54 protein-coding genes (2 of these 54 only partly in view) are annotated in these 57,671 nt (G+C 44.1%); 14 read left to right on the forward strand and 40 right to left on the reverse strand.

Features of this window, described 5'->3' with window-relative positions; all coding sequences use genetic code 11:
* Both pyrE and rph read right to left on the reverse strand, forming a co-directional pair.
* Positions 1-430, reverse strand: partial view of an orotate phosphoribosyltransferase gene (gene pyrE, locus MHM87_RS03650; protein ID WP_039228851.1) — the 5' portion only. 212 nt of this gene lie to the left of the window's left edge; the window shows 430 of its 642 coding nt (coding positions 1-430); its start codon is at positions 428-430; its stop codon lies off the left edge, out of view.
* 57 nt (positions 431-487) lie between these two features.
* A complete protein-coding gene (gene rph / locus MHM87_RS03655; protein ID WP_014951432.1) occupies positions 488-1,201 on the reverse strand; it encodes a ribonuclease PH in 714 nt (237 codons plus the stop codon).
* Positions 1,202-1,502: 301 nt separating this feature from the next.
* Between rph and MHM87_RS03660 the strand changes: the two genes are divergently transcribed.
* The gene (locus MHM87_RS03660) at positions 1,503-2,366 is read left to right on the forward strand and encodes a YicC/YloC family endoribonuclease (protein WP_014977829.1); all 864 of its coding nucleotides are present in this window, start codon (positions 1,503-1,505) and stop codon (positions 2,364-2,366) included.
* A 98-nt stretch (positions 2,367-2,464) separates the two neighbouring features.
* On the opposite strand, the gene MHM87_RS03665 is transcribed toward MHM87_RS03660, so the two are convergent.
* From MHM87_RS03665 to MHM87_RS03685, 5 genes are all read right to left on the reverse strand, one after another.
* On the reverse strand, positions 2,465-2,743 hold the full coding sequence (locus MHM87_RS03665) for a helix-turn-helix transcriptional regulator (RefSeq protein ID WP_049586396.1): 279 nt from the start codon (positions 2,741-2,743) through the stop codon (positions 2,465-2,467).
* Positions 2,736-4,073: a HipA domain-containing protein gene (locus MHM87_RS03670; RefSeq protein WP_239257798.1), complete on the reverse strand. Its 1,338-nt coding sequence runs from the start codon at positions 4,071-4,073 to the stop codon at positions 2,736-2,738. Before MHM87_RS03670 ends, MHM87_RS03665 begins: the two co-directional genes overlap by 8 nt.
* A 294-nt stretch (positions 4,074-4,367) precedes the next feature.
* The gene (locus tag MHM87_RS03675) at positions 4,368-5,873 is read right to left on the reverse strand and encodes a tryptophan halogenase family protein (protein WP_187446837.1); all 1,506 of its coding nucleotides are present in this window, start codon (positions 5,871-5,873) and stop codon (positions 4,368-4,370) included.
* Positions 5,851-7,524, reverse strand: coding sequence for a tryptophan halogenase family protein (locus tag MHM87_RS03680; RefSeq protein WP_239257799.1), 1,674 nt, complete (start codon positions 7,522-7,524; stop codon positions 5,851-5,853). Before MHM87_RS03680 ends, MHM87_RS03675 begins: the two co-directional genes overlap by 23 nt.
* A gap of 143 nt (positions 7,525-7,667) precedes the next feature.
* Positions 7,668-10,598, reverse strand: a complete 2,931-nt coding sequence (locus MHM87_RS03685; protein WP_014977831.1) for a TonB-dependent receptor — start codon at positions 10,596-10,598, stop codon at positions 7,668-7,670.
* Between the two features lie 525 nt (positions 10,599-11,123).
* On the opposite strand from MHM87_RS03685, the gene MHM87_RS03690 reads away from it, so the two are divergent.
* The 3 genes from MHM87_RS03690 to MHM87_RS03700 are packed head-to-tail and all read left to right on the forward strand — an operon-like array spanning position 11,124 to position 15,133.
* The gene (locus tag MHM87_RS03690; RefSeq protein WP_239257800.1) at positions 11,124-12,461 is read left to right on the forward strand and encodes a GH1 family beta-glucosidase; all 1,338 of its coding nucleotides are present in this window, start codon (positions 11,124-11,126) and stop codon (positions 12,459-12,461) included.
* Positions 12,462-12,478: 17 nt separating this feature from the next.
* Positions 12,479-14,086, forward strand: a complete 1,608-nt coding sequence (locus tag MHM87_RS03695; protein ID WP_239257801.1) for an MFS transporter — start codon at positions 12,479-12,481, stop codon at positions 14,084-14,086.
* A gap of 45 nt (positions 14,087-14,131) precedes the next feature.
* Positions 14,132-15,133, forward strand: a complete 1,002-nt coding sequence (locus MHM87_RS03700; RefSeq protein WP_239257802.1) for a LacI family DNA-binding transcriptional regulator — start codon at positions 14,132-14,134, stop codon at positions 15,131-15,133.
* A 140-nt stretch (positions 15,134-15,273) separates the two neighbouring features.
* On the opposite strand, the gene MHM87_RS03705 is transcribed toward MHM87_RS03700, so the two are convergent.
* Positions 15,274-16,443: a heparan-alpha-glucosaminide N-acetyltransferase domain-containing protein gene (locus tag MHM87_RS03705; protein WP_239257803.1), complete on the reverse strand. Its 1,170-nt coding sequence runs from the start codon at positions 16,441-16,443 to the stop codon at positions 15,274-15,276.
* 201 nt (positions 16,444-16,644) lie between these two features.
* Between MHM87_RS03705 and MHM87_RS03710 the strand changes: the two genes are divergently transcribed.
* Complete coding sequence (locus tag MHM87_RS03710) at positions 16,645-17,112, forward strand: nuclear transport factor 2 family protein (RefSeq protein ID WP_239257804.1); 468 nt, start codon at positions 16,645-16,647, stop codon at positions 17,110-17,112.
* A 42-nt stretch (positions 17,113-17,154) separates the two neighbouring features.
* On the opposite strand, the gene MHM87_RS03715 is transcribed toward MHM87_RS03710, so the two are convergent.
* The 3 genes from MHM87_RS03715 to MHM87_RS03725 all read right to left on the reverse strand — a co-directional run bounded on the left by MHM87_RS03715 (position 17,155) and on the right by MHM87_RS03725 (position 19,752).
* Positions 17,155-17,796, reverse strand: coding sequence for an OmpA family protein (locus MHM87_RS03715; protein WP_014951442.1), 642 nt, complete (start codon positions 17,794-17,796; stop codon positions 17,155-17,157).
* Positions 17,797-18,146: 350 nt separating this feature from the next.
* A complete protein-coding gene (locus MHM87_RS03720) occupies positions 18,147-19,346 on the reverse strand; it encodes an HD-GYP domain-containing protein (RefSeq protein WP_239257805.1) in 1,200 nt (399 codons plus the stop codon).
* A 67-nt stretch (positions 19,347-19,413) separates the two neighbouring features.
* On the reverse strand, positions 19,414-19,752 hold the full coding sequence (locus tag MHM87_RS03725; protein ID WP_014951444.1) for an MGMT family protein: 339 nt from the start codon (positions 19,750-19,752) through the stop codon (positions 19,414-19,416).
* Positions 19,753-19,831: 79 nt separating this feature from the next.
* Here MHM87_RS03725 and MHM87_RS03730 point away from each other — a divergent pair, with 79 nt between their 5' ends.
* Complete coding sequence (locus MHM87_RS03730) at positions 19,832-20,413, forward strand: tRNA-uridine aminocarboxypropyltransferase (protein ID WP_014977836.1); 582 nt, start codon at positions 19,832-19,834, stop codon at positions 20,411-20,413.
* Between the two features lie 23 nt (positions 20,414-20,436).
* On the opposite strand, the gene MHM87_RS03735 is transcribed toward MHM87_RS03730, so the two are convergent.
* The 20 genes from MHM87_RS03735 to mnmE form a co-directional block, all read right to left on the reverse strand.
* A complete protein-coding gene (locus MHM87_RS03735; RefSeq protein WP_014977837.1) occupies positions 20,437-21,036 on the reverse strand; it encodes a glutathione S-transferase family protein in 600 nt (199 codons plus the stop codon).
* A gap of 97 nt (positions 21,037-21,133) precedes the next feature.
* Positions 21,134-21,988 carry a hypothetical protein gene (locus tag MHM87_RS03740; protein WP_239257806.1) on the reverse strand — a complete coding sequence of 285 codons (855 nt, stop codon included), beginning with the start codon at positions 21,986-21,988 and terminating at the stop codon, positions 21,134-21,136.
* 41 nt (positions 21,989-22,029) lie between these two features.
* Positions 22,030-22,962 carry a hypothetical protein gene (locus MHM87_RS03745; RefSeq protein ID WP_239257807.1) on the reverse strand — a complete coding sequence of 311 codons (933 nt, stop codon included), beginning with the start codon at positions 22,960-22,962 and terminating at the stop codon, positions 22,030-22,032.
* A 212-nt stretch (positions 22,963-23,174) separates the two neighbouring features.
* Positions 23,175-23,588 (reverse strand): F0F1 ATP synthase subunit epsilon, encoded by a 414-nt coding sequence (locus MHM87_RS03750; protein WP_014951448.1) that lies wholly within the window; start codon positions 23,586-23,588, stop codon positions 23,175-23,177.
* 60 nt (positions 23,589-23,648) lie between these two features.
* Positions 23,649-25,034, reverse strand: coding sequence for a F0F1 ATP synthase subunit beta (gene atpD, locus MHM87_RS03755; protein ID WP_014951449.1), 1,386 nt, complete (start codon positions 25,032-25,034; stop codon positions 23,649-23,651).
* A 33-nt stretch (positions 25,035-25,067) separates the two neighbouring features.
* Positions 25,068-25,928 (reverse strand): F0F1 ATP synthase subunit gamma, encoded by an 861-nt coding sequence (gene atpG, locus MHM87_RS03760; protein WP_012520217.1) that lies wholly within the window; start codon positions 25,926-25,928, stop codon positions 25,068-25,070.
* A 58-nt stretch (positions 25,929-25,986) separates the two neighbouring features.
* Positions 25,987-27,528 (reverse strand): F0F1 ATP synthase subunit alpha, encoded by a 1,542-nt coding sequence (gene atpA / locus MHM87_RS03765; protein ID WP_014951450.1) that lies wholly within the window; start codon positions 27,526-27,528, stop codon positions 25,987-25,989.
* Positions 27,529-27,541: 13 nt separating this feature from the next.
* A complete protein-coding gene (gene atpH / locus MHM87_RS03770) occupies positions 27,542-28,075 on the reverse strand; it encodes a F0F1 ATP synthase subunit delta (RefSeq protein WP_014951451.1) in 534 nt (177 codons plus the stop codon).
* A gap of 14 nt (positions 28,076-28,089) precedes the next feature.
* The gene (gene atpF / locus MHM87_RS03775) at positions 28,090-28,560 is read right to left on the reverse strand and encodes a F0F1 ATP synthase subunit B (RefSeq protein WP_014951452.1); all 471 of its coding nucleotides are present in this window, start codon (positions 28,558-28,560) and stop codon (positions 28,090-28,092) included.
* A 45-nt stretch (positions 28,561-28,605) separates the two neighbouring features.
* Positions 28,606-28,827, reverse strand: a complete 222-nt coding sequence (gene atpE, locus MHM87_RS03780; RefSeq protein WP_012520222.1) for a F0F1 ATP synthase subunit C — start codon at positions 28,825-28,827, stop codon at positions 28,606-28,608.
* Between the two features lie 100 nt (positions 28,828-28,927).
* Positions 28,928-29,761 (reverse strand): F0F1 ATP synthase subunit A, encoded by an 834-nt coding sequence (atpB, locus tag MHM87_RS03785; protein ID WP_239257808.1) that lies wholly within the window; start codon positions 29,759-29,761, stop codon positions 28,928-28,930.
* Between the two features lie 101 nt (positions 29,762-29,862).
* Positions 29,863-30,249 (reverse strand): ATP synthase subunit I, encoded by a 387-nt coding sequence (locus tag MHM87_RS03790; RefSeq protein WP_014977839.1) that lies wholly within the window; start codon positions 30,247-30,249, stop codon positions 29,863-29,865.
* Between the two features lie 206 nt (positions 30,250-30,455).
* Positions 30,456-31,334 (reverse strand): ParB/RepB/Spo0J family partition protein, encoded by an 879-nt coding sequence (locus MHM87_RS03795; RefSeq protein WP_014951454.1) that lies wholly within the window; start codon positions 31,332-31,334, stop codon positions 30,456-30,458.
* Positions 31,335-31,379: 45 nt separating this feature from the next.
* The gene (locus tag MHM87_RS03800) at positions 31,380-32,174 is read right to left on the reverse strand and encodes a ParA family protein (RefSeq protein WP_014951455.1); all 795 of its coding nucleotides are present in this window, start codon (positions 32,172-32,174) and stop codon (positions 31,380-31,382) included.
* A gap of 35 nt (positions 32,175-32,209) precedes the next feature.
* Positions 32,210-32,845, reverse strand: coding sequence for a 16S rRNA (guanine(527)-N(7))-methyltransferase RsmG (gene rsmG / locus MHM87_RS03805; protein WP_014951456.1), 636 nt, complete (start codon positions 32,843-32,845; stop codon positions 32,210-32,212).
* Positions 32,846-33,163: 318 nt separating this feature from the next.
* Entirely contained in the window at positions 33,164-35,065 is a 1,902-nt protein-coding gene (gene mnmG / locus MHM87_RS03810; protein WP_239257809.1) for a tRNA uridine-5-carboxymethylaminomethyl(34) synthesis enzyme MnmG, read from the reverse strand.
* 896 nt (positions 35,066-35,961) lie between these two features.
* The gene (locus MHM87_RS03815; protein WP_239257810.1) at positions 35,962-36,789 is read right to left on the reverse strand and encodes an ATP-binding protein; all 828 of its coding nucleotides are present in this window, start codon (positions 36,787-36,789) and stop codon (positions 35,962-35,964) included.
* Between the two features lie 6 nt (positions 36,790-36,795).
* The gene (locus MHM87_RS03820) at positions 36,796-37,464 is read right to left on the reverse strand and encodes a DnaT-like ssDNA-binding domain-containing protein (RefSeq protein WP_239257811.1); all 669 of its coding nucleotides are present in this window, start codon (positions 37,462-37,464) and stop codon (positions 36,796-36,798) included.
* A 27-nt stretch (positions 37,465-37,491) separates the two neighbouring features.
* The gene (mioC, locus tag MHM87_RS03825; RefSeq protein ID WP_239257812.1) at positions 37,492-37,929 is read right to left on the reverse strand and encodes an FMN-binding protein MioC; all 438 of its coding nucleotides are present in this window, start codon (positions 37,927-37,929) and stop codon (positions 37,492-37,494) included.
* A gap of 97 nt (positions 37,930-38,026) precedes the next feature.
* Positions 38,027-39,415, reverse strand: a complete 1,389-nt coding sequence (mnmE, locus tag MHM87_RS03830) for a tRNA uridine-5-carboxymethylaminomethyl(34) synthesis GTPase MnmE (RefSeq protein ID WP_039228888.1) — start codon at positions 39,413-39,415, stop codon at positions 38,027-38,029.
* 700 nt (positions 39,416-40,115) lie between these two features.
* On the opposite strand from mnmE, the gene MHM87_RS03835 reads away from it, so the two are divergent.
* The gene (locus MHM87_RS03835; RefSeq protein ID WP_187446847.1) at positions 40,116-40,445 is read left to right on the forward strand and encodes a hypothetical protein; all 330 of its coding nucleotides are present in this window, start codon (positions 40,116-40,118) and stop codon (positions 40,443-40,445) included.
* Between the two features lie 73 nt (positions 40,446-40,518).
* Here MHM87_RS03835 and MHM87_RS03840 read toward each other — a convergent pair whose 3' ends face one another.
* Positions 40,519-40,923 carry a hypothetical protein gene (locus tag MHM87_RS03840; protein ID WP_187446848.1) on the reverse strand — a complete coding sequence of 135 codons (405 nt, stop codon included), beginning with the start codon at positions 40,921-40,923 and terminating at the stop codon, positions 40,519-40,521.
* A 217-nt stretch (positions 40,924-41,140) separates the two neighbouring features.
* On the opposite strand from MHM87_RS03840, the gene MHM87_RS03845 reads away from it, so the two are divergent.
* The 3 genes from MHM87_RS03845 (at position 41,141) to MHM87_RS03855 (ending at position 43,247) form a co-directional block, all read left to right on the forward strand.
* Complete coding sequence (locus MHM87_RS03845; RefSeq protein ID WP_187446849.1) at positions 41,141-41,704, forward strand: recombinase family protein; 564 nt, start codon at positions 41,141-41,143, stop codon at positions 41,702-41,704.
* Between the two features lie 10 nt (positions 41,705-41,714).
* The gene (locus tag MHM87_RS03850; protein ID WP_187446850.1) at positions 41,715-42,488 is read left to right on the forward strand and encodes a hypothetical protein; all 774 of its coding nucleotides are present in this window, start codon (positions 41,715-41,717) and stop codon (positions 42,486-42,488) included.
* A gap of 276 nt (positions 42,489-42,764) precedes the next feature.
* Positions 42,765-43,247 (forward strand): RNase H family protein, encoded by a 483-nt coding sequence (locus MHM87_RS03855; RefSeq protein ID WP_187446851.1) that lies wholly within the window; start codon positions 42,765-42,767, stop codon positions 43,245-43,247.
* A gap of 451 nt (positions 43,248-43,698) precedes the next feature.
* Here the strand turns inward: MHM87_RS03855 and MHM87_RS03860 are convergent, their stop codons facing one another.
* From MHM87_RS03860 to rpmH, 6 genes are all read right to left on the reverse strand, one after another.
* Positions 43,699-45,315: a recombinase family protein gene (locus MHM87_RS03860; RefSeq protein ID WP_187446852.1), complete on the reverse strand. Its 1,617-nt coding sequence runs from the start codon at positions 45,313-45,315 to the stop codon at positions 43,699-43,701.
* A 51-nt stretch (positions 45,316-45,366) separates the two neighbouring features.
* Positions 45,367-45,846, reverse strand: a complete 480-nt coding sequence (locus MHM87_RS03865) for a YajQ family cyclic di-GMP-binding protein (RefSeq protein ID WP_239257813.1) — start codon at positions 45,844-45,846, stop codon at positions 45,367-45,369.
* Between the two features lie 64 nt (positions 45,847-45,910).
* Positions 45,911-47,569 carry a membrane protein insertase YidC gene (gene yidC / locus MHM87_RS03870; RefSeq protein ID WP_239257814.1) on the reverse strand — a complete coding sequence of 553 codons (1,659 nt, stop codon included), beginning with the start codon at positions 47,567-47,569 and terminating at the stop codon, positions 45,911-45,913.
* Between the two features lie 10 nt (positions 47,570-47,579).
* Positions 47,580-47,828, reverse strand: a complete 249-nt coding sequence (yidD, locus tag MHM87_RS03875; RefSeq protein WP_014951464.1) for a membrane protein insertion efficiency factor YidD — start codon at positions 47,826-47,828, stop codon at positions 47,580-47,582.
* Positions 47,813-48,172 carry a ribonuclease P protein component gene (gene rnpA / locus MHM87_RS03880; protein ID WP_015000154.1) on the reverse strand — a complete coding sequence of 120 codons (360 nt, stop codon included), beginning with the start codon at positions 48,170-48,172 and terminating at the stop codon, positions 47,813-47,815. The genes yidD and rnpA overlap by 16 nt, the downstream gene beginning before the upstream one ends.
* Positions 48,173-48,187: 15 nt before the next feature.
* On the reverse strand, positions 48,188-48,322 hold the full coding sequence (rpmH, locus tag MHM87_RS03885; protein WP_014290886.1) for a 50S ribosomal protein L34: 135 nt from the start codon (positions 48,320-48,322) through the stop codon (positions 48,188-48,190).
* Positions 48,323-48,948: 626 nt separating this feature from the next.
* Between rpmH and dnaA the strand changes: the two genes are divergently transcribed.
* The 4 genes from dnaA to gyrB all read left to right on the forward strand — a co-directional run bounded on the left by dnaA (position 48,949) and on the right by gyrB (position 55,383).
* Complete coding sequence (gene dnaA / locus MHM87_RS03890) at positions 48,949-50,607, forward strand: chromosomal replication initiator protein DnaA (RefSeq protein ID WP_239257815.1); 1,659 nt, start codon at positions 48,949-48,951, stop codon at positions 50,605-50,607.
* A gap of 32 nt (positions 50,608-50,639) precedes the next feature.
* Positions 50,640-51,740, forward strand: coding sequence for a DNA polymerase III subunit beta (gene dnaN, locus MHM87_RS03895; protein ID WP_012516526.1), 1,101 nt, complete (start codon positions 50,640-50,642; stop codon positions 51,738-51,740).
* A 125-nt stretch (positions 51,741-51,865) separates the two neighbouring features.
* Positions 51,866-52,954 carry a DNA replication/repair protein RecF gene (gene recF, locus MHM87_RS03900; protein WP_239257816.1) on the forward strand — a complete coding sequence of 363 codons (1,089 nt, stop codon included), beginning with the start codon at positions 51,866-51,868 and terminating at the stop codon, positions 52,952-52,954.
* A gap of 8 nt (positions 52,955-52,962) precedes the next feature.
* Positions 52,963-55,383: a DNA topoisomerase (ATP-hydrolyzing) subunit B gene (gyrB, locus tag MHM87_RS03905; protein WP_014947711.1), complete on the forward strand. Its 2,421-nt coding sequence runs from the start codon at positions 52,963-52,965 to the stop codon at positions 55,381-55,383.
* 171 nt (positions 55,384-55,554) lie between these two features.
* Here gyrB and MHM87_RS03910 read toward each other — a convergent pair whose 3' ends face one another.
* A complete protein-coding gene (locus MHM87_RS03910) occupies positions 55,555-56,058 on the reverse strand; it encodes a hypothetical protein (protein ID WP_052234887.1) in 504 nt (167 codons plus the stop codon).
* 24 nt (positions 56,059-56,082) lie between these two features.
* Positions 56,083-57,671, reverse strand: partial view of a glycine--tRNA ligase subunit beta gene (glyS, locus tag MHM87_RS03915; protein WP_239257817.1) — the 3' portion only. Its footprint extends 490 nt past the window's final position; the window shows 1,589 of its 2,079 coding nt (coding positions 491-2,079); the start codon falls outside the window, past its right edge — the gene reads right to left on this strand; the stop codon is at positions 56,083-56,085.

Raw genomic sequence — 57,671 nt, forward strand, 5'->3', positions numbered from 1 at the left:
GCTGTTGCTCGATTAAGGTCATCGATTCGCGAATAGCCGTACCCGCAGTGATCACGTCATCCACCAGCATAACCTTACCTTCTAGTGGGCTGCCAACTAGATTGCCGCCTTCACCGTGGGTTTTCGCTTCTTTACGGTTGAAGCAATAAGGGACATCAAGCTTGTGGCTATCGGCCAATGCAACGGCTGTTGTTGTCGCAATAGGAATGCCCTTATAGGCTGGACCAAAAAGTACATCGAACGCAACGCCTGCGTCCATTAACGCATCAGCGTAAAAACGCCCCAACTTAGCCAAATCGCCACCGCGATTAAACAAGCCTGCATTGAAAAAGTACGGGCTAACGCGGCCTGACTTTAAAGTGAATTCGCCAAATTTCAGTACGCCACGTTCAATGGCAAACTCAATAAAATCACGCTGAAACGCTTTCATGATGACCTCTTAATTTCTAATTTACGCGTTGGTTCTAACTACGTGTCGATGACTCGCTTACGCTAGCGCCGCTTTTTGAATGTCGAACAATTCACGTAAACCGTGCTTACCAATTTTCAGCATCTCGTCAAGCTCTTCAAACGAGAACGGTTCGCCCTCTGCAGTACCTTGAACTTCAATCAGCTTGCCGGTTTCGGTCATTACAATGTTCATATCTGTTTCTGCCTCAGAGTCTTCGGTGTACTCAAGGTCAGCGATTGGCGTACCTTCGTAAATACCTACTGAAAGGGCGGCAATCATATGTTTAAGCGGGTTAGTTTTGATAATGCCTTTTGCACGCATGTAAGTAAGTGCATCAACAAGAGCTACACACGCACCGGTAATTGACGCTGTACGCGTACCGCCGTCGGCCTGAATAACGTCGCAGTCTAACGTAATGGTGTTTTCGCCCAGAAGTTTTAAATCTACCGCTGCGCGTAGTGAACGCGCAATTAGACGCTGGATCTCTAACGTGCGGCCGCCTTGTTTACCGCGCGCCGCTTCACGGCCGCTTCGCGTATGAGTAGCACGTGGAAGCATGCTGTACTCAGCTGTAATCCAGCCTTTCCCTTGGCCCTTCATAAAGCGTGGCACACCTTCTTCTACCGTCGCATTACACAACACCTTAGTGTTACCAAACTCTACAAGAACAGAGCCTTCTGCGTGACAAGTGTATTGGCGAGTAATTGTAACAGGGCGAATTTGACTGGCGGTTCTGCCGCTTGGACGCATAGTGTTCTCCACAACGTAAGTGCTTAAAAAAGGGTAGCGTTTTACAGGTTTTATTGGCGATATGTGAATAGAAAGCCCAATTCGCGGTCAAAACCTATAAATTCGATGTAGCTACGAAATTGCGCCTAAGTATAACGCAATACCCGCGGCCGTTAAAAACGAACTTTACATGTTTGCTTATTGAATTACGTAAATGTGCGCTAATATACAAAATACAAGAAAACCTGCTGTAGATATTCACGTATACAACACGACGTTCGGGTTGTTTTTGCAGGCTTTCAGTTAAATTTAAAGGATATTTATGATTTACAGCATGACAGCGTTTGCACGCGTAGAAACCAAAAAAGAGTGGGGCTCAGCCGTGTGGGAAATACGCTCGGTCAACCAACGCTTTTTAGAAACTTACTTTCGCCTGCCGGAACAGTTTCGCTCATTGGAGCCGGTTTTACGTGAACGATTCCGTAAAAAGCTAGCCCGAGGTAAGGTGGAATGTGCGCTGCGTTTTACTGCCAACGATGCTGCTGTAACTAAGCTAAGCTTGAACGAAGAGTTGGCTAAGCAAGTACTTCACGCCGCTGACTGGGTGCAATCCCATGGCCAATCCACGGGTGTTAACCCGCTAGACGTTTTGCGCTGGCCTGGGGTAATTGCAGCGGAAGAAGCCGATATGGACGCCATCCACGCTGACGTAATGGCCGCGTTCGACCAAGCTCTTAACGATTTTATTAGTGCCCGTGCTACCGAAGGTGAAGCCCTTAAAGGTATGATTACGCAGCGCCTTGACGCTATAGAAGTGGAAGCTGAAAAAGTAGCCGCGCGTATGCCTGAAATCATGGTGTGGCAGCGAGAAAAAGTGCAAACCCGCTTTGAAGAAGCAAAGGTTGAACTTGATGCAGGCCGTTTTGAACAAGAAATGATCATGCTGGCGCAAAAAGTAGACGTGGCAGAAGAGTTAGATCGTCTGAATGCTCACGTTAAGGAAACCCGCAATATCCTTAAAAAGGGTGGAGCAGTAGGTCGCCGTCTTGATTTCATGATGCAGGAGTTTAATCGCGAATCGAACACGTTAGGTTCAAAGTCTATTAGCACCGACATCACACAATCGGCGGTTGAACTTAAAGTCCTGATTGAGCAGATGCGCGAGCAAATTCAGAATATCGAGTAATATCCGTTGGAGTCCAAAAGCCTCCGCTAAAGCCCAGCCATGCTGGGCTTTTTTATTTTTTATGAAACCCCATGAGTTGATGCACCTCAAAGATAATTTTATATATCGCGGCGAACTGATCGAACAGAAAGTTGAAAACCACCAGGCGCTAAAATTTTATTTAGTACCGAGACGCGAGGATCGGTATTCCCTTTCTCGATATCGCGCAATGTTTTATCAGACACCTTAATAAATTTCGCGTACTGTGTTTGGGTCATGCCATAAAGTTGGGTACGAACCTGCTTTACTAGATCGCCTATGCCGATAACATTGTTCGCAAGATCACTTTCAAGCTGAGCTAAAATTTCTTTTCGTCGTTCGCCCGTCAACCTAACCATCATAGACTCCCATTGCCACTAACTTAGTTTTAGTGTTACTAAAACCAATCGCCGGAAAATTTAATATCTCATCTGGGCAATGTAATCTTTTCAACCTCTCAGGCAGGTCGATTAGTTTTTCTGCCAGTTGCCGCAAAAATAAAATCATTTCATCAGGCTCACAAAAATCTGAAAGCTGCTCTGCAATGATTAAAAAATTAACGTGCCCACCTACTTCGCAACTTCGCCCCCACTTAAATAAACGGGTTATGCCTTCTTCATCGGCTTTCATAGGAGCAAAATCATAGATAGGTGCAAAACAAATATCGCCGTCAAATTTTAAAAATGAAATGTTGCGGCCGTGATTGTCTGAGTTACCGAAGACAATATTTAGAAAATCTCTCACAACATATTGCTTAGCAAATTCGTTTTTCGTCATTTGAGTTGCAGACTTTATTCTTCGCCACACCGTCTCCATCACATCAAAATGATCTTGATAGCTGCCAGGTTCGGCATTAATGATTGAATAAATACTTTCCAACCCAATACGACTAGCCACACCACTTTCTATGCGGACGTCAAAACGAGGTAGCCATAAACTAGCTTGGCCACTTTGTTTATCTTCTAATGTTTTTAACTTTTCAACATCGATGGTGGAAACATTGGTACCTTTCAGGATCTCCGAAAGAGCCTTATAAAAAACGCCCTCAGCTTTTAAGATGTTGTTATCTCGTGCTGAGCGTCTATTTCTAGCAAACTTGGTTAAATAAGGTGTAGCGGTCAACGGCTTACCTGCAAAGTCCCCATCAATGAAAACATTATCGTCTTCAAGCATGAGTAGCAGTTTTGGGGCAACACCACCAGCTCCTGTCGCCCCTCCTACTGCGGCGCCTTGTTCATTAGCATACTCTAAAAAGTCATATTGCAATGAAATCACGTTCTCAATTGGAAAACGGCGAGAGTCGATATTAGCATCTGTCGGTACGGCTTCTTTTATTCTTAAGTTACCAACGGGCGACATACAAGCATTAGTCAGCAGTGCGTAATTTTGCTGAAACTCGTCTGAGCGACTGACATTAAGATAACTGAGCCACCAATCTCGAGACTTACCCACCGGCAAAATATCATCTAATAGAGCTGGCCAATGAGGGTAGTCTTTAGGAACAATGCTGATAGGTGCATTGACGGAGCATGCCCAGCAATCTTTGACCTCATAGCTTGCGACCTTAACAATATATTCATGCTCATAGTACAGCGAACAACTTGCATTGATCCGCTCATCAGAGAAACACAAAGTAGCAGCATCCCACCATTGACCTTGATTAAATAATTGCAGTGTGACTGTTTGCATCATTTATCCAGTAGTTTATTACCGTTAAGTACTAAATATTAGCAGAATTTCGGTACAATTCTACCGTTTAACTGCAAAGAAGCAATCATTTACAGTAACAAACTACCGTAAACTACAAAATGGATTATCTATTTCAGTACTTTGTATGCGTTTTTCCCAATTTAGATAGCACTAAACCCAGACTTCTAGCTGGGTATGGTGCTGATGCAGTGTGTTTAGTAACTCTTTAGTTAGAATCTGCTTGGTTCATCGTTAACGCGCTACCTGCCGCCAACATCTAACGCTTCTAATAACTCATCTCAGATACTGTGTTAAGAAGGCCTCGTGCGAGGGGAGTTTAGCTACGTGATTATCCACCTGCTGCTTTAATCCTGCCATAAACTGCTTAAGTGACTGTTCACTCATTTCATCGGCAACACGATGATACTGGCTAGGTGTCATGCCTTGGCCCATTAATACTTGGGTCCAGGAGTCAACACGGAAAATATCTCCGTCATCTAAAAACACGCGGCCAGACTCGGCAAATAAAGCCAATTTATGCTCAAGTGACGGCGGAATCTCCATGCGTTGGCATTGCTGCCAAAAGGGGCTGTCCTCACGCTGTGTCACCTTGTAATGCATAACAATAAAATCGAGTATGGCCGACATTTCGCTATCAAACTTATTATTGTATTCGTCGATTGCGCTTTGGGTTATGCCATCAAAAGGGAATAGGCGCATTAAGCGTATGAGGCCAGTCATGATTAGATGGATGCTGGTCGACTCTAAAGGCTCAATAAAGCCACTGGATAGCCCTAGCGCCACGCAGTTTTTATTCCAACCACGCCTGCGTTTTCCAGGAGTAAAACGAATCACTCTCGGCTCATTAATGGGCGCGCCTGTCACCTGCGATTTAAGTGTATTGATGGCGTCTTCATCGCTCATAAATCGGCTACAAAATACCAATCCATTACCCATTCGTTCTTGAAGAGGTATTTGCCAGCGCCAACCGGCCTGATGTGCCACACTTTTGGTGTATGGCACAGGTGGGGCTGTAAGCTCAGTTTGCATAGCTACCGCACTATCGCAGAAAAGATAGTGTCGCCAATCGTCGTAACCGGTGTGAAGGGCTTGTTCAATAAGCAGCCCTTTAAAGCCTGTACAGTCTATGAAAAAGTCGCCATCTATGACTTCATCGCTTGCTAATCGAAGGGACTGGATGTTGCCTGATTGCGGGCATACTACGACCTTTTCTATATCTCCTTCCTTGTGAGTTACCCCAGCATCACACGCTAGAGACTTTAAAAATCGACCGTAAGCAACTGCATCAAAATGATAGGCAAAGTTAAGCGGCATGGCTTCTGATGTGGCGAACTTGCTCTGTTTAGCGGCAATAAGTTCCGGGCAATAATCACCAAATTCACCACCAAATCCGTATTCTTTAGCCCTCAGCCAAAAATGGTGAAACTCGCCAGCCCAACACTCTCTTCCGGTTATACCAAAAGAATGAATATAGCTGTGACCTTGTTCACGCCAATTTTCAAACTCAATACCCAGTTTGAACGTGGCTTGTGTGGCACGCATAAATGCTTTTTCGTCGATGCCAAGCAACTTGTGAAATGTTCTAATAGGGGGAATAGTCGCCTCGCCCACACCTACAATACCAATATCTTTCGACTCGACTAACGTAACGTTTATTGACTTACCCAAAAGCCGTGACAGCGCTGTGGCCGCCATCCATCCCGCAGTACCGCCACCCGCAATGACTACGTTCTTAACGGGCGTTTGATTTTTACTGCTATCTAAACCCGATACGGTCATAAGAGGTGTCCTTTTTATCTGAAGTATTTTTTATGTCATTACAACTCGAAGCTGAAGCGTGTTCGTTCTTTTCACGTTGAGCAAGCGAGGGCACGTGTTGTTTTTCGTTGCTGTAGCGCTTTGCAATATCATTGAGCAAAACTCTGTTAGACGGCAATCCCTGCAGATAAGCGTTTTTAGTTTGTTGTAAGGTTTCGCGAATGTGAACTGCTTTACGCTTATGCTCTTCATTTAGCCGTAAAGGCGATGTAGAAGAAGAAAAGCCCATTCCATATAGTACATACTGATAGCTAGCAGAGGGGAAAATCTCTTCGTTCTCGATGAGATCTAAGCGTGAAGGGCTTTGATACTTCCACAGTTCAAGCAATTCAGCGAGAGAATCGGGTATGGACGCCTTCTCTCTTTGCGCTAACCAATACGGCTCTTCTCTATCGCTTAAAGCATAATGTAGTTTTAGAAAGTCGATAACGCGCTGCCAGCGATATGCAAAGCGCATGTTGTAGCGCTTACTGACTATTTCCATATGTGCTTTGTTTTGCGGAAAAGCCTCACAGAGCATACGTAAGCCAAGTTCGACCATGGCAATGGCTGATGCTTCAAGCGGTTCAACAAACCCCGAAGACATACCTAAGCTCAAACAGTTTTTTACCCAAAACTGTGATCTATAGCCAGGCTCAAAGGAGAGTGTACGAAAAGAAAGCTCTGCATCTTGTGCACTAGGGTAACGTTCACGAACGTAGTCAATCAGCACCTGCTTTGCTTGATCTTCATCTGTGAATTGAGAAGAGTAAACTAGGCCTACACCTCGGCGGTGCTGCAACGCAATATCCCACGTCCACCCACAGGTTTGTGCAGTGGCCACTGTGGTACTTTTTATTTCAGCATCTTCGTTTGAATAAGGCACTTGAAGCGCAACGGCGCGATCATTGAGCATTGTGCGCTTAACGGGTATCCAGGGAATAGTAAAGTGTTTATTGATGAGCAGGCCGCTGTGGCCTGAACAGTCAATAAATAGATCGCCAACTATTTTTTTCCCGTCCTTTGTTGATACGCTTTCAATATCCCCGTTTTGATGAGAGTGAACACTGTCAACATGACCAACGACATGAGCGACATTTAACTTGTCTACGCAATGATTTTTTAACAGCTCAGCAAGCTTTGTGGCGTCGAAATGGTAACCGTAATTGAGCACATGGGCGTAGTCCGGCGTAGCAATTTGCTTTGGCGCCTTGCCTGCGGCACACATGGCGGCTTGTAACGAAAACACATCTTCGTACGATGTGTTTGGTGCGATTGATTTCCAACATGTATAAATATCGAGCTCGTTGTAGCCTGTTGGAACGGTAAATGGATGATAATAGCAGTGCCCGTCTTTACGCCAATTAACAAAGCTGGAGCCTTGCTTGAAAGCGCCATGACACAGCGTTAAGAATTCCGTTTCACTAATACCAATATCAAGAAGGGTATCGCGCAGTGACGGCCAAGAGCCTTCGCCCACACCTAAAGAAGGGATGTTGGGTGACTCTATCAAGGTAACGGTGTGATTCGCGCTTAGTTTTGCGGCAAGTATCCCTGCTGCAAGCCACCCAGCCGTACCACCACCGACAATGACGACCCGATGCATACTGCTATGACTTTCGTTATCACTCATACGTTAAGAACCACGATATGCCCCACTGCACTTCTACAAACATGTTCAGTCGTTTTTCTGGTTACTATTCAAACAGCACTATGACAAAAAAACCCGCTAAAGCGCAACCCTAAGCACTTTAGCAGGTAAACACACCCCAATCGTTAAAACTTGTAGCGAACTCCCAGTGCATAGCGAGCGCCAAGCTCATCTAATTTCCACAACATAGCACTTGTTCTGCCGTGTCTACGGATATTTTCATCTGTGATGTTTATCCCTTCAAATGACACCGTAAGATCTTCAGTGATGTCGTAAGAAACATTGAAATCTATTTGTGAATAGTCTTCGGTATAGCCCGGCTCATTAATGTACTGAGAGGTTGTATCAAGGAACTTATCACGCCAGTTGTAGGCAATACGCGCTTGCAAAGCATCTTTCTCATACATCAAGATGAGGTTTGCTGTGTCGCTTAGTCCCACAAGGGCAAACTGAGTTATCGATGGATTTGCGTCATTATCAAAACCAATATCACCTTGCACTGTGGTGTAGTTAGCCAGTACCCCGAAGCCGCTATCACCAAAGAAGTGCTGCGCAGCAAGTTCGAAACCGTAAATATTCGCCGCTTTATTGTTAACAGGTTTAGAGTTAATGAAGGTGATCAACGGATCTTCGCTATTGGGCAGCACATCGAATTGCTGCTCAAACTGTTCGTCAGTCAATGAGTCATACTCGATACCGTTTTCCATCGCAGCAACCATGTTAAACAATGACGTATCATTAATTGGAATACCACGCGCCTCTAATTCAGCGCGAGCCGCCTCTGCACGCGGTCCATTGGTAACGTCTCTCAACCCAAAGATATTTTCTTCAACTTGTTCATTACCGATAAAGTTCTTAACACGCTTATCGTAAAAACCAACCGACACATAGCTTGTCTCATCGAAATAATATTCGAACGAAAGATCAAGGTTGTCTGACTCTAATGGTATTAGCGATGGGTTACCTGAACTCGCGGTGGCGGTAATGCTGTCAGTAAGAATTGTCGGCCCGCTTTGAGGCGATACTGTCGCAGCGGCGCTCAAGTTGTTGTACGTGGGTCGCGCTATTGTCTTACTGTAAGAGAATCGCGCAATCATGTTTTCAACAACTTCGATATCGAAATCTAATGCAGGAAGTACATGGTCGTAACTTGATTCAACTTCAACATCTTCCATATCGCTTCCAAAACGGACGTTGAAGTCATTATTACCTTCCCACGCAATGCCGCTAGGTAAACTTATATTTGCAATTGAAGTTACATCGGTATTTTCGTAGCGTACACCTGCCAACAGGTTGTACTCCATGCCGTTTAACTCGCCAGATAAGTCCAATTCGAAATAAACCGCAGTTATGTCTTCTTCAATCGTACGGTTAGTTGCAAACGGGTTGTTGGCAAGAAAATCAAAACCGTATTCTTGAGCAGCGAATGCACCAATTTGCGCAACACTACCGGTAAAGCCCTGAGAGAACATCCCCTCAGTATTGAAATCGCTAAACTCACTCGCCAGATCCAGCGGTGTTAAAGAACCAGCAGGAAGCTCACCCGGGTTCTCAATTCCCCAGTTGCCCATGGTGTGGCGGGTTAGTGATTGGAGCGATGTGCTCTCCATTGAGCGTGACTCAATACCAAAGTTAATACTTCCGGTATCCATAACGTAAGAGCCATCAAGACGAGCTTGAGTAATCTCGGTGTCTTGCGACGAGAAATTCATGTCCAATATCGATGTACCTACATCATCTTGGTCAAGCACGCCATTACCGTTAAGATTATCACGAGCTTCATCGTCAAAATCGACGAACATAATAGGGAAGTCACCTCTGAAATCGACACCTTGCCCTTTAACTACGTTTGCGCCTAAACCAAGATTTGTCCACGTTCCATAGGGCGCATCTGGGCGTCCTTCTGCCGTCGAATTATGAAGGTCGAAGACTAGAGTTAGCTCGTCATTTACGAAGTACTCAAGGTTTAAGCCGATCGACTTGTTTTCGTTGACTTGGTTTAGTTCTTGAAGCGCCAAGCCTAGATCACGAGGTAGCAAATCACGGCGTTCTTGAGTGATTAATACTGGCGTTTTTACCGTTTCATCATCAAAGGTTAGTTCGGTGAAGTACCTATCATCCATCCATATCGATTGCTCGGCTCGAGCTTCGTATAAGTCTTGCTTTGAATAGGTGTAATCAAGCGTAGCCGTCATTTTTTCTGAAGGAGCAAACTGGAACGTTAGCTGTGCATTCGTTCTTTCACGCTCTCGGTCTGCCATGTAATAACGTAAATCTGAGGGAATGGCGAAAAGCTGTCCCATGGCTGGTGCGTTGTTCAACACAATTGGGTCACCGCTATCTGGGTTCGCTGGATCAGGTGATTGGGGCACCGTGCCATCAAATGGATTTACGCGCCACTCGTTCACAAACGCACCTTGTGCAGCACTGTCACGCTGTTGGAATGAACCGGTAAACGTAACGCCAAAGGTATTGTCATCATTGAGGTAATTGATGAAGCCTGATACTTCAGGCGTAACATCATCACCTACACGGTTAGTCGTATCATGCAGTGCTTTTGCGCCTACACTTGCGGTAATGCCATTGTCAGATGCTTGAAAGGGACGTGCTGTTCGTATATTTACCGTAGCCCCAATCCCCCCAGTTGCAATACTCGCTCTACCTGTTTTGTACACTTCAACCGCTCTAACACTTTCAGAAGCAAGGTCAGAAAAATCGAAGGCGCGAGAATTTGCTGCTCCGCCACCACCAGGTAACGCAGAACCAGGCATCGTACGTCCATTCAGCGTTACCATATTAAAGTCAGGTCCAAAACCACGCGCTGTGACTTGGCTTCCTTCACCATTATTCCGACTAATTGAAATACCAGTGATACGCTGTAGTGACTCTGCTAAGTTGGTATCAGGAAATTTACCAATATCTTCTGCTGAGATGGCATCAACAACACCAGCAGAGTCACGCTTGATACCCATCGACTCTTGAACACTACTTCGTATGCCTGATACCTGAATAACTTCTATGTCTTTTTCTGTTTCTTGCGCCGTCGCAGATGACATCACACCGCTACTCAAAGCGGTCCCGAGTATCAATGACAAACTTGCTGCGATCTTGCTTTTATTTGGTGTTGTTTGTGTCACGGTCTATCTCTCTTTAATAGTGGCTTTTATGTGTGTTGTGAACCTTACGCGCTGCCAGAAAGGGCTTTCCCAAAGAGAAACTAGAACACCCTGAAGTAAGAAAGCGCTTTCCGAACATTAATTCAACAAAAGTTTAAGATCAACACATTTTTTACAATTAATTCACAGATAACAACTATATAGGAGAACACCAAACTCCTCATAAAAAATATAAAACCATCACATTCAATAATTTACAAGAATACCAAAGCTCTATTAGATTCCGGTAATAGTCATATAAATATTATCAGTCACTTAATTCCATTAACGTAAAAATGACATAAATATGAGAAAGCGCTTTCTAATTGTTTTTTATTTGTGCTATAAACCGCTTTGTTATTTCAGATTCATTGTACTGCCAGCATCCGTTTAGAATTTGTGCAGTAAGAAAAAGGTTATCGACATATGAACAGCATTTCGCTTCCCGCAGGCAGTCCCTTACTCAAAAATTCGTTTCTTTATGGAACTGCCACGTCAAGTTTTCAGATAGAAGGGGATGTCGATAACCGTCTCGAATGTATTTGGGATAGATTTTGTGAACGGCCTTCAGCCATTGCTGATCACTCCAATGGCGATGTCGCCTGTGATCATATTGCTCGCTGGAGAGAAGATTTCGACATTTTGTTAGACTTAAATGTAGACGCTTACCGTTTCTCTATTTCTTGGCCGCGCGTTATCACTCAAGAAGGTGAGCTAAATCCAAAAGGCGTTGCCTTTTATAAAACGCTAGTTGATGCGTTAAATGAAAAAGGCATTAAGCCATTTGTTACCCTTTATCACTGGGATCTCCCGCAGCACCTGGAAGATAAAGGTGGGTGGCTTTACCGACAAACTGCTTTTGCATTTGAAGACTATGTTGACAAAATAACGCGGGCGTTAGGCGAGTCCGTTTTTTCCTATGCAACGTTCAATGAACCTTTTTGCAGTGCTTATTTAGGGTATGAAATAGGCGTACACGCCCCGGGCAGAACGGGTAGAAAATACGGAAGAACTGCGGCTCATCACATTTTGCTAGCACACGGCCTTGGGGTGAAGGTGCTTAGAAAAAATGTCCCAAATAGCGAAGCCGGTATAGTATTGAATTTTACGCCATGCTACCCCGCTACACAAAAGAAAGAAGACCTCTTAGCCACCCGCAAAGCAGATGACTATATCAACCAATGGTATATGCAGCCTGTAATGGAGGGAAGCTACCCCGAAGTGTTATTTGATATAGACGAAGCGGATAGACCACCAGTTGAAGCTGGTGATATGGAGACAATCTGTCAGCCCATCGATTTCTTAGGGGTAAATTTCTACACGCGATTACACTATTCTGCGCCCAAAGAGAAAGGCGCATTGTATTTCGAGCATCCTCATCAAGGTCCATTGACCGATATTGGTTGGGAAATCTATCCAAAAGCGCTTTATGATTTACTTACTTCATTAAACGAACGATATACGCTCCCTCCCATTTTTATAACTGAAAATGGTGCTGCAATGGCAGACGAACTCAAAGATGGTCTTGTTAATGATGTGGATCGGGTTGATTACTACAATGCCCATTTAAACATGGTACACAACGCAGTGATTGATGGAGTAGAAGTGAGTGGTTACTTCGCATGGAGCCTCCTTGATAACTTCGAGTGGGCGGAAGGATATGAAAAGCGATTTGGGCTAGTTTATGTGGATTTTGAAACGCAAAAGCGTACGCTTAAACTTAGCGCCAATGCTTATAAAGCGCTCATAGCAAGTCGAACATAACAACAGTGGAAATAGCAATGAACCATAAGCTGACATTAAAAGAAAAAGTGGGTTATGGCATGGGAGACGCTGCGGCCAATTTAGTTTGGCGGGGCGCACTTGCATATTTGGCGGTATTTTATACCGATACGTTCGGTATTACAGCCGCTGCAGCTGCGATGCTTTTTCTTGTCGTTCGTCTTTCTGACGGTGTGACCGATATTATCATGGGAATGATTGCTGACAGAACCCAGACTAAGATGGGAAAGTTTCGCCCATGGATATTAGGCTCCACTCCTTTTCTTGGCCTTTTCATGGTCCTTTGCTTTACCACACCTGATCTCTCGTATTCAGGCAAACTCATTTACGCTTACCTGACCTACATCGGACTAACCTTAGCGTATACGGTTAATAATGTACCGTACTCAGCGCTAATGGGCGTGATGACCAGTGATGATAGAGAGCGTACAAGTTTGTCTGGCTTTCGTTTTGCTGGGGCATTCTTTGGTGGACTGCTTGTTATGGGTTGTTTGCCTATGCTGGTGGACTTGCTAGGCCAAGGGAACACTGCTGTAGGGTATCAATATACCATGTGGTTGTTTGCCACGTTGCTTGTCATATTAATGTGTATAACAGTTTTTACCACGAAAGAGCGCGTTACGTTGCAGCAGGTTTCAAAGCCTCAAGACACTAAACTGGACTCTCCAAAAACAGAGACAGGTACCCAAGTAGCGCCCGCTCCTCGTTCACTAACATCTGAACTCATCGACTTGGTAAAGCAACTACCGTTAATTCTAGTTCCTCTTTCAGCAATAACCGCCTTCTTTTATTATCGAGACGTTGTAACTGGGGCAATCTTCATTACTGTTATAGCGCTTACTACTATTGCAATTAAACGGTTAACTCGCCGACCGGAAGCCGAAAACACCCGTTCTCAGCAGGATATTATCGACCTGCTTTCCAATAAACCCTGGCTAATTTTGTTAGGAATGGGTTTTCTAACCATGATGTTTAATGGCATCAAATATGGCGTTATTGCCTACTATTTCAAATATTACATGGGCAATGAGCTACTCACAGGCTACTTTTTCATTTCACTGCTGGTGGTGTCGATTTTCGGCGCATTAGCAACGTCCAAATTAGCCGCTATGTTTGGTCGCAAGAAGCTCTTTATTATCGCGCTGTTAGCAAGTAGCGCATTGACCTCTGGCATTTATTTTGTTCCTCAGAAAAGCGTGAGCGCCATATTCATTCTAGGTTGCAGTGCAGAGTTTTTTGCAGCTATATTGCCTACCTTATTTTTCTCTATGCTAGGAGACTCGGCAGACTACAGCGAATATAAGACAGGTCGAAGAGCCACCGGACTCGTCTACTCTGCAGGCTCTTTTGTTCAAAAAACAGGGGGAGGCTTCGCAGGGGCGCTCGTCTTGTTGGTATTAGGAAGCTATGGCTATAACGGTCTTGATATCAATACAATTAATCAAACGCTTCCAGGTATGAAGTCTTTAATGAGTTGGATACCGGCGCTATTTGGCTTTGCTGGCGCGGCGTTAATCTGTCTGTACCCATTAAATGACGAAAAACAAAAAGAAGTTACACAAGCTTTACTCTCTCGACGTAGCGAACAACCGCCGATATCGGCATAATACAGTCAGTTAGAGTGATTGTTTTAGAGAACGAGGTCTTATCACGTGCCCACCATTTATCAAGTTGCCGAGCGTGCAGGTGTTTCTTTATCTACGGTATCCCGCGTATTAAATGGTAAGGCTTCGGTAAACAAAGTACTGAAAGAACGCGTAGAGAAAGCGGTTAAAGAGCTAAATTACCGCCCAAATTCTGTCGCTCGTTCATTGGCAAATAACCGCACTGACAGCGTCGGGGTACTTGTACCTGAACTCAACGCCCCGTTTTTTGGCGATCTGATGCAAGCTGTAGAGTCAACGCTGCGCGCTGCAGATAAACATGTCATTATTTCGGTAGGACGAAATTGCCTAGAAACAGAGAAAGATGCGGTAGAGTTTCTTATTAGCCGTAACTGCGATGCACTCATCATGCATGCAGAAGCATTATCCGATGAGTATTTATTGGAGTTAAACCAGTCGAAACTTCCCGTTGCTTTGGTTAACAGACAGGTGGAAGGGCTACCTGAGGCATGCACTAGCCTCAATAATGAAAAGGGTGGATATCTGGCTACCCGCCACTTACTCGAGCTAGGCCATAAAGACATTGCATATATTTCTGGACCGACTGACAAGTGTGACGCGAGCTTGCGCTTGGAAGGACATAAACGCGCCTTGTCGGAAGCAGGGTTGCCCATAAACCCACAGTTGATATTTAACGGCGACTATTCTGAAGAAGACGGGAAGATTGGCTTGTTAGAGCTCATGGCGCGCGATGTGCCTTTCACGGCTTTAGTGTGCGCCAACGATTGGATGGCATCGGGTGCGATAAGCTGCGCGAGAGATTTAGGCATGAGCCTTCCCCACGACTTGTCTGTGGTTGGTTTCGATGACGTGGTATTTGCCCACCATGTTTTTCCTCGTCTTACCACGGTCAGTAACCCAATTGCGGAAATGGCTGAAATGTCAGCCAAGTACATACTTAATAAAGTATATGGTCAGGCTAATAACGTTCAGCTGTATTTCGAACCTTCCTTGGTTGTTCGGGAGTCTACGGTAAAACATGAAGGATGAAGCCAAGTTGGTAAGTCGTAAACCGACTTTCATCTAAACTCTTAATTAAAACTTTCAATTAAGCGCCTTTCGCTCCCAATAGCGCACTTTGCTACCCACCTTAATGATGGTACACCCCACAATAGACGCGAAGGCCTGTCTTACAAGTATTTAAGCCAAGGGGCGTGGTGCTTTGATTTATAGGCGCTAAACCATTTAACAGGGAAATAAAGCACTAAACTAAGGCCAGCAGCTATTAACCATATTTGATAAATATGGTCTACGCCCACGTATTTTCCTTTATTCGCCCCCCAAATAAAGAATGCAATACCGTACATCACCAGCAATACGTACAAATGCAGGATGTAGAAAAACATCGGGACCGAGCCAAAGGTGTCAAGAAACGCAAACTGCGTATCCTTAACGCGCTCGAAAGCAAACAACAATAGAAACATGCCGGCCAGCGTAAAGAGCAAAAATGCTAAAGACGGGGGGTATTTGGTCAAATTAAGTAATGACATCAACGAAGTGATGGCACTTTGTTGTAGCTCCCAAGGCAAGGTCTCACCATAAATATTTAAACCGCGAAGTAGGAAAAATAGGCTGAGCGACACTGCAAATAAACCAAGCAACCACCGGCCGCGTCGCGCTTTATCAAGCTGTTGACTGTAAAGAGGCCCACATGCATAACCGAGCAGTATTACCCCTATCCAAGGAAGCACGGGATAACTCACTTTAATGTTTAGGGCGGCTGACTGAAGTATATATCCTCTATCGTGCAGCATTGTCCAAAGCGTATAGCCTGTTTCATGTGGAACATAGCTAATTGGCGTTAGTGCATTATGTCCAAAGACAATTAAGAGGCCTAAAATGAGCAACAGAGTTCTTGGAAGATAACTCAATACAGCCAGAGCAATCATGCTGATACCTATGGCCCACATCACCTGAAGATAAAACGTTTGGAAACTCGCCCCCCAGCTAAACGTAATAAATGTGACCTCTAAGAACAAAATAAACAATCCACGCTTAATTAAGAACTCTCTGACATTACGTGTCGGCTTGGCCTTATTCGCTGAGTCCATTGGATTGGCATAGAGCCATGCAGACAGCCCCGTTAAAAACACGAATGTGGGTGCACAGTAATGGGCGGCTAACCGTGTGAAAAATAGAGAAGGTGACGTGGTATCGATATCCATAGGATCAGATACCTGCAAATGCAGAAAAAAGCGCTCTCGCACGTGATCGATAAGCATAATCAGCATGACCAAGCCACGCATCATATCGATGCTTCGAATACGGTTTCGTTGAATACTAGAAGACATTTTAGCCATTACATCAAGGAGGAAATATTTGCTATCAACACAACTTCGTTCAGAATTTAGCGGTGGTTTTAGCCACTTACAGCATCGATAGTTAAACGATTAACCCAATGCTATAACATTGCAGTAAAAAGTAGCAATTATTTGCTTCGAATATACTAATGATGCGTTCAACAGCATAATAAGAAATACTAGAAGAAAAACGGAGTCACTATGAAATATCTATTGTTAGGTCTGGTCATGCTTGCTGTTGCAACGACGGCCGTTGCGAACAACGACCGCGACGCAGTGAATCAGACACTTAATGCTCTACATCACAGTGCATCTATTGCAGACTTTGAGCAGTATTTTGGTTTGTATCACGACAGCGCGATCTTTATTGGCACCGACGCATCTGAGGTATGGACCAAAGAAGCGTTTAAGGCGTATGCCAAACCTCACTTTGACAAGGGCAGAGGATGGACATACCACCCGCGAGACAGGCATATCTATTTTTCCCCTAAACACGATGTAGCCTGGTTTGATGAACTGCTCGATAATGAAAGCTTGGGAGAAACACGAGGCACAGGTGTCTTAATAAAAGAGGGAGCGAAGTGGAAAGTCACCCAATACCATTTAACGATCCCTATCCCCAACGCGCTTGCAGATAGCGTTGCTAATCAAATTAAAACCATGCAATAAAAAAAGCCCCGACGTAACGGGGCCTTTGGGTCTTAACTACCTTTAGGTATTAGACTGTGTGAGTGGTTGAATTTCCATCTCTACTCGACGGTTCATCGAGCGGTTTGCTGCACTATTGTTAGGTACTTTAGGTGCGTATTCGCCCATACCTACCGTCGTGATACGCGTCGGGTTAACGGAATAGTTAATAAGTAAATTCTTAACCGCTCCTGCACGACGCTCAGATAAAGACTGGTTGTACTGCTCAGAGCCAGTGTCATCCGTATGACCTTTGATCATAAGAACGGTTTTTTCGTAATTGTTTACGACTTTGGCAACGTCTTGAAGAACCGGATTGAAGTTAGGGCTGATGCTAGAACTGTCAGTAGCAAAGGTAATGTCGCCCGGCATGATCAATCGCAGATTATCGCCTTCTCGCACAACTTGAACGCCAGTATCAGAAAGCTCATTTCGAAGCTCTTCTTCCTGTTTGTCCATGTAGTTACCTATCGCACCACCTGCGATTGCACCTACCGCAGCGCCCCACGCATAACGACTTTTGTCGTTATCACCTGTCGCTTTACCCAGCAGTGCGCCTACTACCGCACCAATAGCGGCACCTTTTTGCGTATTATTCGGATCAGTTGCGCAACCTGCTACCGTTAGTGACGCAGCAATCAAACTTACAGCAAGAGTCTTTTTCATAACTTCCTCTTATTTCAATTAAAAGCTCAATATTGATGAGTTGCATTTATCCATTGCCACTCTCAATAAGCTCAGTGTTAGTTTTGCATTAAACAACTACAGTGATAGCAATTAGCGTTCCACTGGCAAATATTCTGTATGTAAGCAATAACGAGTATCTGAGCGCCACGAGTTCGTTTCCTGCTTAACTTTTCCTAAAAATCAGCACTCATAGGCACTACAGCACTTCATGTTTAGAGGATTGTAGGACATCAAACCTGAACGTTAGCTAAATGAACGTTGGAATAAAGAAGAAAAAATGCGTTGGTACACAGTGTAAATACTACACTGTGTTGCTAAAAAGTAACGTTTTAGCCTATTGAAACTGAGCGCTCAAAAAATGCGTTCACATCAATCTTATAGTCAGACGCTATGACGGCTTTGTTGATACTGATTATTTTGTCCGATGATAGGTCAACATCTTTCGGCGTTAGATAATGGTTACTGCGAACCGAATAAAAAACCTTTACGAGTGGCGTAAGCGGGGAGTCTCTCTGTTCAAGCACCATCGCTAATTTATCATTTGATAATAGAACTAGGCTCCCTACGGGATAAACGCCCAGACACTTTATAAACTGTTGAACAAGCGACTGGTCAAGACGCGTTGGCGCATCACTCATCAAAATAGAGAATGCCTTTTGGCTAGACATACCGGCCTTATACACCCGGTCCGCGGTGAGTGCATCGTACATATCGGCAATGGCAAGCATTCGGCCTGCTTGACTAATATCTTCACCTTTGGTCCCAGCAGGGTAGCCTAACCCGTCCAATCGCTCATGATGCTCACTAATCGCTTGAATCAGTGGCTGCGCAATTTCCGTACTTTTTAAATAGTCGACCCCGTGCTTTACATGACCTTTCATGATCTCCATTTCACTGTCCGTAAGGCGGCCTGGCTTATGAAGAATTTCATCTGGAATTTTGATTTTGCCCAAGTCGTGTAGAAAGCCAGCATAGGAAAGGTCTTGCACCTCTTCTTCAGACATCCCTAAATACTTGCCAAAATTGGCGAGTAAAATAGCAACGTTCAGAGAATGCTCTAGTAAATAGTCGTCTTTTTCTCGAATTTTAGTTAGACAAAGCAACGCATCGGGGTTTCTATCTACCGACTCGACTAACTTATTTGAAAATGCTTTGGGAATACTCGCATCAAAAGGCGTCTCTTTTTGTACATTGGCAAGTAACAACTTTTGAATTGCCTTTCCTTGCTCGTGAAGCTTTGCGGCTCTTACCAGCTCATTTTCGAGTGATATCTTTTTTGATTTTACCGGTTGATTAGAAGACGAGTTTTGGTGCTTTTCCACAGTAGCCGATGAACTAGGTTGCTCAACGTTAAACGCCTTATCTGTATCAATGGCGAGGGTTTTCACACCTCGCTTTCTAAGTGTTTTAACCACGTCATCAGACGTAACGCGGCCTTGGCTCGTAACCCTCAACGCACCTTTTTGCTCTAAAATTTGATGAACAAACATGCCTGGCACTAACTGATCAATAGTAATCTTTTTTATCATCTTATATGCACTGCACTATATTAATCGCCATATATTTGCTAACTGCTTTCATATAAAAAGTGAAAGCTCAGTACTCTAACTCTACTAGTATAGTGTGTAAATCTGGCTTCCAACCAAACTTCGTCATATTCACTCGGTAGTTTTTAACGACCACACCTTCCTCTGCTAATCGCTCTCGCTGCTCATCCGCTTTATCAGAGCCAGCAGGAAAAGCAATTTTACCGTCAGCACGTAGTACGCGATGCCAGTGGCAGTCAGCATTTATCTCTCTTAAACACTTTCCCATCATTCTAGCTCTGCCGGGTAATCCACACAGGTCAGCGAGCAAGGCGTAACTTATTACCTGTCCCTCAGGCACTAAAGAAAGCGTTTTCTCTACTCGAGATTGTACTGCTTCATTCGGCATGTTGTATATTATCCTATCTATTAAGTTACTTAGTTAATAAGTGCGATAAACGTTCAAAAGAGAATAAAGAAATTCAGTTATGCGCCTTTATTGTGAACACTGTGGATATCCTCAAAAAACCTGTATTTGCTCTCACATTAACACAGTAGATACATCGTTAGAGATTGTGATAATTCAACACGAAAAAGAAGCACTTCACGCCAAGAATACGGCGCGCTTAGTTTCATTGTGTATTCCTTCGACGCGAATCATACTTGCTAATGATGTCGTCGCTATGCAATCCCTATCCGAACACTGCTCACGTCGACATTCAGTGCTTGTTTACCCAAGTGAATGCAGTACACCGATAGAAAGTGTCGATGCCGTTGCACGTTCTGAGATCACAACGCTAATTCTAATAGATGGAAGTTGGAAACAAGCATTTGGTCTAGTGAAACAGAACCCATGGTTAACAAAGTTACCAGCGTTTCACTTCATTTCTGCACCCACTTCTAACTATGCTATTCGTCATACCACATTAAGCAATGCACTTTCCACGCTAGAAGCAACAGCTTATGCACTACAGTGCTTAGATCAAATCGACGTTTCTGGGCTTTACAGAGCACAGAGAGCCTTACAAGATAAGTGGCAAGGCCCTATGTCACATAGAAGGCATTTCTAGCGTAGAACTTCGTTTAGCGCACATTACGCGTTCATGGGAATGAAGCCCTTTTGATCTTTGACTAAACTTATCCAATTTCGAATGGCGGGATAGGCGGAAAGGTCAAACCCGCCCTCGTGGGCAACGTGGGTATACGCAAACAATGAAATATCCGCAAGAGTTAACGTGTCACCTAGCAAAAACGGCGTAATTTTAAGTTGATGCTCCATGACAGCTAGTGCGCGATATCCACCCGCTTGTTTAGATTCGTACTCCGCTTTCCTGTCCTCGGGTAGCCCTAAATAAACATTGATGTAACGAGCAACGGCGATATAAGGCTCGTGACTGTATTGTTCGAAAAACTGCCACTGTAAAAGTTGCGAAAAACTATAGGGAGAAGAGGGGATTAAAGGAGTGTTAGATGCTAGATAGTGCATGATGGCATTGGATTCTGACAACACCCTGCCGTCGTCTAGTTCAAGCAACGGAATTTTCCCATTAGGGGTCTTTTCTAGGAAAGAAGGAGCGCGTGTTTCTCCTTTCATAATGTCCACATCAATCCATTCGCAGGTTTTACCTAACAAAGAAAGAAGCAGTTGGAGTTTGTAACAGTTACCTGAACGCGTGTCGCCGTATATTCGCATAAGGTAAGTTCCTTAAATGTAGAAATTTAAACAGCCATAGCCTTTCACCACGTTGGTGTAATACAAACTAGCAAAGCAGCAAAATTCATTACACTTATTATAATTTCCATGAAGACTTTGGGTCGCAGAGCGTTTCTTTTACATGCAATAAGTGCTCTATTTCTTTACTTTTCTCTTCAACCAAGCTTTGTTTTATTAGCTGCGCTATTGTCTTATCAATTTCTTTCGCCTCAGCTAGTTTTATCTTTTTAACTTGATGGTGAAAATATATAAGAGGAGTGAGCAGAAATACTACAAAAAACGCAAACAAGCAGGAAATAAAAATTGCATCAAAGAGGTGAATTGGCTGATTTATCCAAAAAACGGGAATGACCAAAAATACCATCGACGTCGTCATTATTGTTGTTACGGTAAGGCTTATGACGTACTTATAAAGCTTTAATTTCCCCATAGCATCAACAGTATCATCGGACAAAAACTTCCATAAGTACCTGTTAACTGTTGTCAGCTGCATAATAAAAAGAGACAGAAGCAACCAAAAGGGTATCGCGCTCATTGCAACGATAAACACTTCTTTCTCGTCGATCCGTTCTATAACACCTTCCGAGATCATGTATAGCAAAGGCATCATAAATCCTATAGATATCGCCCATACCACTTGCTTTTTAAACTGCTCAGACAAGATTCTTCTATGCAGGCCAAATTCATTTTGCTTTTTAATAGTATTAAGAATTAATAGAAGGTTATTAGCCACTTTTTGTTGAAGTACTCTGATTGCTAACAGAAAGACTCCGCTAAGCAGAGATGTTCCTATGGCTGTATTTAGATCTCGTTGCGCATCACTAGATTCTACGGGGAATTGAATAGTGCCAGCAAAGCAATGCAAAACAATCATGAAAAGGATTAGCAGTACTGGGTACATCAGGTTGTCGAATAAAACATTGTGTTTCATATGTTTAAACGTATTAGCTTGCTCATGGTTACCTTTCAAACTTAGGAAACAAAAAGCGCTAAACTCCACATTATTGTTATGAAGGATAGGCAAGCAGCTAGCCTTACTTTGTCCCGCCTTTCGAATAGTCTCATTGAAAGAATACTTAGCCTTTCCAGCTCTTGATCACATCTTTCATATTGCTCTAGCTTATCAGACGAAATCTTACATTCCATTTCTTCTAGAAGTTTACTGCTTACATTCGACTTCTCCTTTAACCACTGAGACTTCAGCCTCACGACAGGAAAAAAGAGATAAACACCGATTACTAGCGAAAATAAGAGCGTCATCAAAATGTCGTAGATAGGTATGTTTTTTCCTAACCAAAAAATGGGGAATAGTGAAATAGCCCCTAGTGAGAGGGTAGCATTCACTAAGGAGAGTCTTGCTAAAGACGAAAGAGAGTTTAAGTGGTCGTAATAGTTCTCGGTTTGGATAAGTACATGATCTTTTAAGTAACTAACATTCGACGAGGATTGCGCTAAGAAAAGAAAAAACAAAAACCAAAATAAAGCAGCGCTAATCGTTATTATATATTGGTAAAACTGTACGTCATTAAGAAGAAGGCTCTCTACAAGAACATATACAACGGTATTTAAGATGGCGATAAATAGGCAATTGGCTGATTGTAGTTGAAATTTGCTTGATAACTTTTGCCTGTGCTTATTCAAATGACTCAACTGACTTGTTTTTACAAGAATTGAGATCAAAGTACTTACTACATTTTTATGATTTAGCTGAATACAAAACCAAAAATAGCCTGATAGTAAACTCATAGCTATTGCAGTGTTGAAGTCTCTTAAGCCCCCCTCTTTAATGGGTAAAACTAATGCTCCCGAGAAGTAATGCACCATAAGGAGTACAGCAACCAACAATGCTGGATACAGTCCTATAAATGCACCGTTGTGTACATTAGCGTAGGGATTGAGCTTCATTAATAATATTTTTACTAGCAGATAAAGTAGAGCACCTAAGCCGTATTTCTGACTCAGTGCACTAGCGTACTTTAGATCAAAGATAACTTTACAACCTTAAGCGCTAATAACGATGTAAGCAATAAAAATAAACGTAAGAGAACGTGAACGACCACTTTTCGTTCGGCAATAAAAAACCCGCCATTTGGCGGGTTTTTTCAAAGCTGTGCTTTTTATTTGCGTAACTTCTGAATAAGACGAAGTTGAGCAATAGCTTCTGCAAGCTCGTGAGCTGCTTCAGCGTAGTTAAAGTCAGCGCCTGGGTTGGCGATGTGCTCTTCTGCACGTCGTTTGGCTTCTTCTGCTGCCTGCTCGTCAAGATCTTCAGCTCGAACCGCGGTATCAGCCAGTACGGTAACATTGCCAGGTTGTACTTCTAGTACACCACCAGCAACATAGATTACTTCTTCTTCACCGTGCTGTTTAACCAAACGCACCATACCAGGTTTAATAGCAGAGATAAGTGGCGCGTGCCCTGGGTGAATACCCAGCTCACCTTCGCTACCTGTCACCTGAATCGCTTCAACGCGACCTGAGAAAATCGCTTTCTCCGCGCTTACTACGTCCAAATGTACTGTCATTGCCATGTGAACCTCCTGATTAGGTACGTTAGCATGATGCTAGGCTAGCAACTGCTAGCCCTGTCATTATGCTTTCTTGGCTTTCTCTAGCGCTTCTTCGATAGAACCAACCATGTAGAAGGCCTGCTCTGGAAGGTGATCGTACTCACCGTCTAGAATGCCTTTAAAGCCACTGATTGTGTCTTTTAGCGATACATATTTACCAGGTGCACCAGTAAATACTTCTGCTACGAAGAACGGCTGAGATAGGAAACGCTGAATCTTACGAGCACGTGATACCACTTGCTTGTCTTCTTCAGATAGTTCGTCCATACCTAGGATCGCGATGATGTCTTTCAGCTCTTTATAGCGCTGAAGAACAGTCTGTACGCCACGTGCTACGTCATAGTGCTCTTGACCAATTACTAGCGGGTCTAGCTGACGAGACGTTGAATCTAGTGGGTCTACCGCAGGGTAGATACCAAGAGACGCGATATCACGAGAAAGTACTACCGTTGCATCCAAGTGAGCAAAGGTTGTCGCTGGAGATGGGTCAGTCAAGTCATCCGCAGGTACGTATACCGCTTGGATTGAAGTGATTGAACCTGTCTTCGTTGACGTAATACGTTCCTGAAGTACACCCATCTCTTCTGCAAGAGTAGGCTGGTAACCTACCGCAGATGGCATACGACCTAGAAGTGCTGATACTTCAGTACCTGCTAGGGTATAACGATAGATGTTATCTACGAAGAATAGAACGTCACGGCCTTCGTCACGGAACTTCTCAGCCATTGTTAGACCGGTAAGTGCAACACGTAGACGGTTACCCGGTGGCTCGTTCATCTGACCGTATACAAGCGATACTTTATCAAGTACGTTTGATTCGTTCATTTCGTGATAGAAGTCGTTACCCTCACGCGTACGCTCACCAACACCCGCGAATACTGAGAAACCGCTGTGCTCGATTGCGATGTTACGGATAAGTTCCATCATGTTTACGGTTTTACCTACACCCGCACCACCGAATAGACCAACTTTACCACCCTTAGCGAATGGGCAAACCAAGTCGATTACTTTGATACCAGTTTCTAGTAGTTCTACCGAGCTAGACTGATCTTCGTAGCTAGGCGCTTCACGGTGAATAGACATACGCTCTTCTTCACCAATTGGACCTGCTTCGTCGATTGGGTTACCCAATACGTCCATGATACGACCAAGTGTCTTCGTACCAACTGGAACCATGATTGGATTACCGGTATTTTCTACTGCAAGACCACGTTTTAGTCCGTCAGTAGTACCTAGTGCGATGCCACGAACAACACCACCACCTAATTGCTGTTGCACTTCCAGGGTTAGACCTGACAAGTCACCTTCGGTAACTCGTAGTGCGTCATAAACTCTTGGTACCGCATCTTGTGGAAATTCAATATCCACAACGGCGCCAATGATTTGGACGACCTTACCTTGACTCATAATTTGTCCTCGTTATCTCTTTTAAACCTTTGCCTACACCGCTGCGGCACCGCTCACAATCTCACTGATTTCTTGTGTGATTGCAGCTTGACGCGCTTTGTTATATACCAGTTGTAACTCATCAATGAGGTTACCGGCGTTGTCGGTTGCTGCCTTCATGGCAACCATTCGCGCAGCTTGTTCTGACGCCGCGTTTTCTACAACACCCTGATACACCTGAGACTCAATGTAACGAACCATTAGTGCTTCCAAAATTTCTTTTGGATCTGGCTCGTAGATGTAGTCCCAACGATGTTGATATTCTTCGTCTTCTGACTTTGGCAAAGGCAATAACTGATTGATCACAGGTTTCTGTGTCATGGTGTTAACGAAGTCATTGAATACCAAGAATACTCGGTCAATTTGTCCTTCGTCGTACGCTTTAAGCATAACGCGTACAACACCCACTACATCGCTCACAGACGGCTTGTCACCTAAACCAGATTCAGCAGCAAGCAACTTGCCACCAAAGCGGTTGAAGAAACTGCACGCCTTAGAACCTAATGCAGCGAAATCCACTTCTACACCCTGTTCACGCCATTTTTTGACGTCTTGAGTGACGAGCTTAAATTCATTGGTGTTCAAGCCACCACATAAGCCTCGGTCAGTGGAAATCACAATGTAACCGACGCGCTTGACTTCACGCTCTTCCAAATAAGGATGGCGATATTCAAGGTTACCGTTTGCAATGTGACCAATCACTTTAAGCATATTTTGTGCATATGGACGGCCAGAAGCCATGCGTTCCTGCGCCTTTTTCATTTTAGACGCAGCAACCATTTCCATCGCACTGGTAATCTTCTGAGTATTTTTGATACTCCCAATCTTACCTTTTATTTCTTTACCGCTGGCCATGACTATCTCTCCGATTACTCAACGAATTGCGCTGGTGGTTAAACACCAGCACCATTGATTACCAAGTTTGTGTCGCTTTAAAGTTTGTTAAAGCGTCGTTCAACTTAGAGGCAATCTCGTCGTTGTAGTTACCTGATTCGTTGATAGTCTTCATAAGGTCAGCGTGTTCGCTGTTCATGTAAGAGTGAAGAGCGGCTTCAAAATCTAGGATTTTGTTAAGCTCGATACCCTTAAGGAAACCTTTTTCTACCGCGAACAGAGATACACCCATATCAGCAATTGAAAGTGGTGCGTACTGCTTCTGCTTCATTAGCTCAGTTACGCGCTCACCGTGCTCAAGTTGCTCACGAGTTGCGTCATCAAGGTCAGAAGCAAACTGCGAGAACGCCGCAAGTTCACGATACTGAGCTAGGGCTAGGCGGATACCGCCACCCAACTTCTTGATGATTTTAGTCTGTGCAGCACCACCAACACGAGATACCGAGATACCAGCGTTAACCGCTGGACGGATACCTGCGTTAAACAAGTCAGTTTCTAGGAAGATCTGACCGTCGGTAATTGAGATTACGTTAGTTGGTACGAATGCAGATACGTCACCAGCTTGCGTTTCGATAATTGGAAGCGCAGTCAATGAACCTGTCTTACCTTTCACTTCGCCGTTTGTGTAACGCTCAACGTATTGTTCGTTTACACGTGCAGCACGTTCTAGTAGACGTGAGTGAAGGTAGAATACGTCACCTGGGTAAGCTTCACGGCCTGGTGGACGCTTAAGTAGTAGTGAGATTTGACGGTAAGCAACAGCTTGCTTAGACAAATCATCATATACGATTAGCGCGTCTTCACCGCGGTCACGGAAGAATTCACCCATAGTACAACCAGAGTAAGGCGCTAGGTATTGAAGCGCAGCAGACTCAGATGCAGATGCTGCAACCACGATAGTGTGGTCAAGTGCACCGTGCTCTTCTAGTTTACGTACTACGTTAGCGATAGTAGATGCTTTCTGACCAACCGCTACGTACACACACTTAATGCCTGTACCTTTTTGGTTGATGATAGCGTCAACAGCCATTGCTGTTTTACCACACTGACGGTCACCGATGATAAGCTCACGCTGACCACGACCTACTGGGATCATGGCATCAACTGACTTATAACCAGTTTGTACTGGCTGGTCTACCGATTGACGCTCGATTACGCCAGGTGCAATTTTTTCAACTGGTTCGAAACCAGCTGCATCGATTGCGCCTTTACCATCGATAGGCTCACCTAGTGTGTTTACAACACGACCTAGTAGTGCGTTACCTACTGGTACTTCAAGAATACGACCAGTAGATTGTACTTTATCGCCTTCTTTAAGGTCCGCATAAGGACCCATAACAACTGCACCTACAGAGTCTCGCTCAAGGTTTAGTGCAATTGCGTAACGGCTTCCAGGAAGCTCGATCATTTCACCTTGCATTACATCGGCAAGGCCATGAATGCGGATAATACCGTCTGTTACTGCGACGATAGTACCTTCATTACGTGCTTCACTGCTTACATTGAACTGTTCAATTCTTTTCTTGATCAGTTCAGCAATTTCAGTGGAATTAAGTTGCATGCTCTTATCCCCGTTATGCTTGCAACGCGTCTGCTAGACGGTTCAATTTCGACTTTACGGAACCATCAATAACTGTATCGCCGGCATTAATTACCATTCCAGCGATCAGGGCAGGGTCCACGTTACAATTAAGCTTCACTTTACGTGCCAAACGTTTTTCCAAAGATGCAACCAACTCGTTTTGTTGTGCATCAGTCAGCGTAGATGCTGAGGTTACGTCCACTTCTATTTCTTTGTCGTAATCTGCTTTAAACGCATCAAACAAAGTAGAAATTTCAGGCAACGCGGCTAAACGTTTATTCTCAGCCAAAACCTTAACCAGGTTTTGGCCGTGTTCGTCGAGTTGCTCACCACAAACATTGTTAAAAATGTCGGCAAGCGTGTCAGCGGCAACCGCACCAGACAAAAGCTGGTGCATGTCATCGTTCGCTGCTACAGCGCCTGCAAAGGCGAGCATTTCTTGCCATTTTGCAACGGCATCTTTCTCGACAGCAAAATCGAAAGCAGCTTTAGCATAAGGACGAGCAACGGTTGTCAATTCAGACATGGCTCATCTCCCTATTAAAGCTCAGCGACAAGTTTTTCAACAATGTCGTTTTGTGCGTTTGCATCGATTTCACGTTGTAAGATTTGCTGTGCGCCAGCTACTGCAAGTGCAGAAACCTGCTTGCGCAAATCTTCTTTGGCACGATTGCGTTCAGCTTCAATCTCGGCATAACCAGAAGCGATAATCTTTTCGCGTTCCGCATGGCCTTTTTGCGTTTCTTCGTCAACCAATTGGTTGGCACGCTTTTTAGCCTGCTCGATAATTTCAGCTGCTTGCGCTTTCGCATCTTTCAATTGCTCAGTAGCTTTCGCTTGAGCAAGCTCTAGGTCTTTCTCTGCACGCTCAGAAGCTTCAAGCCCATCGGCAATCTTCTTCTGACGTTCTTCAATCGCTGCCATTAGTGGAGGCCATACATATTTCATGCAGAACACCACGAACACAGCGAAGGCGATTAATTGACCAATAAAAGTGGCGTTAAAATTCACAATCGCCCCTCCTCTTAAAGTTCGCTAAAAAAGTGTTTAGTAGAATTAGGCACCAACAGCGAACAATAGGTATAGAGCGATACCAACACCGATCATCGCGATGGCGTCGATAAGACCCGCTACGATGAACATCTTAACTTGTAGTTGAGGTGCTAGTTCAGGTTGACGAGCAGCAGATTCAAGGAATTTACCACCTAGTAGACCGAAACCAATAGCGGTACCAAGGGCACCAAGACCAATCAGTAGTGCAACAGCGATGTATAACATTTACGTCTCCGATTTAAGTTAAATTTAAAGTTAATGTTTAAAAGTCAAACTCTGTAAAAAACGGTGTCGATTAAAAATCAAAACCTACACCCGTTAATGCTTAGTGGTCTTCACACGCCAGGCTTAAGTACACGATGGTAAGCACCATGAAAATAAACGCTTGAAGCGGAAGTACCAGAATATGGAACACAGCCCACATGAAGTGCAGTGGAAGCTGGAAATAACCAATTGTAGCAATCAAAATGAAGATTAGCTCACTGGCATACAAGTTACCGAACAAACGCAGTGCTAGTGAAAGCGGACGCGCAAGCAAAGTAACCGTTTCAAGAATAAAGTTCACCGGAATAAAGATAGGGTGACCGAAAGGTTGCATAGTAAGTTCTTTCGCAAAACCTCCAATGCCTTTCATCTTGATTGAATAGAAAAGAATAAGAATAAACACGCCTGAAGCCAGTGCGAACGTTAAGTTAAGGTCAGTGGTTGGAACTGCCTTGTTGTAAACGTCGTGTGGATCCATGCCAAAAGCCGCTTGGCCGATAAGACCAGATACCCATGGAATAAGATCAACTGGCACCAAGTCCATAAGGTTCATTAGCAATACCCATACAAAGATAGTTAGCGCTAATGGCGCAATAAGTGCGCTCTTACCGTGGAAGGTGCTTTTAACGTTGTCGTCAACAAACTCAACAACTAGCTCAACAAACGCCTGCATTTTGCCAGGTACGCCGGTTGTCGCTTTTGAAGCAACGCTTCTAAAGATGATTAGGAAAAGAAGACCAAGACCGATAGACCATGCCAGTGTATCAACATGCCATGCCCAAAAACCGGCGTCAGAACACGCTTTGTTAAAAGCAATTCCGTTGTCAGTTGAGCACATGGTGGCATTGGTCAAGTGGTGCTTGATGTATTCTGAGGTAGTGTATTCAGATGCCATTGTTTAACCCAAGTTGTAAAGTGTAAAAATTTGGTGACTGGTTCTTTTGTCTCAATCGGTCGAATGCGTTGTTTTCGTTATCGCAACGCCTCGCGCTGTCTTTATTCTTTCGTACCGTAATGAAACATGGCTAGCCCGTGGCTAGCGGTTGTAATCACAAATGCCATGAAAATCTCTAATGGCGCGGCGTTTAAGCCTTTAAAAGCAATTACAAATAAAATGATTGTCAGTGCCAGCTTCAATTTTGAGCCCTGGCTAAAACTCCGTGCAACAAGGTCGTTTTTACTGGCACCTGCGTAACGAAACGCGAAAGCCATAAAAACACTGTTCGGCAGAATGCTGATTAAAGCGCCTGCCGCTGCCGACATGGCGGAATGACTTCCTCCTGCGGCGCCTGCGAAAGCGGTAACGACTAGGGCCGTGACAGCCTGAAAAAGTAGCCCTTTCTTGGCGAGGTCTAACCCGCGTTTTGCTAACTTGTTCGTCACTTTTACTCGCAGCTTGTTCACGTCTTACAAAAAGCGTCAGAAGTATACTGTTTTACCGACAATTTTCAACAGTACAACGCTTTTTGAAAGTTATTCTGAAAATTTTCTATTGCTATAACCGGAAAGGAGAGTGTCCGGCGTTTGCACCGAACAGCGTATCAATTGCGGGTAGGCAAAGGGATCTTCTCTAGTAATTTTATTTTAACCTATTGAATTTTAGAGATAATTCCATCTAATTGTTCAAGGTCGCTAAAGCTAATTGTCAGCTTGCCTTTGCCTTTCGCATTGTGGTCAATACTCACAGGAGTGCCTAAATTTTCTGAAAGTCGTGTCATAAGGTTTTGCACATCGGGATCAACTTTCTTCTCAGGCTTAGGTTTAGCTGGCTCCAAAAGCTTTTTAACAAGCTTTTCTGTATCGCGCACGGTAAGACCTTTGCCCGATACTACTTGCGCAGTTTCCGACTGGGTATCACCTTCTAGCGCTAACAGCGCTCTAGCATGACCCATTTCAATATCGCCATGCTCGACTAACAGTTTCACGTCGTCGTTCAAATTATTCAGACGAAGTAAATTTGTCACCGTGGTGCGTGATTTGCCCACAGCTTCGGCCACTTCTTGATGGGTAAGCGCAAACTCATTCATTAAACGGTCGAGGGCTTGCGCCTCTTCCATGGCATTTAAATCTTCACGCTGAATATTTTCGATGAGGGCGATGGCCACTGCCGCTTCATCAGGCACGTTCTTAACCAAACAAGGCACTTCGTCTAGCTGTGCCAGTTGTGAAGCTCGCCAGCGACGTTCACCGGCAATGATTTCATAGCGGTGCTCGTCGACTTTTCTCACTACGATAGGCTGAATAATACCTTGCGCACGAATGGACGATGCCAATTCTTCTAATGCCTCAGGCGACATGTCTTTACGAGGCTGATACTTGCCCGGCACTAAGTATTCAATAGGGAGTTTACTCAACTCACCGTTGGTTGAATTTACCTCGGCGGCATCTTGTTCTTTTTGAGCAGATGATTGGCTGGTTGCGAGTAGCGCATCTAAACCGCGGCCAAGGCCTCTTTTACGTGCTGACATAGTGTCCTCTATGGCATGTGCTGATAGTGTTCAGCTTATTGTCGTTTAACTTGCTTTTGCCTGTGCAGGCGTTGTTTTGTCCCTACGACGCAGTATTTCACCCGCCAGTGCCAAGTAGGCTTTAGCGCCTGTCGATGACTTATCATAGTACATCGCTGGCGTACCGAAGCTTGGTGCTTCAGCTAGACGAACATTGCGCGGAATAACCGTGCGATAAACTTGCTCACCAAAATGGCGCTTCAGCTGTTCTGAAACGTCGTTAGCAAGGCGATTGCGCGGGTCGTACATAGTACGCAATACGCCTTCAATCTTCAATTCTGGATTCACTACGGATGCCAATTTTTGAATGGTATCCATAAGGGCAGTGAGGCCTTCTAGTGCGTAATATTCACACTGCATAGGCACCATTACCGAATCGGCAGCCGCCAGGGCGTTCACAGTTAACTGGTTTAGCGAAGGCGGGCAGTCGATAAAGACAAAATCGTAGTAATCCATAACGGGCTTCAGTGCATTGCGAAGCCTTACTTCACGGGCAAACATTTCCATCAGCTTAATTTCTGCTGCGGTTACGTCACCGTTCGCTGCGATGAGGTCATACTTGCCGCTTGTCGCTTTAACGATAACATCGTTAATAGGCTTTTCTTCAATCAACAATTCAAATGCCGTAGATTCAACGTCGTATTTATCAACGCCGCTTCCCATGGTCGCATTACCTTGTGGATCGAGATCAATCAGCAACACCTTACGTTTGGTTGCTGCCATTGACGCTGCCACGTTAACTGCGGTGGTTGTCTTTCCAACACCACCTTTTTGATTCGCGATCGCGATTACCTTAGCCACGTTAGATCCTGTTCTCGTCTATTTCTATTTTTCGGCTATTTCTTTTTTAGCCAAACCAGATGTCGTTCGCCTACCAAATTTGGCACAGTGAGGTTTTCCGTTTTGCTCACATGGAAGTGATCACTCACTTCGTCTATCTCATCTTGTGGAAACTGACCTTTAAGCGCCAAAAATTGACCTTCTGAATCTACCAGATGCTGACACCAGTGCAACATATCTTTTAGCGAAGCGAAAGCTCGGCTTAGCACAATATCGTAAGGCGTATCGCCATTGTGCTCTTCAACGCGGCTTTGCACAGGAGTTACGTTAGTTAATCCAAGCGTGTGCACACATTGGGTCATAAACCGTACACGCTTGCCCAATGAGTCAAGCAATGTGAATGATTTATCTGGAAACGCGATTGCCAACGGCATACCTGGAAGGCCAGGGCCCGTTCCAACATCAATGATATTGTTACCATCAAGAAAGGGCACAATGGCCAGCGAATCTAGAATGTGTTTCACCATCATTTGCTTAGGATCGCGCACAGAAGTCAGGTTGTACGCCTTATTCCATTTGTCCATAAGCAGCACATAGTCAACTAACTGCTGCTGTTGCTTATCACTTAAATCTAGTGAAAGGGCATCGAGTCCAGACACCAAAATGGTGTGCAATTCTTGCTGTATCGTCATCGAAAAATCTGTCTGTTCGCGTTAATGTTTTTTGCTCTACACAGTCCATACCATAAACACCCGTGGCGAATCGTTATTCGCCGCTCATTTACAGCCGTTTCTTAATGCAGCTCTTCATGCTCGATACAAGTGCGCTTGAAGAAGCCACATAAATTAATCAAAGCCGCACAACGAATGTAAATTGGTGCAATGGGACAGTGTGAAAAGCGCCGAGTTTTTCTAGTTTTCGCATAGTTTAGGCAATTATGATTATCATAATACGCGAATAAATAGGAAAAACTAAGCGCTGCGAGTAATGTGTTGAGTTAAGCGCGTGTTTTACGCACTGATTTTCTCTTGCTTGCGCAACATGCCGTGTTTTTTAAGGTAAACCAGCAGTAAAGAGATGGCCGCCGGGGTAATGCCCGAAATACGCGATGCTTTACCGATAGTTTCCGGTCTGGCTTCGGTTAACTTGGCTACAACCTCGTTCGACAAGCCGGAAATCTTGCTGAAGTCCATATCAACCGGCAACAGGGTGTTTTCGTGTCGCTGCGTTTTCGCGATTTCATCCATTTGACGGGCAATGTAGCCGGCGTACTTAATTTGAATTTCCACTTGCTCTGCAGCAACCGGATCTTTAAGACCTGGGCCAACACTTTCAATTTCCATTAACTGACCGTAAGTCATTTCAGGTCGACGGATTAGCTCTTCAAGAGAATGTTCACGACTCACCGGATTTTTCAGCATGGTATTAAGTTCCGGCGTTGCCGCGTGATCAGGGTGGATCCACTGACCGCGTAGACGCTGCAGCTCACTTTCTACCGCTTCCATCTTGTCGTTAAATTTCGCCCAGCGCGCATCATCAACAAGACCAATCTCTCGGCCCATCGCGGTTAAACGGCTATCGGCATTGTCTTCACGAAGCAGTAGTCTGTATTCAGCACGGCTAGTGAACATGCGGTACGGCTCTTTCGTACCCATGGTGGCTAAGTCGTCGATAAGTACGCCCATGTATGCTTGGTCGCGGCGTAAAATCATCGGGTCTTTTTCTTGAACTTGTAGCGCTGCGTTTGCGCCTGCTACTAACCCTTGCGCACCCGCTTCTTCATAGCCAGTGGTACCGTTAATTTGGCCAGCAAAGAACAAACCTCGAATAAACTTCGTTTCCAGTGTTTGTTTCAGATCGCGTGGATCAAAGAAATCATATTCAATCGCATAGCCCGGGCGAACAATGTGCGCATTTTCGAAACCTTTGATCGAGCGGACAAGGTTCATCTGTACGTCAAATGGCAAACTGGTTGAAATACCATTTGGATAAACTTCAATGCTGTTTAAACCTTCTGGCTCAACAAAAATTTGATGCGATGTCTTGTCTGCAAAACGGGTGATCTTATCTTCAATACTTGGGCAATAGCGCGGTCCGATACCTTCGATAACCCCAGTAAACATGGGTGAGCGATCTAATCCCCCGCGAATGATATCGTGGGTTTTTTCGTTAGTGTGGGTGATATAGCACGGGATCTGTGTAGGGTGCATGGTTCTATCACCCATGAACGAAAATACCGGCGTAGGATTGTCACCAGGTTGAGGCTGCATTACAGAAAAATCTAACGAGCGAGCATCAAGTCTTGCTGGTGTCCCAGTTTTTAAACGGTCAACACGAAACGGAAGGGCACGTAGTCTATCTGCAAGTGCGATAGACGGTGGATCGCCGGCACGACCGCCGCGATAGTTTTCAAGGCCAATGTGAATGGTTCCGCCAAGGAAAGTACCCACTGTCAGTACCACTGACTTGGCTTTAAACTTCAAGCCCATTTGCGTAACAACACCGCATACCTGATCGTTTTCAACAATCAGATCGTCAACGCTCTGTTGGAACAAGGTTAGGTTTTCTTGATTTTCAACAATGTCGCGAATAGCGTTTTTGTAAAGCGTACGGTCCGCTTGCGCACGCGTTGCACGAACAGCTGGGCCTTTAGAAGAATTCAATGTTCTAAACTGAATACCACCTTTGTCGATAGCCAGTGCCATTGCACCACCTAACGCATCGATCTCTTTTACAAGATGGCCTTTACCGATCCCACCAATTGCAGGGTTACACGACATCTGGCCTATCGTCTCAATATTGTGAGTGAGCAACAGCGTATTTGCACCCATGCGAGCAGCTGCAAGTGCCGCTTCTGTACCTGCATGTCCACCACCTACAACGATGACATCAAATGCTTCAGCATAAAACATGGTTAAACCTCACTATTAACTTACGATAAGCCGATTAAAAACTAATTTTTCTCACGCAGAGACTGCTGAAAAAAGGGCGCGTATTTTATCTGACTTATTGGATAAAGAAAATGATTAAATTTTCCTCAAAACCTGTTTTTGAAAAGGTGTGATCGAATCATAAGATCTTAAGATCTCTTTTAGATCTGTTTATTTTTACTTTTATTAGGATCATCAAGATCTGTGGGTAACCGATCAAAGCACATAAAGATCATCAAGTTACGCGATCAATAACATTGGGAAACCCCGATCCATAACACTACCTCAAACTTGTGTATAAATGGCCTTTTTATCCACACCCCGAATCGTTTGAAAAGTTATTCTTTTTTCGATCAAAGCTTATGCACAGTGGTTTGTAGGATCCTATCCACAGGGGTGATCAAGATGTGACCCAACTGGGGATAAAATGTTTGCTATTTATGTATCGCGATCAAAAGATCGTGTAGTTACGTGCGTTATAGCGTGATCTCATTGTGGAGGAGATCTTTTCCAAAAGCTGTGATTAGATCGCCCGATCGCATTTATCAACATCTTCAAAAAATGTGCAGGCTTTTATGAACGACAAGATTATTTTTTCAAAACAGCCCATTTTTCAGGAGAAAAACATAGGAGTTGACCAAAATACAGTCACTTTTATAAGGTAGAAGTGGGTCTGAAAGAATGGTTATTTGTTTAACTGAAGGAGATCGTTGAGTGTATCTATGAATTGAAACCGTATCGTTTTGGTAAAAAGCGGGATCAACAGACTAAGTGATTCGCTATTACCTGGCACAACAGGAACATGCAATAAGGTTTAATGAAGGAAAAGACCTAGCAGAGTAAGGGCTAGGTTTCGAGAGAGGGGAAACCAGGTGCTATTAGCGCACCTGGTTGGGTTGATAGCGTGGCTGTGAAACAGAGCCTTGCATGTCTTCTTGTTCAATGGTTAAGCCTTCACGGCGGCTTGGGCCTTGGAACCTAACCTTGTAAGTATCGTACTCTTTAATCGACTCAAAACAATAGGGGCCAAGGGCATTTTCAAGTTCGGTTAAATTGTGATTGGTGATCAAAATACAGTTTTTCTTGTTTACTAAGCGCTGTCTTAGCAGGTTACCAAACCAGCTTTGCGCATTCTTCTTTAACACGCTTTCGTTTACACACACTTCATCAAGAATAAGCAGATCGACGTCTAGCAGTTCCTGATTAATCTCCCTGAAGCGCTGTCCTGCGTTATCTGAAGCCCCAAAATCAAACGAGAAATTGCGCATTTCAAGCAGCGTAGACAGTTGACGATAAAGCACTGAAATTTCGTACTGCTCTATAAGTTGATGGGCTATGGCACCGGCGATATGTGATTTACCACGACCGTAATCGCCGTAAAACAGCATCATATGCGAGCCGCTTTGACGCCATGCAGGGTCGTCATGGGCAGCAATAAAAGACTGAGCTATCGATACGGCTTCAATGACATCGTCACTGTCTTCAACTAAGTTGGCGAAGGTCCATTTAGGATTCAGATCAGAACGGCCATGAATAGCCTCTACACGGGCTTTTTTACTACGCTGCTGTAGTTGTGATACTTCTTCGTTCGCTTTCGCCTCGTACTGCTTACGAAGCGTTTTATAGTCGATGTATTCACGATTGGGATCGACGTCTTTGTTGAGCGCTCTCGCTAAATTAGCAATTTTGTCGGTTATACGATCCATAACGAATTAACTCTTCTTAGTTGCGGCATACTTTTCCACCAGCTTTCTAGCATTATCATCTGCTTCTATGCCGGCTGCAACTTTCACTTGTTGCGTTCCCACCACTTTTGTTGGGGCGTAGCCTGAAGCGAGACGCTTACGCTTGATATTGTTGGCAAACTTTTGTGTCCATTGAAATTCGCTAAACACTGAACTTGGTCTTCCCAACCAATAGGCAATGAATTCACCCACTTCGTTGTCATCAAATGTTTTATCGATAATACCCAGTAGCGAGGCCATTTCTTCAAACAACGCGTTGTTGGGCGTCCAATTAGGGGTCATGGCGCTATGACGAGCGTGTAGTTGGTCGAAGTCTGACTGTGGCTCGCTTAGAAGCGGAAGAAGTAAGGTTTTCCCGTTGATTGTGTGCTCAAGGTCAAGTTCAAGGGGCAGGGCAACCAAACCCACTTGTTCAAGCTGCTTAACCAAGCTATTGATTTGACGACCGCGTTGATAAGGTTCGTCTTTGCTGTCGCCGTTTAGCAAGTTCAATAATTGCTTATAATCAATAGGGGCGGACGATGTCGTTGCCGCATTTGCACCTGTTCGAAGCCCAAGTAAATACAGTACCCGGCAATCGTTAGAGAGGGGAGATTGCAACGCCGCCAGTTCAGCTTGGGTAAGGTTGCTGTTCATCGCATTGGTTCCACGTAAAAACGCTTGTTAAGCATTGGCCAGCTTTTCGTCAAACCATTCCACGGCGGCATCTTCAGGGATAGGGTGTTCTAGCACATCGATGTATAGCGCGTCGGTAATTAACGTGCCACCTGCGTTTTTAATGTGTTTTTCCATTTCTTTTGCGCCGAAACAAAAGGTGTCGTAACTGGTGTCACCTAGCCCAATAACGTAGGCGTTTACTGCGCTTAAATCTGCGCCCTCTAACTGCTTTGCGAACGGCTGGATGTTGTCAGGTAATTCGCCAGCACCGTGGGTTGATGTACACACGATCCACGTTGATTCTGTTTTAATCTCATCTAAATTTGGTTCTGAGTGAATAGTGTGGGTGTGCCCGCTCGCATCAAGTTTTTCCGCAATGGCATCAGCCACATATTCTGCGGCACCTAACATGGTGCCGACGATGATTTCAAAATGCTTGCTCATTATTGGGTTGCTTCTCTATTTACGATTGTCGTCTTAACGTAAGTGCGGCTTATCCGTTACGTTATTCACCATCTTACTTATAACTTTATTGGTTGCGCTACTTACCAATACAGAACGATGAAAAAATCTTACCAAGTAGGTCGTCTGACGTGAATTCACCGGTTATCTCACATAGTGCCTGGTGAGCCAAGCGCAATTCTTCAGCGAGTAACTCGCCCGCCATAGCGTCATGCAGTTGTTGTTCGCCTGTGCTTACATAACTGTAGGCTTGGTCGAGTGCGTCTATGTGTCGTCTGCGCGCGATAAATTGACCTTCAGTTGTAGTATCGAATCCCATGGTTTTTGCCAGATGTGCTTTTAGCGTGTCGACGCCGCTACCTTCTTTGGCTGATAGATTAATGACTGAGATATCACCTTGCTCGGTGGCAACTGTGCTTTGTCCAATATCTAAGGTACTAAGGTCGGCCTTGTTACGAACTACGGTAACGGGAATGCCTTGTGGCAATCGGGCCATAAATTCTGGCCATATTTCATAAGGGTCGATCACTACGGTTGCGGTAGAGTCCACAACAAATAACACATGATCAGCTTCATTAATGGCTTGCCACGCGCGCTCAATACCAATTTGTTCCACTTTATCTGGGCTTTCTCGAAGTCCTGCTGTGTCGATAATGTGAACAGGCATACCATCAATGTGAATATGCTCTTTAAGCACGTCTCGCGTGGTACCGGCTATATCGGTAACAATGGCGCTATCTCGTCCTGCCAGGGCGTTTAATAAGCTCGATTTACCGGCGTTAGGTCGCCCCGCAATCACCACCTGCATACCTTCGCGCAACAAGGTGCCTTGTTTAGCCTGTTCGCGCACTTTGGTTAAGCTTTGCATAATTGCGCTTAAGTCACCTGATACTTTCCCATCAGATAAGAAATCAATTTCTTCTTCAGGAAAATCGATGGCCGCCTCTACGTACATACGAAGATGCACGATTTGGTCAGATAGCGTTTGAATTTGTGTAGAAAACTCACCCTGTAGCGAGCGCAGCGCACTTTTTGCTGCCTGTTTAGAACTTGCATCAATCAAGTCGGCAATCGCCTCTGCTTGCGCAAGGTCTAATTTATCATTTAAAAAGGCTTGTTCACTGAATTCACCTGGATTGGCAAGCCGGGCATCGCCCGTTGCAAGCACGGCATCAATCAGCATGTCCATGACAACTTGACCGCCATGGCCCTGCAGTTCAAGTACATCTTCACCGGTAAATGAGTTAGGCCCTTTAAAAAACAGTGCTATGCCCTGGTCTATTACGCTGTTGTTAGCATCAACAAACGGCGTATAGGTCGCAAGACGTGGTGTTAGTGCGCTTGGTACTAACGCCTCTGCGATGGCTTTAGCCTTAGGACCTGAAACACGTACAATACCTACGCCGCCACGACCGGGCGCTGTCGCTTGTGCGGTAATAGTGTCGGTAGAAAGGGTGAGTGATTCCATAATTAGTCGCGGAAGTTCTTATTGTTGAGATTTGATGATGACATAGTGATTTTCTTTTATTGATCAGCGTGGAAGTAGTATACAAGCGATAGAGGCCGCAACCAACAGAGATGAAGGGGTCTGTCCTTTTACCCCAATTAAATTAGCGGACTTTAAATCTAAAGCAAGTCCCATTCTTAGGGTATATGTATTGCCCTGAACGCCAATGTTTAACGCGTTTACAGTAGACGTAACCGTCTTCGTAATATGAGTCTTTAGATGACATCACAACCTCCTTGGTTGAGCGAGTCTAAGTAACATTGGCAGAAGAGCTCTAGTTGCTTTCCGCGGCACTGGTGGGGGCATTTATTGCGCTGTTTCATAGTTTAAGCCTCAATTCAAATTGATTGAAATTAAACCATGTGGACACTATTATAACGTTGTTGATGCGTGATAGTGGCCGTCATGGCTGGTGTCACAGGAAAGAAAGCTGACGGAGAGTGTCCACCAAAAGGTGTTTACTAGCCGTTGGCTTTTTCCATATTGTGCATATTATAATCAGGCTCATTGTAGGTAAAGCATAAAATTTGGGTTTAACAGATTAGACCAGTCAGTCATTCGTCGCATGCCATGTATTTAAAGCTTTAGCTGGTTTCTTTGTGTTTTTGTATTACAAGACATTGTCTATACTGAGTGGTTATGGCAGCAACATGGAGTATATATGGAAACCCTTAGTACCTTTGCTAAGAGAAAATGCTGTTTAGTAAAAGAACACCCAGATCACGAGAGTCCTACTAGCAAAGATGTTAAAGACTTACTCTATTTGAATAATTGGACGTATGCAGATGCTGCAAAGCTTACAGGTGTTGCTGTAACTGCAAAGGGAAGTAGTCCAACAGTTCAGCGCTGGTGTACAAAAGAATCTTCCAGTGACCATAGAGACATTCCTTACAGTGCATGGCTCGTGTTGCTCACTTATTCTAGCCTAGTCATCTGCAACATGAAGCAAGCCAACAAAATTATCAATGGAAAACTAACAAGCGGTAATTAAGGGTAGGTTAGTCTTACAAATATTAATGTGTAGGCATGTTGTATACACACCTACGATAGCTTTTACAGGTCGTTTAAAAAGCCCTATTGGCTACTTCTACCAATTCGCATTTGCCTGTTTCTGAAGCTGTTACGGGCTCAATCTTATCTGGAAATTCCACTGACTCAGCTACCATAGAAAAGTTCATTGACAAATTGACCCTACTTATAGAGTACTGGTTCGTCATACGAAGACCTGCAATTAGTGTTACGTCTTGATAAGTAATGCTGTCTGCAGTGAAGAAGCCTTTAGCATTGAAGCTATGTCCATTTGAATTAGTGTGGGTCACAGCATTAGTCTCTTCATCGACCTTTGACTGGAACTTTATTTCTCTTCCATCGCCATTGGTATACGAACATTTCAAATACACTGGTTTAGCGAGAACGGGTGATGTAGCTAGTATAGAAGCAACTATGAAGAGGTACTTTTGGCTTAACATAGGTAATAATCCTTTAATATGTGTAGTAGTCCTAACTGGTTACTAACTTATCATTTGCTGGCATTTACTCAAGCTAAAGTAGCGGAGCTAACTGTATTCGTTAGGTATACCCAAACGAGCGTAGTCATTTAATCACTATTTTGTACCTATTTATATTGACTTTTATTTATGGGTACATCACTATCCGCCACCTCTTAGAATCAAACAGGTACAGGAAGTGGCTGATTTAGCATACATTAGGGTTTCTACTACAGACCAAAACACAGACCGTCAGTTGTCAGACACTGGAATCTCTTTCAAGAGGCAATTCATTGACCGCTGTAGTGGTGGTACTACTAACCGTCCAGCATTGAAAGGTCTTAAGGAGTACGCTAGAGAAAGAGATACTATTCATGTACACAGTATTGATAGGCTCGCTAGAAACCTCGTAGACCTCAAGACACTCGTAACCCAATGGAACTCAGAAGGTATTAACGTAAAGTTCCATAGAGAGGGTCTGTGCTTTAATGCTGGTGGGTCTGATGCTATGTCTGACTTAATGCTGAGCATGTTAGGAGCAGTTGCCCAATTTGAACTATCAATGATTCAAGAGAGACGTCAGGAAGGCATAGAGAAAGCCAAGCAAGCTGGTAAGTATCGTGGGCGTCCAGTTAATCAATCCAACCACCAGCGCATTCACACACTGCGCTCAGAAGGTGTATCGCTTCGCAAGATAGCCACTGAAGTAGGTGTGTCATTATCAACAGTACAACGGGCTCTAGCAGCCTCTGAGAAACCTTAAGCATCCATCAATGAGTAAAGCGTTAACACCAAGAAAATGTAGTCAATGTGGTAAGCGTAGAAAACCAGCTAAGCGGTCAAACGGGAGAGCAAGTACCAAGTGTAAGGAGTGTTTTGGAGGTCAGTTCTGGCTTTCTGAATTTGGACGATGGTTTGCAGATGCAGCCAAAAGACAGTCATCCGTTAGTATGCCCCTAGATGAAGACGATATTGTAGGAATCTATGACCTATGGGTAGAACGTAAACACGCTTCAGGTTATAAGCTTAGATGTGGACAACTAAAGCATAGGTATGACTACCACATTAGCCATAGAGATCCTGCTACGGGAGAAGGCTTCCAAGGGCGCTTCACTACTGGGAATCTAATAATAGCTACCGCTGTAGCTAATAAAAAGGCATACAACCATGCGCCAATTGACCATGGGTTTAGAGTCTATACAGATAAAAAACCTTTTGGAACAGCTGCAAAGGTAAGAGAGTGGTGTGGAGGTCAATACGACCTTCTAGGGCTTGTAAATGAATTAGGTCTTAAAAAATACACACCTAAAAAGTTTAACATTACAAATATCAATCCAGATTTCCTTCCAAAAGGAACCTCACCACAGATAACGCTGGAGTCTCAATTAAGGAGGTTTGAAGGTGGTAGCACTCATCCGTGGAGACACACAACATATAGCCCAACGGAAGCTTTCACAGCAGCTCTTGTCTATGGGATTGGACTTGGTGACGGTGTACTTAAAGTGGGTAACGAAGAGCCTCTAGCGCCACCAGAGGTTGAATTTTAGTACACGTCAGAGTCCATAATTTTACCACGAGAAATACCCCATGAATCTCTTTGAAAGTCACGTATTACAAGGAGTTCATGGTGATGGGCGAGGCACCTTGATGCACGACCTGACGATACAGGAGCACTTTTTCAACTAGTAACATAATGCTGCATTTTAAATGCACGTTATCCTTTATGTGGAAGTTCCCACAGTAACAGCTTTATCTAATTATTTTTCTAACATGCGCTCTGGGCTTATCAGGGTGCAGGTGTGCCTATGTCATAAGGAGCAGTAATGACACAATCAACAGATAACACGCTACGCATTTATTTTTACAGTTCGTGGAACTCTCAGACTAAAAACGGTGGGTGGTCTTTTCTAATGACCCGTATAAGCCCTAAGGGAGAGCTAGAGCATTCCCCATTTACAGGAAGTGGGAGCTCTACTACACAGCAGCACATGGAGCTTACAGCGCTTGTGGAAGCCTTTAAGCGCATAGAGGAGAGAAACTTAACAGATAGACCTATTACTGTTTATACCTCCAGTAACAACATTTACAAGAGTATTACTGAGTGGATGGAAGGGTGGAAGTCTAGAGGTTGGAAAGGTGGTAACAAAAAGCCTGTTCAAGATTTAGAGTTATGGCAGAAGTTAGACAAGTACAATGACCAATTCAAGCCTTCATGGAAGTTCATCACTGATGAGGGAGAGCATCCAGCGCACATTGAAGCTAAGGCTATGGCTAAGGCTATCTCTGCTAAGGCAAAAGGATTGTAAGAATGTTAAGACTGTCCAACGCCATCGCTGGTGGGCTTGTAACGCTCTCTAGGCCGTAATTTGAAGCAGTGGCTACAAGCGGGAGTATATTAACTGTTAACGGCTCTCAAGGTGTCTACAAGTGCTCTGATTGTGGTCACGACGACAATTACTATGAGGTTGATTTGTGGACTCGCTGTAATAGTTGTTTCAGTAGCTTAATCACTGACGAGGACGTTATGAGCCTTGAGGAAATAGACCCTATTTAAAACGTTGTACCAGTTGGTGTATGTGTACGCTTGAGGTCGTCTCAGGTGTACACACTCAAATTAAAATGCAGCTAAAACTGAGTGAAAAATAAACTACATTTATCTGTAAAGTCATGAGACGGTGCAATCGCCAAGTGAGTTACTACCCTAGCCACTCCCCCCTGCACCCCTAGAGGAAATCTTGAGAGGCTGCTTGCAGTTCGTTAGATTGCTAGGTAGTAGCCACCTCCCAGTGGGGTTCCTCGTTCTTCTATTGCTATATCATGACCACTCTCAGTCACAAAAGTACTTGTCTTAGTAGCTTCATCTGCTTTGACGATGGATACTTCACCAACGTATTCATTGTGTATTTTGAGTTCTTTTTTCTCGAACCATATGTTTGTACCCAGAACAGAAGCTACACCACCTTGAAGGCTTATTTTGAACCCATCAATTGAATGTAAGTAAGTGTTTAACTTATTAGCTGCAGCCTTACTACCTTCAAGGACTTCTGTAACAAGAGAAGGTACTTCTTCCCTCGCTGTCCATAGTAGTCTAAAAGCCTTGTCATCAGGGTGTTCGACAGGGTCTAATTCAGACAAGCTACGCTTTATCTTCTCAATTTCATTACTAGCGGTATCGAGTTCTCTCGTTATAGCTGAAAGGGCTGCAGGGCTTTCTAGTTGAGCAATCGCTAAAGTGAGGTTACTGACCTTAACCTGAGCTTTGGCTAGTTTCGCCTCTAATTCACGCTTTTCTTGAGGCTGCTCTTTAATTGGTTGGTTCATCATAAGATTCGCTAAGCTTGTGTTAAGTGAAGCAACAGAACCAAGAATAAGAGCTTTGTATCTTATAGACTTCCTATTTGTACATGAGCCACCATCAACTGCGGTTCTACAAACGGCTGTCCTTGATTGAGGTCTACCATGAAGCTTTAAAGTGCCTCCACATGCCCCACATGTCGTTAAGCCAGATAAGGCACTATTCCACTGCTTGCTGTTACCTCTTGTCCGTGTACGGGAGTCTAGAGCTTTCTGCGCCATTGAGAACAGCTCCTGAGACACTATAGGTGGGAGACACAAGTAAGTGGTCTTATCGCTTTTACGCGTATGCCAACCAATCAGTTGCTTGTTTCGAATGAGTTTAGTGATTTTTGAGCTATTCCAATCAACACCATCTTTAGTCAGTCTACCCTCACCGTTAAGCTTTGCTGCGATGTCTGCTCCACCATGGCCTTCAATGGCAAGGTTTAGGACTTCTTCAATCATAGAGACCCATGATGATAGCTCTATGACCTTCCCAGAAGAATCACGTGCAAGCCAGAATGGAAGTCTCATCTTTGGAGCTATACCTTCCTCCATTTCCTTTTGTTTGTTAGCCCACACTTTACTAAGACGCTCACTCTTAGAACGAGATTCATCGTAACCACGGTGTAATCTGCCAGCCAACATATAGACTTGGGTTTGGTCTCCTTCATAGGTGTACTTTTGCTTATCATCTAAAGTAACGATTACCAACCCTTTTTCAAGCAAGTTCGTTACTAGGCTAAAAGCTTGCATTAATGGTTGTCTAGAGAGTCTGTCAGTTTGTTCTATGAGAAGGTGAGTACCTTTTGGTATATCACCATTGTCCAACATCTTTAACAGCCGTCTTAACTCTCCATCTGCTGCTAAATGTCTACCGTGAAAACCAGACTTTCCACCATCATGAAAGGATTGTATTAAGGTAAGGTTGTGTTCCTTACAGTATGCATTAGAAAGCTCTTGTTGACGTTCTAGGCTTGTGCCGTGGCGTTGTGAGCCTGATGAGAATCGTGTGTATGATATTGCGAATTGAGACAAGCAAAGCGCCCCTAGGGATTAATGGGGCAGCATTATAGCTATGTCATCAACTTAGCGGAAGTTCTTAAATTGGAAAGGTTGGCCTAAGTTCGACTCTTTAACCAGCGAAATCACTTGCTGCAAATCATCACGCTTTTTACCTGTTACGCGAAGTTCTTCGCCTTGAATAGCCGTTTGCACTTTGATTTTGGCGTCTTTCACCAGCTTCACAATCTTCTTCGCCATCGGCTGCTCAATACCTTCTTTAAAGGTAATGGTCTGACGGTAAGTTCTACCGTGTGCATCGTAGGGTTTAACATCCATAGATGAAGTGTCGACGTTACGTTTAGACATCGCCGTTCTAAACATGCTTTCCATTTGCTGAAGTTGGAATTCAGCTTCAGCTTTCATGACCACGGTTTTATCTTTGTACTCAAAGCTCGCGTCAATACCGCGAAAGTCGAAACGCGTTGATAGCTCACGGCTTGCGTTTTCAGTGGCGTTGCGTACTTCTTCCATGTTGATTTCAGAAACAATATCAAATGATGGCACAGGTTATTCCTCTTAAGACAAAACAGCCCGCATAGGCGGGCTGTATAATTCATTGATCAGCGTGTTATTTACTGCTGATGCCCCGCTTCTCCATTGAAGCATAAATCATTTTGGCTTGAACCAAGGTAATCACGTTACTGACTAGCCAGTATAGTACCAGACCTGCAGGGAACCACAGGAAGAATACACTCATTGCTACCGGCATCCATTGCATGATTTTCTGCTGCATTGGATCAGTAATGGTGGTTGGCTGAAGTTTTTGCAATAGGTACATACTTGCGCCAGTTAGAATTGGCAGCACAAAGTATGGGTCTTTTGTAGAAAGGTCAGTGATCCAAAGCACAAAGTCTGCATGGCGTAGTTCAACACTTTCCATCAGTACCCAGTAAAGCGCAAGGAAGATAGGCATTTGCAGAAGAAGAGGTAAGCAACCGCCCATTGGGTTTACTTTCTCTTTGCGGTAAAGCTCCATCATAGCTTGAGACATTTTTTGTCTGTCGTCGCCAAAACGGTCTTTTAGCTGCTGCATCTTAGGTGCTAAGTTGCGCATACGTGCCATTGACTCGTATTGCTTCTTAGTTAGCCAGTACATCGCGCCTTTCACTACAATAGTGATAAGGATAATTGCCACACCCCAGTTATTAACTAGGCTATGAAGGAAGGTAAGAAGGGCGAACAGCGGCTGTGAAATCCAGAAAAGAATACCGTAATCAACGGTTAGGTCTAATCCGCGCGCAATTTTCGCTAGGCTTTCTTGATCTTTAGGACCCATGTAAAGGGTAGACGCAAGGGTTTTGGTTTCACCAGGCGCTACGCTCTCAGACGGCGATAATACACCAATTACCGCATACTGATTTTTCAGATTACGAGAATAAAGCGTGTTAGTTTGCTCTTGTGAAGGTACCCATGCTGATACAAAGTAATGTTCAAGCATGCCAACCCAACCCGCTTTCGTGGTTTCGCGTAGGTTGTCATCTTCAATCTCGTCGAACGAGTACTTCTGGTAGCGGTCATCTTCCGTTGAAAATGCAGCACCACGGTACGTTGGCATAAACATGTTACCGTCGTCTTCAAACTCCATCACTTGCTTAAGCTGTGCGTACGGTTGAACCGTTGCTGCGCTGCCAGTACCATTTTCCACGCTATAGCTTACGTTTACGTCGTACTGACCTTTAGTGAAAGTGAAAGTTTTAGTAATCGACAATCCTTGGTTGTTTTTCCACGTAAGAGGAATAACAAGGGTGTCGCCAGTCATCTCATAATAGTCACTTTGTGCATTATACACTGGGCGGCCACTGCTGCTGGCATCAGGCCCTTGAGCACCGATTAGGCCACTTTGCGCTACATAAAGACCGTTGCCAGAGCGAAGTAGGCTGTAAGGAATATCCGAACCTTGCTCTACCGGAAACTTAAGTAAGTCTGCTGATACCACATCACCGCCTAGCAAATCGATGCGTAAATCTAGCGTATCGGTTTTAACTTCAATAATGCGGTTTGAGCTTTGCGCCGCTGCGATAGGTTGTGCAGCAGGAACGCTATCACTACTAGGTACATCTTCGCTGCCATTTTCATTAAATGACGGTACGCCTTGTGATGTCTCTTGCGTTTGTTGTTGCTCAACAGGCACAACTGGCTGTGGCCCATAATCTTTTTGCCATGATTGCCAAAGCAAAAAGCTAACTAGCGCAAGGCCAATTATCAGAAAACTACGTTGCGATTCCATAGAGGTCTCTTTATTTTGAGTGTTTATCTTGTTGTTTTTCCGGCACTGGATCATATCCGCCGGCATGCAAAGGGTGGCATTTTAATATGCGTTTAATAGATAACCAACCGCCTTTTACTAATCCGTGCGTTTTTAATGCGTCTATAGCATACCAAGAACAAGAAGGATGGAAACGACATCGTTGCCCTAACATAGGGGAAATGAACCATTGATAAAATTTTATCAATGCCAAAGGCACTGCAATTAAGAGTTGCCGCAACGCTTGTTTAATTTTTTCCATAGCTTGTCCAATGTAGCGAAAACTTCTTGGTTGCTAAGGTTGTCAGCGCCAGACTTGCCAATAACGATAATATCGACATTGGGTAAGTTGTGCTGTTTATGCCTAAAACTTTCTCTGACTAATCGCTTCAAACGATTTCTATCGTGAGCTTTACGGATACGTTTTTTCGCGAGCGTAATGCCTAAACGAGGAGTTGAAAGTGTATTTTTTCTGGCTAGGACAGTAAAAGAGGGAGATACAGCTGGGGTTGCGTTATCAAACACATAGGTAAAGTGGGTGGGAGTTAACAGACGTAACTCCCTAGAAAAATTATTCTCGCCCACTTTGGCGTCTTTCAATTAAGCTGAAAGACGAGCGCGGCCTTTTGCACGGCGAGCTGCTAGTACTTTACGACCATTTTTAGTCGCCATACGAGCACGAAAACCGTGAGAACGCTTGCGCTTTAGATTGCTCGGTTGAAATGTTCTTTTCATGACCAAAGTCTCACTTATATTTAGTTAAACATAGGCGTTTTTGGTAACACATTATGCTGTTGCCAGAACAATGTGGTGTTTTCACCAGAAAAGCCCATCGAAAAAGGACGCTGAATTCTAGAGATCTCGGGGCGTGCTGTCAATGCATATTCTCGCTTTTCGGATGAATAAGTGAACAATTTTTGCATTTTCTAATCGATAGCTTAATCGATAACGCAGTTTTCGTACAAATCGTCTGTGAATAACGCGTAAAATTTGGTTAGGTTATCCACAGTGCGTTGTGAAAAACACAGAGATAGATATAAAAAGCAAGGTGATCTAACGGTTTTTTAGCACAAATTTAGAATGAATTTTTCTCGTTATAGTTTGATTTGATCTAAAAGAAAAAATCATAATAATCAGTTGCTTGTTGTTTTGATCGAAAAGAACGATCGGGATCGCCATTTACATTGTGTTGATAAAGTAAGATAATCCACAGCGATTAAAACGATAACTTAATTTCTCGCTGCTACCCAACACTTCCAACGCTATTTTCTTCTAATGGCGCTTTTTAGTGCCTGCTTTCTTTATGCTTGGCTTTTCAGGAGTTGGTTTTTCTAGCGAGTTACGGGAGCTAACTACGTACCATGTCCTTGTGGAACCAATGCCTTGAAAGATTGCGTCAAGAATTACCAACGCAGCAGTTTAGTATGTGGATACGACCGCTTGTTTGTGAAGAACAACAAGGCGTGGTTGCACTCTATGCTCCCAATCGTTTTGTACTTGATTGGGTAAGAGACAAGTACCTGAATAATATTACCGCACTACTAAAAGAGTTTGCCGGAAGTGACGCTCCACAATTGCGTTTAGAAGTGATGAATCGTCACAGCGTAAGCCGTAGTCAGCCTGTAAGTACCAGCGGATCTTCGCCTGCTCCAAATACGCCTAATAATAATCAACCAAGTAAGCCTAGTGCGCCTGCGGGCGGTCAAGGGTATCAGAACTATAATACTGGTAATCAGTCTGTTCACAGCGGCAGTAATGGGCAGCACACATCGTCTTATTCACCAATGTCGAATAGCGGTATGCCATCATCGGCAAGCCAAGCGGGTGATCAAGGACAAAACAATGCGTTTTCAAAATCAACTTCATACACACAGAGTATGGATCTAAATGATCGCGGTGCGCAAAACCACGACCGTAATGGATATAATGCATACGCAGATCAAGCGCCAAGATCGTCTACACCGCCGAAAGTGATCCCGATCCCTGAGGCGATGAAGCATAAAAGTAATATTAATCCTACTTATCAATTTGACAACTTTGTCGAAGGTAAATCTAACCAGCTAGCACGTGCGGCTGCAACTCAAGTTGCAAATAACCCAGGCGGTTCTTACAACCCACTGTTTATTTATGGTGGTACGGGCTTAGGTAAAACTCACTTATTACATGCAGTGGGTAATGGCATCGTAGCTAATAACGGTGACGCTAAAATTGTGTATATGCATTCAGAGCGTTTCGTGCAGGATATGGTTAAGGCACTACAAAATAACGCTATAGAGGACTTTAAGCGCTTCTATCGCAGCGTTGATGCGTTACTTATCGATGATATTCAATTCTTTGCTAATAAAGAGCGTTCACAAGAAGAGTTCTTCCACACGTTCAATGCGCTTCTTGAAGGTAACCAACAAATCATCCTTACTTCTGATAGATATCCTAAAGAGATTGATGGGGTAGAGGATCGATTGAAATCGCGCTTCGGTTGGGGTTTAACCATTGCTATAGAGCCACCAGAGCTTGAAACCCGAGTGGCTATTTTGATGCGCAAAGCGGCAGAGAACCGGATTCACTTACCTAATGAAGTGGCGTTCTTTATAGCTAAGCGATTGCGTTCAAACGTACGTGAGCTCGAGGGTGCACTTAACCGTGTTATTGCTAACGCAAACTTTACCGGTCGCCCTATCACTATTGATTTCGTTCGTGAAGCGCTTCGAGACCTTCTCGCACTTCAAGAAAAATTGGTAACCGTTGATAATATTCAGAAAACCGTCGCAGATTATTATAAGATAAAAGTAGCTGATATTTTGTCTAAAAGACGTAGTCGTAGTGTGGCGCGTCCTCGCCAAGTCGCGATGGCGCTGGCCAAAGAACTTACCAACCACAGTTTACCTGAACTAGGAAACGCGTTTGGTGGACGAGACCACACTACGGTTTTACACGCTTGTAGAAAAATAGAGCAGCTAAGAGAAGAAAGTCATGATATAAAAGAGGACTATAAGAACCTCATTAGGACTTTGTCTTCCTAACACCACGACCTTAGAGGCGAGATAGCACTGCGATGAAATTTACTATAAGCCGCGAACAATTTTTACAACCCCTACAGTTGGTATCTGGTGCTGTAGAGCGTAGACACACACTGCCAATTCTTTCCAATGTTCTAATCAAAGTAAGTGAGGACGCACTTTGGCTTACTGGTACAGATTTAGAGGTAGAACTAATTTCTAGCGTGAAATTAGAAGGTGAATTCACGGAAGGTGAAATTACTGTTCCTGCTAAAAAGCTGTTTGATATAATTCGCGGTATTTCTGAAGGAACAGATATTCATTTCTCGTTAGACGGCAGCAAAGCACTTATTCGTGCCGGTCGAGGTCGTTATACGCTTTCTACTTTATCTGCCAACGACTACCCAAATTTAGAAGACTGGGAAGGTGAAGTTGAGTTTGAATTATCGTGCAGTGATCTAAAACGTCTTATCGATGCAACGAGCTTTTCAATGGCTCAACAAGACGTACGTTATTACTTAAATGGTATGTCCCTTGAAACGGAAGAGAATATCATTCGTACCGTTGCAACAGACGGTCACCGCCTTGCTCTTTGTCGCCTAAACTACGAGACCGCTTTGCCATCTCGTCAGGTGATTATTCCACGTAAAGGCGTGTTAGAAATTTCTCGTCTTATTAGCGAAGATGATAAATCTCTTAAGGTGCAAATAGGCGCCAACCATCTTCGAATTTTCTCAAACGATTTCATTTTCACTTCGAAATTAGTTGATGGCAGATTTCCTGATTATCGCCGTGTTTTACCTCAAAATGGCGACAAGGAAATTATTGCGAGTAAAGCTGTATTAAAAGAAGCTTTTTCACGTGCGGCCATTCTATCTAACGAAAAGTTTAGAGGCGTACGATTAAACTTGTCTTCTGGTGAGCTTAAGATAACGGCCAATAACCCAGAGCAAGAAGAAGCGGAAGAAATCGTTGATGTTCAATATCAAGGTGACGATTTAGAAATTGGCTTTAACGTTGCCTATCTAATTGACGTATTGAATGCGCTTGGATCTGATGGCGTTAAAGTGAGCCTATCAGACTCAAACGCGAGTGCGCTAATCGAAGATGATGCTGATGACGCCGCGTTATACGTTATTATGCCAATGCGACTGTAGTCACTACTACATTAAGTGTTTGCAGCGTTTCGCATATTCCACGTTATTTTGTTATTTAAATTATCAATTCAAGAAGCGATGAGTGTTGATACTCCTCGCTTCTTTTCTTTCATCAGTGTGACCTCATGAAACTGGACCGCGTCCAGATTACACAGTTTCGTAATCTTACTTCCGTATCACTTTCTCCTTCACCAGCGTTGACTATCATTAAAGGCGTGAATGGGAGTGGGAAATCCTCGTTAATCGAAGCACTTTATTACCTAGGCTTTGGACGTTCTTTTAGAACAAATAAACACAGTTCGGTTATTCAAAATGAGAAGGACAGCTTCAGTGTTTTCGCGTCATGTAAAACTGAAGACGGGGATGAATTAAAGCTAGGTTTTCAACGAAGTAGAAATGAGACATTCACCTGTAGTATTAACGGTGAACATTCAAATAAGTTATCAGATTTAGTTAGCTTGGTACCACTTCAACTTTTTACTCCGCAGAGTACTGACCTTATAATTGGTTCGCCTTCCGAGCGTCGACGTTTTTGTGATTGGGGATTGTTTCACGTGGAACAACAGTTTCAATCACTTGCCAATCAGTATGGTAAATTTTTAAAACATAGAAATGCCTTACTGAAACAGCAGGCAAATTTAAGCGCACCACAAAATCAATATTGGGAGTCTCAGTTCTCAGAACTAGGTGAATCTCTATCGGCTACTCGTCAGGAATATGTGGATACCCTTACGCCTATTTTTAAGCAATATGCGCAAGAATTTCTTCCTAACTTCGATGTGGAATTAAGTTACTATAAAGGGTGGGAAAAAGATGTCGGTTTATCAGAAAGCCTAGTTAAAAAACGTGAGTATGATGGTAAAATAGGACATACCTCTTCTGGGCCCCATAAAGCCGATTTAAGGCTTAAAGTGAATGGAGTAAACGCCCAGGAGCTTTTATCGAGAGGGCAGCTTAGAATGGCTGTGGCAGCGCTTCAAATGTCACAGACTAAGCTATTTAATAAGGCAACGCAGCGCAAAAGTATCTTTTTACTTGATGATGTAGGTGCCGAACTAGATGCCGATAAAAGAGAACAATTTATTGATGGGTTGCTCAAAATGGATACGCAGGTTTTCGTTACTGCAATAGAATCCACGCAACTCGCTTTTATACAAAAATACAACGAAAAGAAAATGTTTCACGTGGAACATGGAAGCGTGAAAGAGGAGTAAAAGCTAGTATGTCAGCAGAGAACAACTACGACTCGTCCAGTATTAAAGTACTTAAAGGATTAGATGCCGTAAGAAAGCGTCCTGGTATGTATATCGGTGATACTGATGATGGTACCGGATTACACCACATGGTTTTCGAGGTGGTCGATAACTCTATCGATGAAGCACTTGCTGGACATTGTTCTGAGATTACTGTGCTCATTCACAGCGATGGCTCAGTATCTGTGTCTGACGATGGACGTGGTATACCAACTGAATTGCACCCAGAAGAGGGTGTGTCTGCAGCTGAAGTTATTATGACGGTTCTTCACGCCGGCGGTAAGTTCGACGATAACTCTTATAAAGTGTCGGGCGGTTTGCACGGTGTAGGTGTATCAGTAGTAAACGCACTTTCAAGCCGACTGAAGCTTCGTATTCGTCGCGGTGGTAAAGCGCATGAACAAGAATATCATCATGGTGTTCCACAGGCGCCACTAGCGGTAACAGGCGATACAGACAAAACGGGAACTATGATCCGTTTCTGGCCAAGTTCAGACACCTTCACAGATACGCTTTACCACTACGATATTCTTGCTAAACGTCTTCGTGAACTATCATTTTTGAACTCTGGTGTGTCTATTCGCTTGAAAGACGAACGCGATGGAAAAGAAGACCACTTCATGTACGAAGGTGGTATCAAAGCGTTCGTTGAGTACCTAAATGAAAAGAAAACACCTGTTCACCAGAAAGTGTTTCATTTCAGCAGTGAACAAGAAGACGGTATTGCAGTAGAAGTAGCGATGCAATGGAACGATAGTTTCCAAGAGAACGTGTTCTGTTTCACCAACAACATTCCTCAGCGCGACGGCGGTACTCACTTGGCGGGCTTCCGTGGAGCCTTAACGCGTACATTGAATAACTACATGGAAAAGGAAGGCCTGAACAAAAAGGCAAAAACGAATGCCAGTGGTGACGATGCGCGTGAAGGTCTTACCGCGGTTATTTCCGTTAAAGTACCAGATCCGAAATTCAGCTCACAGACAAAAGATAAGCTTGTATCTTCTGAAGTTCGTCCAGCAGTTGAGTCGGCAATGAACGAAAAGCTAGCAGAGTTTTTATTAGAAAACCCTGCAGAAAGTAAAATCATTGCGGGTAAAATTATTGATGCTGCTCGTGCTCGTGAAGCTGCACGAAAGGCCCGTGAAATGACACGCCGTAAAGGTGCGCTAGATTTGGCTGGCCTACCAGGTAAGCTAGCTGACTGTCAGGAAAAAGATCCCGCACTTAGTGAACTATACATAGTGGAGGGTGACTCTGCGGGCGGTTCAGCTAAGCAGGGTCGTAACCGTAAAAACCAAGCTATTCTGCCGCTTAAAGGTAAAATCCTAAACGTTGAGAAAGCGCGCTTTGATAAGATGCTTTCTTCTCAGGAAGTTGCGACGCTTATCACGGCACTAGGTTGTGGTATCGGTCGTGACGAGTATGACCCTGAAAAATTACGCTATCACAGCATCATTATCATGACCGATGCTGACGTAGATGGTTCTCACATTCGTACGCTTCTACTCACATTTTTCTATCGTCAAATGCCTGAAATCATTGAGCGTGGATATGTATATATTGCACAGCCACCGCTATACAAAGTGAAGAAGGGTAAACAAGAACAGTATCTTAAAGATGACGATGCGCTAACTAACTACCTAACATCAATCGCAATTGACGGTGCGTCTTTGCACACCAGCGATGAAGACCCAGGTATTAGTGGTGTAGGCCTTGAAAACCTTGTTAAGCAGTACCAATCGGTAGAGAAGATGATTGCACGTATGAAACGTCTTATGCCTGCATCTATCCTCTACAGAATGCTTTACACGCCTACGCTAAACCTTGAAGACCTTAAAGATGAGTCTGCACTAGAGCATGTGGCGAAACACTTCGTAGAGCAGCTTACAGAGCGCGAAAACGATGGTGCTACATACCGTTATGAAATTCGCACTGATGCTGAACTTAGCGAGTACTACATTACAATCATTATGCGTATGCACGGAATTGATTATGAGTACATTATCGATCATGAGTTCATCGAGTCGTCTGAATACCAGCGTCTTAAAGAGCTTAACCTTGCCATTAACGACATGATGGGCAAAGACGCCTATATTCAGCGTGGCGAGCGTAGACAGCCAGTTGAGTCTTTCAAAGAAGCACTAGAGTGGCTAATGAACGAAGCGAAACGCGGCCAATACATTCAGCGCTATAAAGGGCTAGGTGAAATGAACCCTGAGCAACTCTGGGAAACCACCATGGATCCTGAAAGCCGCCGTATGCTACAAGTTACCATTGAGGATGCTATTGGCTGTGATCAGTTGTTCACCACACTGATGGGTGATCAAGTTGAGCCTCGTCGAGAGTTTATCGAAGCTAATGCACTTAAAGTGGAAAACTTAGACGTGTAGCGTTTTTAGCTATTTGAAAAAAGCGACCAACGGGTCGCTTTTTTTGTGCCTAAGCTCAGGTGAATTACTCGTATAAAACAGAGTACTTTTTATTGGCATTGAATTTGAGGCAATAGTCTTTACAATGAAAAAAGCTTGGTGAATGCCGCTACTACTACACGGCACTCAAGTCTAAACTTTAGAAACAACCAGAGCGACTTCCCCCGCACTTGCTGCTGTTGCTGTAAAGCGATAGGTGCCAGTTGAGGAGGGGGTAAATTGCAAGTTCTCTGAGCCCTGTTCACAGACTAAATAAACAGTGGAACCTAACATTACAGGCTGCCCTTTATATTTGCCGCCACAGCTTTGTGAGGGCGTCCATTTTGCATCTGACAACCTAAAATCATAAGGTTGTCCGTCGGCTATGAGTTCAACGTCCACTGTCCAGCCTGAATTTGATCGTTTGAACTTGTAACTAGGGTCAGCCTCCCACCAGTTAAATACACCTCTTAGGAACATGTTTTCGAATTGAATGCGAGGCACGTCCGGTGCTATTTCTGGAATTTTAAAACTTCCACTGCTTGAGCATGCTGAAAGTGCTATGCACATAGAAGCAATAGTTAGTAACTTTTTCACAGCGTCTCCATTTATAAAAAAGCCCAACGTTAGGGCTGGGCTCTTTGTTTTTCGCGGCATAAAACCGCGCTAACTCTTACTAGCCTACGACTTCGCGAGAATAGATATATCTGCGGTAGTAAGGAAAAGTTGCCTTAAAAGCGACAGTAAAGCAAGTCGGTTATTTTTAACCGCTTCGTCATCAGCCATAACCATTACGTTATCGAAGAAGTTATCGATTACATTACGTAAGGTTGCAAGCGCAGTAAGAATACGCGTGTAGTCCTGTGAAGGAACAGCAATATCAACTTCTTCCTGTGCGGCTTTCAGCTCAACGTAAAGCGCTTTTTCAGCTTCTTCGGCTAACAGTGACTCATCAATATTCACTGTGTCTGTTACTTCAACGTTCTGCTTAGCAAGGATGTTTGCAACACGCTTGTTAGCGGCAGCTAGCGCTTCGGCTTCTTCCAATGCTCTGAACTTATCTACTGCATGAACTCGGGCTAAGTAGTCAGCTGGCTTAGTAGGGCGACGAGCAGCAACTGCCTGAATAACGTCAATGGCGATAGCTTGATCTTGTAGGAGCGCAGTAAATCGACCCAATACGAAATCAACAACCTGAGATTGTGTTTCAGCATTTGTTAACTTATCGCCATACACATCGATAGCTTTGCTTACTAGCGTTTCAAGATCTAGCGGCAGTGACAGCTCAGTGACAATACGTAGTACACCGATAGCTGCACGACGAAGCGCAAATGGGTCTTTATCACCCTTAGGTAACTGGCCAATACCAAAAATACCCACAAGAGTATCTAGTTTGTCAGCAAGCGCGACCGACGCGCTAACGCCTGAACTAGGAAGTGCGTCACCAGCAAAACGCGGCATGTATTGTTCATACAGTGCTTCTGCAACAGGCGCATCTTCACCGTCGTTTAGCGCATAGTATTTACCCATAACACCTTGAACGTCAGGGAACTCCATAACCATGTTCGACATCAAGTCGGTTTTAGCTAGAAGACCTGCTCGTGCAGCTTGTGTTTCATTCGCATCTATTTGCGACGCGATAAACGCCGATAGGGCAGATATACGCTCAGACTTTTCTTTTAGCGTACCAAGCTGTTTTTGGAACAACACGGTTTCTAAGCTTTCAAGGCGGCTTTCTAATGTCGTCTTTTTATCGCTGTTAAAGAAGAACTCAGCGTCTGCAAGACGAGGGCGGATAACCTTTTCATTGCCAGAAATAACTTGAGACGCATCGCGACTTTCGATATTCGTTACGAATAAGAAAGTGTTTGAAAGTGCACCATCGCTATCTAGCAGCGGCACATATTTTTGGTCGTCTTTCATGGTATAGATAAGTGCTTCTTTCGGTACTGCTAAGAAAGCCTCATCAAACCCAGCTTGAAGTACAACCGGCCACTCTACAAGTGACGCGATTTCTTCTAGTAAGTCTTCATTATAGTCTGGCTTAAGCGACAAGCTTTGCGCTGCGTCTTCAAGCTGCTGACGCACTTTATCTTTACGCGCCTCAAAATCTGCCAGCACATATTGTTGCTCTAAGGCAGAGGCGTAATTGTCAGCATGATCCAGTTCAAAGCGACCTTCGCCGTGGAATCGGTGACCCTGAACAACGCGGCCGCTTGTTAGGCCCAATACAGAAACGTTAACCACTTCGCTTCCGTAAAGCACGCAAA

The sequence above is a fragment of the Alteromonas sp. Cnat3-28 genome, assembly GCF_022348265.1.
Taxonomy (GTDB): domain Bacteria; phylum Pseudomonadota; class Gammaproteobacteria; order Enterobacterales; family Alteromonadaceae; genus Alteromonas; species Alteromonas macleodii.

Bases quoted from the DNA above. Each gene is read 5' to 3' on its own strand.
- MHM87_RS03730 (WP_014977836.1), top strand. From the start codon at position 19,832: ATGCGCCTTTATTGTGAACACTGTGGATATCCTCAAAAAACCTGTATT.
- mnmG (WP_239257809.1), bottom strand. From the start codon at position 35,065: ATGTTTTATGCTGAAGCATTTGATGTCATCGTTGTAGGTGGTGGACAT.
- MHM87_RS03855 (WP_187446851.1), top strand. From the start codon at position 42,765: ATGACACAATCAACAGATAACACGCTACGCATTTATTTTTACAGTTCG.
- dnaN (WP_012516526.1), top strand. From the start codon at position 50,640: ATGAAATTTACTATAAGCCGCGAACAATTTTTACAACCCCTACAGTTG.
- MHM87_RS03795 (WP_014951454.1), bottom strand. From the start codon at position 31,334: ATGTCAGCACGTAAAAGAGGCCTTGGCCGCGGTTTAGATGCGCTACTC.
- MHM87_RS03815 (WP_239257810.1), bottom strand. From the start codon at position 36,789: ATGGATCGTATAACCGACAAAATTGCTAATTTAGCGAGAGCGCTCAAC.
- MHM87_RS03720 (WP_239257805.1), bottom strand. From the start codon at position 19,346: ATGATAAAAAAGATTACTATTGATCAGTTAGTGCCAGGCATGTTTGTT.
- MHM87_RS03705 (WP_239257803.1), bottom strand. From the start codon at position 16,443: ATGGCTAAAATGTCTTCTAGTATTCAACGAAACCGTATTCGAAGCATC.
- MHM87_RS03725 (WP_014951444.1), bottom strand. From the start codon at position 19,752: ATGCCGAATGAAGCAGTACAATCTCGAGTAGAGAAAACGCTTTCTTTA.
- atpB (WP_239257808.1), bottom strand. From the start codon at position 29,761: ATGGCATCTGAATACACTACCTCAGAATACATCAAGCACCACTTGACC.
- MHM87_RS03850 (WP_187446850.1), top strand. From the start codon at position 41,715: ATGAGTAAAGCGTTAACACCAAGAAAATGTAGTCAATGTGGTAAGCGT.
- rsmG (WP_014951456.1), bottom strand. From the start codon at position 32,845: ATGACGATACAGCAAGAATTGCACACCATTTTGGTGTCTGGACTCGAT.
- MHM87_RS03680 (WP_239257799.1), bottom strand. From the start codon at position 7,524: ATGAGTGATAACGAAAGTCATAGCAGTATGCATCGGGTCGTCATTGTC.
- rpmH (WP_014290886.1), bottom strand. From the start codon at position 48,322: ATGAAAAGAACATTTCAACCGAGCAATCTAAAGCGCAAGCGTTCTCAC.
- MHM87_RS03820 (WP_239257811.1), bottom strand. From the start codon at position 37,464: ATGAACAGCAACCTTACCCAAGCTGAACTGGCGGCGTTGCAATCTCCC.
- gyrB (WP_014947711.1), top strand. From the start codon at position 52,963: ATGTCAGCAGAGAACAACTACGACTCGTCCAGTATTAAAGTACTTAAA.
- MHM87_RS03745 (WP_239257807.1), bottom strand. From the start codon at position 22,962: ATGAAGCTCAATCCCTACGCTAATGTACACAACGGTGCATTTATAGGA.
- rph (WP_014951432.1), bottom strand. From the start codon at position 1,201: ATGCGTCCAAGCGGCAGAACCGCCAGTCAAATTCGCCCTGTTACAATT.
- MHM87_RS03835 (WP_187446847.1), top strand. From the start codon at position 40,116: ATGGAAACCCTTAGTACCTTTGCTAAGAGAAAATGCTGTTTAGTAAAA.
- atpA (WP_014951450.1), bottom strand. From the start codon at position 27,528: ATGCAACTTAATTCCACTGAAATTGCTGAACTGATCAAGAAAAGAATT.
- MHM87_RS03740 (WP_239257806.1), bottom strand. From the start codon at position 21,988: ATGAAACACAATGTTTTATTCGACAACCTGATGTACCCAGTACTGCTA.
- MHM87_RS03750 (WP_014951448.1), bottom strand. From the start codon at position 23,588: ATGGCAATGACAGTACATTTGGACGTAGTAAGCGCGGAGAAAGCGATT.
- MHM87_RS03910 (WP_052234887.1), bottom strand. From the start codon at position 56,058: ATGCCGCGAAAAACAAAGAGCCCAGCCCTAACGTTGGGCTTTTTTATA.
- MHM87_RS03735 (WP_014977837.1), bottom strand. From the start codon at position 21,036: ATGCGAATATACGGCGACACGCGTTCAGGTAACTGTTACAAACTCCAA.
- MHM87_RS03665 (WP_049586396.1), bottom strand. From the start codon at position 2,743: ATGGTTAGGTTGACGGGCGAACGACGAAAAGAAATTTTAGCTCAGCTT.
- MHM87_RS03715 (WP_014951442.1), bottom strand. From the start codon at position 17,796: ATGAAAAAGACTCTTGCTGTAAGTTTGATTGCTGCGTCACTAACGGTA.
- MHM87_RS03690 (WP_239257800.1), top strand. From the start codon at position 11,124: ATGAACAGCATTTCGCTTCCCGCAGGCAGTCCCTTACTCAAAAATTCG.
- MHM87_RS03660 (WP_014977829.1), top strand. From the start codon at position 1,503: ATGATTTACAGCATGACAGCGTTTGCACGCGTAGAAACCAAAAAAGAG.
- MHM87_RS03670 (WP_239257798.1), bottom strand. From the start codon at position 4,073: ATGCAAACAGTCACACTGCAATTATTTAATCAAGGTCAATGGTGGGAT.
- recF (WP_239257816.1), top strand. From the start codon at position 51,866: ATGAAACTGGACCGCGTCCAGATTACACAGTTTCGTAATCTTACTTCC.
- mnmE (WP_039228888.1), bottom strand. From the start codon at position 39,415: ATGGAATCACTCACCCTTTCTACCGACACTATTACCGCACAAGCGACA.
- atpG (WP_012520217.1), bottom strand. From the start codon at position 25,928: ATGGCCAGCGGTAAAGAAATAAAAGGTAAGATTGGGAGTATCAAAAAT.
- yidC (WP_239257814.1), bottom strand. From the start codon at position 47,569: ATGGAATCGCAACGTAGTTTTCTGATAATTGGCCTTGCGCTAGTTAGC.
- dnaA (WP_239257815.1), top strand. From the start codon at position 48,949: ATGTCCTTGTGGAACCAATGCCTTGAAAGATTGCGTCAAGAATTACCA.
- MHM87_RS03685 (WP_014977831.1), bottom strand. From the start codon at position 10,598: ATGTCATCTGCGACGGCGCAAGAAACAGAAAAAGACATAGAAGTTATT.
- MHM87_RS03710 (WP_239257804.1), top strand. From the start codon at position 16,645: ATGAAATATCTATTGTTAGGTCTGGTCATGCTTGCTGTTGCAACGACG.
- MHM87_RS03675 (WP_187446837.1), bottom strand. From the start codon at position 5,873: ATGACCGTATCGGGTTTAGATAGCAGTAAAAATCAAACGCCCGTTAAG.
- atpE (WP_012520222.1), bottom strand. From the start codon at position 28,827: ATGTTATACATCGCTGTTGCACTACTGATTGGTCTTGGTGCCCTTGGT.
- MHM87_RS03695 (WP_239257801.1), top strand. From the start codon at position 12,479: ATGAACCATAAGCTGACATTAAAAGAAAAAGTGGGTTATGGCATGGGA.
- atpH (WP_014951451.1), bottom strand. From the start codon at position 28,075: ATGTCTGAATTGACAACCGTTGCTCGTCCTTATGCTAAAGCTGCTTTC.
- MHM87_RS03840 (WP_187446848.1), bottom strand. From the start codon at position 40,923: ATGTTAAGCCAAAAGTACCTCTTCATAGTTGCTTCTATACTAGCTACA.
- atpD (WP_014951449.1), bottom strand. From the start codon at position 25,034: ATGAGTCAAGGTAAGGTCGTCCAAATCATTGGCGCCGTTGTGGATATT.
- mioC (WP_239257812.1), bottom strand. From the start codon at position 37,929: ATGAGCAAGCATTTTGAAATCATCGTCGGCACCATGTTAGGTGCCGCA.